The sequence below is a fragment of the Sphingomonas aracearum genome (genome assembly GCF_003345355.1).
GTDB classification, from domain to species: domain Bacteria; phylum Pseudomonadota; class Alphaproteobacteria; order Sphingomonadales; family Sphingomonadaceae; genus Sphingomonas; species Sphingomonas aracearum.
Window position 1 is genome coordinate 493,576 of sequence record NZ_QQNB01000003.1, and the last position, 57,671, is coordinate 551,246.

Sequence of the window (57,671 nt, forward strand, 5' to 3'; positions counted from 1 at the left end):
CCGCGTGGTGCTGGGCGCGGCGCAGAGCTACGGCGATCCCGGCGCGCGGCTGACGGGCGACCTGCGCCGCTTCGGCGTGCTGGCCGACAGCCGCGAGGCGGTGGTGACGTTCGACGCCGCGCTGGTGCGCGACGGCGGCGCTCCGGGCGCCCCTGCCGGCGCGGTGGAGAAGCGCCGTTTCGAAGCGCGCGTGCCGGTCACCGCCATCGACGCGACCAATGCGGGCACCGCGCTGAACCGGGCGGCCAATCAGGTGGCCACCGAAGTGGCGGACTGGGTCGGGCGCTAGGCGCGCCTCACCGCGGCCGCTCCGGCGCGGTGACCCGATACAGCGCCGAGCGACCGTTCGACCAGACCGGGGCAAGGTCCGGCGCATGGGCGCGGCCGGGCGGAAAGCCGATCGTCCAGACATAGCGGAACGTCGCGCGATCGAAGCGGGCGATGGCCTGGTCGAAGCTCAGGCGGCCGCCCGAGCCGTCGCTGCGGATCAGTTGCGAGGGATCGCGGTCGAGCGGTGCCGCGGCAGGATGGCGCGTGGTGATCGGCTGCTGCCCGGCGATCGCCCATTGTTCGTTGGTGAAGGCGCGGCGGCGGGCAACGGCGAGCCCGGCGATATGGGCCAGACGCGGGTTGTTCCAGTCGGACGAGATCGGCTCGTGGACCAGCGCCAGCACCGCCGTGCCCTGCGGCAGATAGGGCAGGGCGGCCAGTTCCGCTTGCTGTTCGCGCGCGAACAGGGCGAGCGCGACGATGGAGGTAGTGGTGCGCACCGCAAAGAAGGCGTTGCCCAGTAGCGCAAGACGGGCGGAAAAGGCGGAGTCTTCGTCTCGCACGCGGATCGCCACGATCGCCAACGCCACCGCATAGGGCAGCGCCCGCGCATCCACATAGGCGCCGCCCGCATAGAGCCTGGGGAGCAGCAGAAAGGCGAGCACGCAGAGCGCGGCCGGCACGCCGGCGCGGGGCGCAAATCCGAGCCGCCGTGAGCGGAACGCCGTCCAGAGCAGCAGCGCGAGCAGGATCACGGCGGCGACGTCATAGGGCTTCCACCGCTCGCGCAGCAGCGACGCGATCCATTGTGCCTTGGCCGACAGGTTGAGCCAGTCCCCGGTGTCGCCCGCCAGCGGCGTGCCCTGCCACATCGCCAGCGCCTGCGGCCAGACCATCGGCGCCGCGGCGAGGGCCGCGACCAGCGCCGCGCGCATCGCCGGTCGACGGCGCTCGCGCTGAACCACCCATTCTGCGCCGAAGACGAACAGCCCCAGCAACGCCCAGCCGAAGCTGTGGGCAAGCCATACCGGACCAGCCAGCGCAGCGCACAGCGGCGCCCGTGCCGGCAGCGGCCAGCCCCGCCGGGCGAGGCACAGCCAGAGAGCCAGGCCAAGGATCGCCAGGGCGCCCGCCAGCGCGAAGTTCACGAAGCCGAGCTGGAACGGCAGCGCATAGGCCAGCGGCAGCGCAAAGGCGGTCGCCGGCGCGATCCTTCCATGCACCTCGCGCGACAACCAGATCACACCGCCCGCGAACAGGCCCGGTATCAGGGCGACAACCAGATGTGCCGCCGGCTCCAGCCCGAGAAGCGGGGCGAGCGCCAGCACGAGCAGGTCCACGCCCATGTTGCCGAGTAGCACGGGTTGCACCGCATAATGGACGGACAGCGGCGGCATGCCGGCTTCGGCGAGGATGCGATAGCGGCCGAGATGGCCGGGCAGGTCGGTGAGCGGCGGGACGGCCGGCCAGGCGAGCGGGGCGATGCTGGCCAGCACCGCCGCCGCGATCCACCCGCGGGTCTGCCACCAGGCCGGGGGAGGAGAAGGAGCCATGCCCGGTTCTTGCCGGGCGCCGGCGCCTCCGTCAAAGCCGATCGGGCGGCGTTCAGCCGTCTAGCGCGGCGGAAAGGTCTCGCAGCAGGCGCCGGCCGTCCAGCGGCTTGCCATAGAAGCTGGTATGCTCGGGCAGCACCGTTCCCTGCCCCAGCGCGCGGGCGGAAATGACGAACAGTGCGGTCGGCGGCCAGCGGTTGCGGATGAACTGGACGAGCTTGATCCCGTCCATGGAGCCCGGCATCTCCACGTCGGTCAGCACCGCGCCGATGCCCGGGTGGTTTTCCATGATCGCGATCGCTTCATCCGCGTCGCTGGCGTCGAGCACGGCAAAGCCGTTCTCCTCCAGCAGGTCGACCAGTTCGTAGCGGATGATCGCCTCGTCATCGACGACAAGTACCGTGTGCTGCGGCGTGAGGATCGCTTCGCCGCTCATTGCGCCGTTCCTGCGCCCGGCGTGCCGCTCCAGGGCGCATCCAACGTGAAAACGAGGCCTTCCGGCCGAAAATCAAGCACGGTAATTCCCTTGAACGACGAGCGAAGCGTGCGTTCGATCAGCACGGAACCGAAACCCTGCCGCTGCGGCTGGCTTACCCGCGGGCCGCCCGTTTCCGTCCACTGGATCAACAAACGCGTGCCCGGTCGGTTCGGATCCACCTCGAGCCTCCATTGCAGCGACACCTTTCCGGTATCGTTGGACAGCGCGCCATATTTGGTCGCGTTGGTCGCCAGTTCATGCAGCGCCAGCGAGAGGCTGATGGCCTGGGCGGAGGCGAGCTGCACCAGCGGGCCGTCCAGCGAATAGCGATCGTCGCCCTGCGCCGCGAGCGCGGCCCCGGCCAGCATCGAAAGGTCGGCGGCATCCCAGGACGTGCCGGTCAGCACGTCTGTGGCCCGGCCGAGGGCGGCAAGCCGCTCGCTGACCGCTTCGCGCGCCTCCGTCAGATTGGCGGCGCGCCGGATGCTTTGCAGCGTCACCGCCTGGGTGACGGCCAGCGTGTTCTTGAGCCGGTGGCCGAGTTCCCGGTTGGCCACCTGCAACTCCCGATCGGCACGAATGGTGGCGGTGGTCTCCACCACCGTGTCGAGCATGCCGACCACGGTGCCTGCCTCGTCGCGGATCGGGCTGTAGCAGAAGGTGAAAAAGGCCTCCTCCTCCTCGCCGAACCGGGTGGTGCGGACCGGATAGTTCTCGATAAAGGTGGCCTCCCCGGCAAAGGCCAGCTCGGCGATCGGGGCAAGATCGTCCCACGCCTCGGCCCACACATCCGCGAACGAGCGGCCGAGCGCCGGCGGCTTGGAGCCCAGGATCGGCAGAAAGGCATCGTTGGGGATGCTCACCAGATCGGGCCCCCAGACGATGCATTGGGGGAAATGCGAGTTGAGGATCAGGCTGACGCTCGTTCTCAGCGAGGCGGACCAGTTCTCGATGCGGCCCAGTGACGTGCGCTGCCAGTCATGATCGCGGATGGCGCGCGCCATGGCCCCGTCTCCGCTCAGAAAGGCAAGGGTATCGGTCACGGGCGTTCGTTGATGCACGAGGAAGCAAAAGCGCGACGTGCGCGCCGGTTCCTCACCCTGGCCGACGGCGGGTGGCGAGCCCCACATCGCAAACGCTCGCGCCGCCCAGGCCGACCATCGGCGGCTTCGGCGTTTCGCGCGCGGCGATCGCGGCGGCGAAGCGGGGATTGTCGGCCGCGCGATAGTCGAAATGCGGCCGCTGGTTCGCGGGCAGCTCGCTTGCCAGGCGAACGCTGACGATGGGCAGCCGCTCGCCCGGCGTTGCATAGACGCCCATCGGCGCATCGCTGCGTGGCAGGCCCGACAGGAAACGCATGCCCTCGATCACCCGGCCGACCACCGTGTAGTTGCGGTCCAGCCGCCGCGCGGACTGGCCGATGGGCGTGAACAGCTCGGCGCCCGAGCCGGAGGTGGGATCGGCGTCACGCGCCACGCCTACCGCGCCGTAGCAATGGGGCAGCCAGGCCGCCTTGCCATCGGTAGCGACGGGCCAGCCATCCGCGGTGATGCCGGACGCGGTGGAATAGGGATCGGGCCGCGTCATGCGCTGCGCCGGCGCAAAGGCGGCGATGTCGAACTCGGGCGTGACGGCCGCCAGCACCCCGGCCGGCAAGGGCTTCGTTTCCGCGTCCGACGGATTGCCGCCCCATTGCGCCACCCAATTCTCCTGCACCCGGTACACCGAGGTCGCATCCCACCAGTGCGCGAGCGCCAGCCGGCGGATATTGGCGACATGCTCGGGCGCGTGGCGCGCCGCGAGGCGGATCACGACCTGCCGGTCGCCGGCCAGCGTCATCACCAGCACCTCGTCGTCCGGGATCGGGCGCCAGTCGGCAGGCAGCGGATCGCTGGGCAGCGGCACGGCGGCGGGCGCAACCGCCTGCACGGCGGCAAGAAGGGCAAGGAAGATCGACATGAACGGCAGACTGCCCCGCACAGCCGTATTGCGCAAGCGTGCGCGAGCCACTAGGGAAGCCGCCTTCCAGTGCATGCGGAGCGGTGGCCGAGTGGTCGAAGGCGCTCGCCTGGAAAGTGAGTATACGGCAAAACCGTATCGAGGGTTCGAATCCCTCCCGCTCCGCCAACCCTCAAGTTCAGATGAAGCCAATTGGGTCGAAAACCCTTGGATCTTCGCGGTACCCCCGGAACGATCGAGGTCACCAATAGGCACCCGAGGTCGTATTATGCCAGCGCGCGTGGGGTATGCCTGGGGGTATTACTTAGGCGATTGGGGGTAACATCGAGCTACCGCGCCCGAAGGTGTTCGAGGCACTCGACCCCTCGGAAGCGGCGCCCACGGCGCCTGTATTTTCGTCATAGATAGTCATGCGATGTCAGCAAGATAGCGGCCGATTGAACTCGGCGCATCGGAGAGTCAGCTGGTCTGAAGCCCGCAGAATAAGGGCTTGAAGGAAAGACCTGCAGAATGTTGACTGACGCGCAGTGCAAAGCGGCCAAAGCAAGGGACAAGGCATACAAATTGAGCGATGCTCACGGGCTTCGCCTCGACGTGTCGAAGACCGGCCATCGCTCATGGCGCCACAAATACCGGTACGGCGGCAAAGAGAAGCTCCGCACCCTAGGCACCTTCCCCGAGGTCACGCTGAAGCAGGCACGCGACATCTGCAAGGCCGACAAGCAGCTGCTCAAGGAGGGCAAGGACCCCATCACGGAGGCAAAGCGCGCAGTGCTTGCCCAGCAAGTCGCGGCTAAGGACACCTTCGAGGATCTGGCGCGCGAATGGTATGCCAAGCAGCAGCCGCGCTGGAAGCCCGTCCACGCCGCGGACGTCATCAAAAGCCTCGAACGGGACATTTTCGCCGACCTCGGCTCTCTGCCGGTTAGGAGCATCGATTCGGCTCTCGTACTCGCCACGTTGCAGAAGGTTGAAGCGCGTGGCGCCATTGAGACCGCGCATCGCCTACGACAGCGCATCTCGTCGATTTACGACTATGGCATCGCCATAGGACGAGCCGTCACCAACCCAGCCGCATCGCTGGTCAAAGTGCTGAAGGCCAAGCCGCCGTCACGGCGCTGGCCGGCGGTAACGAAGATCGGCAACCCGCGGCGCTCGGCATCGCGCTTGGCGCTGGAGTCGCTGCTACCGGTCATTCCGGCGATCTGCTTGATGCTGACGTAAACGGGCTGTCGGCTCTCGGTCATGTAGGTCCTCCTAAGGTCGAGGACGTCGACATGTTTCATTACAACAGGCTTGGGGACCGGCAGAAATGATTCCAGCGCGCGGTCATGCGGCTGAGCCTCCGCCCAATGCCGTCCGGATCACGTGAGCCGATGGAGGCTGGATAGCATGTAAATCGAGCAGCACGAGATCCTGCTTGGCCAAAGCCGCGAAGACATGGGTCACGAACCGCACGAACGGCCCACGTTTTTCTTCGTCGTTCGGCGCTTTTGGTGCCTTGCCCGTCACCTGCCGATAAACGTCACCGAGATCGCGGATGAAAGCCTGACGTTCGCGGCCCGATCGGTTGCCCGAGGGCATCCCGCGATTGCGAGTGTCGCCCGGCATGTCGCCGGCAACGCCTTTGCGGTACTCGGTAATGATGTCCGTTGCTTCATCATAGACGGCGACACAGTCGGTCAGCCCGTGCGTCGCGCGGTTTCCGGCGAGCGGATTACCGATAGGCATTGGCAGAAGCGCGGAGAGATATTCGCTTTCTTGCCTGGGGATGCAACAGCGCCCATGCAGCGCGAATGCCAGACGGCGCAGCGCGTCTTCGCGGACAAGCTCGGGCATTCCCGTCTCGCTTTTGTGCCTGACGAGTTGATTGGCGAGGGTGTCGGCCGCGCTCGCCATCTCACGAGCGGCGTCGCGGATGCGGCGTATACACGCCAGGAAGGCTGCGTGCTCGGGTTTATCGGGAGCGTTCTCGACGGCGAGCACATAGGCCATACAGCAGCGTGCGAGATCGTGATGGCCGCCGCGGCGAATGCGCTCGATCGTTTCGGGGGGCAATGGCGAGCTTGAGGGCATAGCCTGCTTGAACGACGAAAGCGCGAAGTGCCGATCAAACACGATCTCGGCGGCGTCACCATCGACCGTGGTTTTACGCTGATCGTAAGCGGTAGCGATTTTAATCGTCATTCGATGACCTCCCGGCTCATCGTCCCGTCACGCAGTTATTGTAAGCTCGGCTGGTAAATAACGGAATGATGTTTAACGCGAAAGCCAGGTTGCGTAGGCTTCTCGGTAGCTCTTGGCGGCAGTCAGCAACTGCAGGTCGGTAAGGTCCTCGGCCAGGATTGCCTGGTGTGCATCGTGCAATCTACCATTGCAGCGGATACGCTCGTCGGTCGCATTGTTCGACTGCCGGATAAAATACATCAATTTCGGCACGGAGAGCGACCAACGATTGATTCTGGCCAGGCTGGCCGGGTCGATGATGGACACGGCGGCGAGTTGCCTTGCGAACGCATGGACCCGTGTTGCGATCAGGGCCGTCGCCAGCCGATAGCCTGGCAGAGGATCTGCGATGAGGGCGCTAAGGCGAGCGCGACGCATGAGGCGCACTTCCTGGATACCAGAAGCCTGGTGGCGCAGATCGATTTGCGGTTCGGGTCGGCCATCGATGTCCGCGGCGAAAGCCCGCGACCCGTCCTGGTCGTTGCGGACGATGACGACCGTTCCGATCCTGCTGTAGGTGGACACCATCCGTTCGATGAACCGGGAGATCGGCGCGTTTGTCGAGACGATGCAATAGAAGATGATCCTCGCGCCGTCGTCATTCAGCATACGCCACACGGTTTGCAGGAAGGCCATGACTGGCGTGTCCGAGCTGCTGATGCCGGCGCCGAGATCGAATAGCAGGTGATCCGGGCTTTCCCGTGGTCGAGCGGCATCGCTTCGTCTGGGTGTGGCCGGGCGATCCCGCGCTGGCCGACCCTGCGCTGATCCCGACCTTGCCGTGGCTGGACGATCGCGCCTGGGCCGGAGATGGATCGATGACCGAGGTCAAGGCCGATTACCGCCTCGTGATCGACAATCTGATGGATTTGACCCACGAGACCTTTGTTCACAGCTCGTCCATCGGCAATGCCGCGCTCGCCGAGGCTCCCTTCGAGGCCTATCACGGCGACCGCACGGCAAGGGTCGAACGCTGGGTGCTCGACCAGCCGGCGCCCCCTTTCTGGGCCGGGCAGCTGGGCCATGACGGACCGGCGGACCGCTGGCAGATCATCAACTTCCTGGCCCCTGCCACCATTTATCTGGAGGTCGGCGTCGCCCCCGCCGGGACCGGCGCGGCGGACGGGGATCGCAGCAAGGGCGTGGACATGCGCGTCGTCCACCTGCCGACGCCGTCGACCGGCAAGACCTGCTATTATTTCTGGGCGCACCTGCGCAATTATCGACTGCACGATCAGGGACAGACGCGCCGCGTGCTCAACGCGGGCAGCGGCATCATGGTTGAGGACGAACGGGTGATCGAGGCGCAGCAGCGGGCAATCGACGAACATCCTGATCACGTTTTCTACAACCTGAACATTGATGCCGGCTCGATGTGGGCCCGGCGCGCCATCGACCGCATGATCGCGGCCGAGACGATGCCTGCCCTCACGCCGGCGATGGCGGCCGAATGAGCGGCGCTTCGCTGACCGCCGCGGCGCCGGCTTCGGACCAGCCCCGGGGATCGGCCGGCGTTACGGCGCTGCGCGATCTCAGCCCGACGATCCGGGAGATCACGCTGCGTGCCGATCGCGCGTTCGCCTGCCCGCCGGGCTCGCACATCCGCGTTGCGGTCAACGGCGCGGGGCGCGAGGACTATCGGTCCTATTCCGTTGTGGAGCAGGCGGGCGATCTCCTGCGCATAGCGGTCAAGCGGCAGCCCCTCAGCCGCGGCGGTTCGGCCTTCATGTGGCGGCTGCAACCGGGCGACACGGTTCGGATGACCCCGCCGCGCTGCGACTTTCCGCTGACCTTGGGAGCACCGCATTACCTGCTTCTCGCCGGAGGCGTCGGCATCACGCCGCCCAACAATGCGCCGAGTGCTGCACGCCGATAAACCAGATGCCGTCACTCGGAAGGGACAACTGCTGCCCGAGGAGCGCGGTGGGAAGCGTCAGTATGTTGTTCTCGGGCGCGTCGACGACGTCGTGACCGGCGAGGAGGACGCATTGGTCCGGGCTCAAGCCCCAGACCTCATCTATGTCCTCACCGCTGAGCAGCGCGTCAGCGTCGAGCGCGGTTGCCGCTGGGTTTTCGAGCCGCGCCAGCGCCGGCGGATCAATGCGCCGCCACCGCAAGCGGGTGAACTCGCCGTAGAGGATTGCGCCCATGTGCCGCCAGCCGACCAGCCATTCGCGCCAGGAGCACGCGGCGAAGCGGACCTCCGCGCCAGCGACCGCGATGGCGAAGTCGGCGATCTCGGCGCGATGACGTTGGAGCGCCTCAGGCGAGACAACGACGGATCCACGTCGCTCCGGCTCGGCGTAGAGGTAGAAAAGCACCGGCACCTTCCCGAGCCGGCGCCCCTCGGTCACCAGTCCGAACGCGTGCTTCACGAGTTGCGCCGCATCGAGATGGACGAACGTGGTGGCGCCTGCACGCAGCGTGTCGCGCATGGCGGTGACCGCCCACGGCTCGCCATCGGGCGTCGGCACCGGGGCGAGCTTCACTTGTGCGAATTGCACGGCGGTGTTGGTCCAGCCGCGATAGCTTGGCCTGAGGACGCCGTAGAGGATGCGTGTGCCCTCGCTGCCGGGTGGGTCACCGATGAGGGGCAGCCAGCTATGCGGGTTGCCCGGCGTCGGATCGCGATCGGCGTTGATGATGACCGGTGTGATGGTCTTCTTGCCCGCCATCACCACGCCTCCAGCGGCGAGAGGAGGCAAGCGCCTTCGCGCTCGGCGCGGTCGATCCCGGAGGCGCGCTGGCCGAACGTATCATAGGGCGGCAGCAGCTCGAGCCAGAAGCCGTCGGGGGTGATCGAGACGGCAGGACCGACCAGCGGCGGGACCAGCCACAGCGCCCCGTCCGCGCCGCGCCACAGCGCGAGGTCGTCCATCGACCATGGCGTTCCCGGTAGCAGTTCGAGCGCGACGTCTGCGGTGACGATCAGACGATCGTGATCGAGAGCAACGCGCAGCAGCACGACGTCGAGGTGCGCCTCGGCCGCGAGCGCCGCAAGCCCATCGCGGAACGCGGGCTCACGCGCCTGCGTCACGCAAAGCACCGCGCCGCGCTCGGCGATGTGGATGCTCGCGCTCGGCAGGCCGGGCAGCGTGAGGTGATCGTAGCAGTCGTTCGCGCCGAGCGCCTCGAGCACGAGGCCGCACGCGACCGAGCCGGCGGTGCAGCCGGCCAGAACCAGATTGGTCATGTAAAGAAGAGCCTTGTTCGTGTCGTCGCGGACCGGTTGGCCCGGACAAGCCCTGTCCGCTTTCATCCTGCTTCCAGGGCTCGCCCGCTCTCCGACCAGCCTTCAGGGTGGGTGCCGGTCCGCTCGCGCCAGCGCTCACCCCCTGCTATCGACCGGGCACCGGGCGCTGGATCCCGCCGGCACCCGGTGATCGAGGTCACGCCGCCTTCGGCAGGCGCGGCCGATAACGCAGCAGCAGCGCCGGGGCGGTCAGCATCCACAGCGGCCGATCGCGCTCGACGTTCGCAGGCACGTCGACGCCAGCGCGCGCGAGCACAGTCTCCGGGATGGGCTGGAGGGTCCGCATCGGCACGGATAGCCGCAGCTCGGTGCAGTGCTGTTCGGGCGTGATGGCGTGGGGATGTGGTTCGATCGCGGTCGCCGCCACGATCTCGTAGCCGGCGAGCGCCCGACCGAGCCGCGTGTCGATAGCGCAGACCTCGCCCATGCGCTTGCCGACCAGGGCCGCAGCGTCGCCGGTGGCGAGCAACGCCGTCGGCAGCGTCAGCGTCGCCCCTTCGGTGCGCTCGTGATAGTCAAGGTCGCCCTCGCGCCACCACAAGTGCAGGCCGGTGCCGTAGCGCGCGACATAGCAGTCGAGCGGCAGCGCGGCGCGCGGATCACCGCCACGTTGAGCAGCGCGACTTGCGCCGTTATCCGACGCGTCGGCCCGGACATCAGCGCCCGCGCACCGCCCGTGCGGCGCGCATCGGCGGGTTGGGCGGGCAGGCCATGGAGCGGAGCGCGGCCGCATCGTTGCAGCAACCTGTTGATCCGTTCCTTCTGCACGCGCGCCGACGATTACAGCGAAGGCGATGGCGACGATCTATTTCGTCGTCAGCTGGACGCCGAAACTGCTGTCGCAGATGGGCTTTGCGGACTCGATCGGCATCTATGCGTCGTTGGCGATGAACGTCGCGGGAGCGATCGGCTGCGCCACCTTCGGGTTGCTGACCACCCGTTTCGCCTTTCGTCCGTTGAGCACCATCGCCTTTCTGGGGATGGGATTGCTGGTCCTCCTGTTGGGTGTCGTTCCGGCGCGTGCGGGCATGCTGGTCGCGGCCGCCTGCCTCGCCGGCCTCTTCCTGAATGCGTCGATCTCGTGCCTGTACATCGTTCTGGCGCAATCCTTTCCCGCGAGCCTGCGGGCGACCGGAACGGGCATAGGGCTGGGGGCCGGGCGCATCGGCGCCGTTGTCGGCCCGTATGTCGCGGGCATGCTGTTCGAGCATGGCTTCGACCGCGCGGCGACCTGCACCGTGCTCGCGCTGCCGATGCTTGGGGCGGCGGTGCTGTTATGGGCAATGCCGCGCGACGGGACGGGCGCGGCGGCGGCGGGGTGACGACGGATCAGCCGAACAGCATTCCATCGAAGAGCTTGCGTGCCGTCAGAATGAAGCCGCCGGCGACCACGGCACCATTTGCGTCCCGTTCGATGGTGCAGGCGGTGCGGCCCGTTGGATGTTCGATCAGCAGGCTGTCCGTTCCTGCCCGCGGCGCAGCGGCCACCTGTGCCGCCGGCGACCCGTCGAGGAGGCAGGCGGTCGCCACCGTTACCGCGGCGAACACGCCGATGGTGGCATGGCAGCGATGCGGAATGAACGATCGGGTCGAGACCGTGCCCCCATGAAGGGGAGGCGCCAGCAGGATCATCTTCGGGACAGACTGCTGAGCAACATCGCCCAGGTTCATCAGCGGCCCGGCAGCCAGCCGGATCGCCTCCAATCGCTGCTTCAGCTCGACATCCGCGTCCAGGCTCGCCCGGTCTTCATATCCGCTGCGCCCCAGGGCATCGGCGCGCATCACCACGCACGGCATGCCGTTGTCGATCAGCATGACATCCACGCCCTCGATGCGATCGACGGTTCGGCCGGTGGGAAGCAGCGCACCTGTTTTCGATCCGGCGATATCGCCGAACGACAAGGCGATCGACGCCGCCGTGCCGGGAACGCCATCAATGGCCGTATCACCGGCATAGTCCATGCGCCCTGCCGGCGTGGCGATGGTGGCCGTGGCGACCTGTGCGGTGTTGTCCATCCAGATGACGACGCGGGTGGTGCCGGCGGAGGGCGCAACCAGCCCGCGCTCGATGGCGAACGGGGCGACCCCGGCGAGCATGTTGCCGCAATTCTGGCTGGCCGACACCAGAGCCTGATCGACGAAAACCTGAAGAAACAGGTACTCGACATCGATCCCCGGCCGAGACGAGCGGCGCACGATGGCGACCTTGGACGTCAATGGATCGCCGCCACCCATGCCGTCGATCTGCCGGGGGTCGGGGGAGCCAAATGCGCGCAGCAGAAAGGCATCGCGCTGTGCAGGGTCGGGCGGCAGGTCATCCGCCAGGAAGAAACCGCCCTTCGAGGTTCCGGCGCGCATCCACATGCACGACACGGCATCATTCATAGCGCAACCCGGCTTCGGCCAGCCGGCCACGCATGTCGTATATGTCGAGGCCGAGTTCGCCCGTCGCAAGCCGGCGGCGCTTTGCTTCCTCGGCCGCCTCGCGTGCGACCGCCTTGGCCAGCACCTCCGGCGCTGTTGCCCGGGGGACGACGCACACGCCATCGTCGTCGGCGACGATCACATCGCCCGGTTCGATCGCGGCGCCCGCACAGACGATGGGGACGTTGACCGATCCCGGCGTCGCTTTCACCGTCCCTTGCGCATGAACGGCGCGCGACCAGACGGGGAAGCCCATCTGCGCCAGGTCCCGTACATCGCGCACGCCGGCATCGATCACCAGGCCGCGGCAGCCGCGTGCCATGGCCGACGTGGCGAGCAGATCGCCGAAATACCCGTCCTCGCACGGCGATGTCGGCGCCAGCACGAGAATGTCGCCGGGCTGCACTTGCTCGATCGCGACATGCAGCATCCAATTGTCGCCCGGGGGCGAGGAGATCGTCACGGCGGAGCCGGCGATGCGGGCGCCCGGATAGATCGGGCGCACGCGGCTGGCGAGCAGTCCCGTGCGGGCCTGCGCCTCGTGCACGGTTGAAACGCCCGCAGAACCCAGGCCCTCTATCACCGCGCTGTCCGCGCGCTCGATGGTGCAAACGACTCTTGCGGTCATGCGATCAATCCTGATGGGTGCTGGCCGACCTCTGGAAGGCTGCCGGTATCTGCGAGGACTTGAACGGCGCGAAATCGGCCCGCGCCCGCTTCAGGCGAGCACGCATGTCGGCCAGCACTTCCGCGTGCCTGTTCGCCACGCTGTAGCTTTCCGACGCATCGTGCTGAACGTCGTACAATTGCGGGTATTTCTCGTCCGTCGGGAAAAGGCGGCCCCGGTAGTAATCGTTGCTGACGAACTTCCATCGCTGGGTGCGGATCGCGACGGGGTCTTCGTTGTCGAACAGCACGAGTTGATCATGCGGCGACGCCTCGTTTCGCGTGAGAACCCCGGTCAGGTCCCGTCCGTCGATCGGCGCGGAGGAAAGCGGCTTGCCGGCCATGGCGCAGAATGTCGGCAGGAAATCGATCCCCATCGCGATCGCGTCCGACCGGCGGCCCGCGGGAACGACACCGGGCTGCCAGGCCAGGCACGGCACGCGATACCCGCCATCATACCCGCCGCCGCCCTTGCGCTGCCGCAATGGGCCCGCCGACCCTTCGAACCATGGCCCGTTGTCCGAGGTGAAGAGAACAAGGGTATCTCTGGCAAGGCCAAGCCGGTTCAGCTTGGCCGTCAGCCGGCCCACCAGCGCATCGATCTCTTCGACCACGTCGCCATAGGCTGCGGCATCGGAGCGGTCCCGAAAGGCGGGGTTCGGGTGTTCGGGCAGGTGCGGTGCGCTTAGCGCCAGTTCGAGCAGGAAGGGGCGCTTCTGATTGTCTTCGATGAAGCGTTCGGCGCGCGCGTAGAACTGCTGCTGGAGCATCGGGAGATCGACCGGTGACTGGGTCAGCGCGCGGCCTGGCCCCTGGCTTTCGAACAGCGACAACGGGGTCATGTCATGGCTGTACGGAATGCCGTAGAACAGATCGATGCCGTGCTGGGTCGGCGGCCACGCCGGGGGCACATGCCCCAGGTGCCACTTGCCGATCAGCGCCGTCGCATAATCCGGCTTCAGCGCCTCGAACATCGTCGTTTCGGACAAGGGGAGCCCGCGCGCGTCGTTCTGCAGGATGACCTGGTATCCCAGCCCCGTCCGCACCGGATACCGTCCGGTCAGCAGGCCTGCCCGGGACGGCGTGCACACATTGGCCGGCGCGTAATAGTCGGTAAGCGTCATCCCCTGCGCGGCCATGCGGTCGAGATTGGGCGTGCGAATGGTGCGTCCGCCCATCGGCCCGATATCGCCGTAGCCCAGATCGTCGCACAGGATCACGATGAAGTTGGGGCGCCGCCCGCCCGCCGGCTGGCGGGCGGACGCCAACGCGGACGTGGCAAGCAGCCCGCAGGATCCCAGTACAAAGGAGCGCCTATCCATGTGTCACTCTCCAGCAGCGCTTCTGTGCACCTTCAGAACCGGAAGCCGAGTGTCGCACCGAAGTAGCGATCTGCATCCTTGTTGAACGTGCCCACGATATCGAACGGGTTCGCCGCCGTGGCGAGCAGGCTGTTATGCCCAAGGCTGGTGAAATAGTTGGTGTTGAACATGTTCTTGACGAACAGCGTCAACGTATAACGGTCCTCGGCATCGCGGATGCCGATGCTGGCATCAACAAGCGTGTAGGCATCCTGCCGCGTGAGCGGATCCTGTTCCAGCGTGAAGTTCTGGTCGCTCTGGAAGTTGACGGAGACCTGCGCGAAGCCTTCGAGGCCGGTCCCGGGAATGGCATGCTCATAGCGGGGCGATATGTTGACCCGGTACTTGGGCGATGCCGGCAAGGGTGCGTTTCGCAGGTCCTGGATCGGGCCCAGGGTCGTGAGCACGCCGTTCACGGATATCCGCGGACGGTAGCAGCTGTTGACCGGAAAGGCGCCGGTGAGGACAGGAGCAGCGGCCTGCTGCTGCAACGGGCAGTTCAGGCCGGCAATGGTGATGCGCGAATCCGACAGCGTGAAGGACGCGGCGATGGAGAAGCTGCGCGACGGTCGCAGAACCGACTCAATCTCGATGCCCTTTGTCCGCGAGGATCCCGCATTCACCGGGGTGAAGACAACGGTGCCGGTTACCGGATCGGAACGGTTCGCCTGAACCTGCAGGTTCGAGTAATCGCTGAGGAACGCCGCTGCGTTCAGGCTGAACTTGCGATCCGCGGTCACGAACTTGAAGCCGGCCTCATAGGCATTCACATGCTCGGGCTCCAGAACCGTCTGGTTGCGGAAATCGGTGGCCGCTTCCGTGTTATAGCCCTGGCCCTTATAGCCCCGCGTATAGGTGGCATATACTTGCGCGTCCCGGCTGAATTCATATTGCAGGCCGGCTTTCCCGGTCACGGCCGTATCCTCCGCCTGGGCCGAGCCGGTGGTTGCCGCGTTGACCAGGCCGGGGCTGCCGGGGAACAGCTGATCCCCCGCCACCAGGGCACCGAACTGGGTTCCCGTGTTGCGCCCGCTCTCATGCTGCACCCGGACGCCGCCGATCGCCTTCAGACCGCCCACCAGCCGATATTCGGCCTGCCCGAACAGCGCGTAGCTCTCGGTTACCAGTTCCGCGAAGCTGCGGCTGGACTGATAAACGAGGTTCGTTGCCGCGCAGGGCTGGTACAAGGTGCCGGCCAGGCACCGTGCGCGCCGGCGCTGGAAGGGGCGTTCCACATCCGTATGGTTGTAATAGGCGCCGATCACATAGGTGAGATCGCCGCCACCGTTCGACCCCAGGCGCAGTTCCTGGGAAAACTGACGGAGGTTGAGAATGCCGGCGTTCAGATCGGTCGCTGAATAGGCCGCACCCGTGCCAACGAACAGGATCGGACTGGAATTGGTCCGATCGATCGGCTGGTTCACGTCGAGGTGATATTTCTGGTATGCGGTGATCGAGGTAAGCGTGGCAAAGTCGAGGTCGAGATCCGCCTGGATCGATCCCGTCCACTGCCATGTGTTGGCGTAGGTCTCTTCATTCTCGACGATCTGCCGATTGCGGGGAGAGGCCACCACGGGCCGGGTGAGCTGGACCACCCCAGGCGTGACCAGGCTGACCGGAACGGACGCGCAGCACAGCGAATCCTGCTTGCGATATTCGCCGGTCACCAGGATGTTGAGGTTGCCGGTCGGATCCCAGTCGAGCTTGCCGCGCACGCCATAGCCCTCCGATCCCTGCACGTCGCGACCGGTGGTGAGATTGCGGACGAAACCGTCCACATTGTTGTAATAGCCGGTCAGGCGCGCCTTCAGCGTATCCGTGATCGGACCGGTGACGGTGCCCTTTGCCCGGTATTCCCCGTGTTCGGCGATCGTGAAGTCGGCGCGGCCGCCAAAGGTGCTCGACGGCCGTGCCGTCACGACGTTGATGACGCCGGCGCTCGCATTGCGACCGAACAGGGTTCCCTGCGGCCCGCGCAGCACTTCGATCCGCTCCACGTCTGCCAGATCGGTGAAGCCCTGCGCCTGGCGCGCCGCCACGACGCCGTCCACCACCACCGAAGCGGAGGATTCGATGCCCTGGCCGAACAGGGAGGTGCCGACCCCGCGGATGCGGAAGCTGGTGTTCGTTGGATTCGAACCCTGTTGGAAGGTCAGCGACGGAACCGCCTGGGTAAGCGTTGCGGAATCGTTGATCTGCCGGCTTGCCAGCGCATCACCGCCGATCGCCGTCACCGCCAGGGGGATCGACGTCAGCCGCTCTGAACGCTTCTGCGCGGTTACGACGATGTCACCGTCGCCCGGTGCGGAATCGGCCTGCGCCTGCGTGATGCCGGCGTCGCCGGGGCCGGGGGCCGCGGGTTCGGCTTCCGCCTCGGCGCGGGTGCCGGTTTGCGAGCCGGCCTGTCCGGGCGAAGCCTGCGCAAAGGCGGGGTTTGCCACCACCAACAGCGTCGTTCCGGCCAGCAGCGATGCGATACGTACCATGAATCCTCCCCTGATCGACCTTGCCGTCTTGCAGGTCCGTGCAAACGAACCGATGCGGCAGTGCCATTGTTCGCCCTTGCTCCGGGCGTTGCGGCAATGCCAATCAGAACTGGTTGCGTGCGATAAGTTCATGCTAAGTCTGGCTGGTGGAGCCGTTCGATTTCAACTTGCGTCACCTGCGGGCGCTTGCCCTGATGGCGCAATTGGGCAGCGTGAAGGCCGCTGCGGAAGCGGTCAGCCTCACCCAGCCGGCGCTGACGCTGGGTCTCGCGAAATTGGAACGGCAACTGGGGTGCCGTCTGTTCGATCGGCGTCCCGACGGGGTCGTCGCCACGCCCAAGGGCCTGATCATGGCCTCGCGTGCTGCGGCCGCATTCGACCAGCTGGGCCGAGGCGCGCGCGACGCGTTCAAGGGCCGATCGCGCCTGTTCGCCCGGCCGGAGAATCTGATGACTTCGGCGCAGCTGCGCGCCTTTCTGGCCCTGGCGGATCACGGCAGCTTTGCGCAGGCGGCCGGTGCGACCGGGCTGTCGCAGCCCACCGTGCATCGGGCGGTCAGGGACTTCGAGCAGGTCGGCGGCGTGACGCTTGCCAAGCGGCGGGGACGGACCGTGCAGCTCACGTCCGCCGGCCGGCATATGGCGCGCGGCGTGCGCCTGGCGGCCGCGGAGATCGCAGCGGGCATTGCCGATCTTGGCGAGGGCGCAGGCACGGGGCTATCACGGATCGTCGTGGGATCGATGCCCCTTGCCCGCGCCCGGGTGCTGCCCGGAGCGATCGCCGCCTTTCAGCGCGAACCGACACGGGCGACCCTTACCGTTGTCGAGGGTGCGTGGCGCGATCTGATCGACCCGCTGATCGACGGCATCCTGGACATGGTGGTCGGCGCCTTGCGCGACGAGGTGCCGCAAGGCCTGGAGCAGCGCCCGCTGTTCCAGGACGTGCTGGTCGTCGTGGCGCGTGCCGGGCATCCGCTGCTGGGCACCCGGCCCACGCTTGAGGAACTGGCGCGATACGAATGGGTGGTCGGACAGGTGGGAACCCCGTTGCGGATTCAGTGGGAGGCGATGTTCAACGGCCGTCCGCTGCCGATTGCGCCGATCGAATGCGGATCAACGCTGGTGATCCGGGCGGTGCTTGCCGACAGCGATCTGCTCACCCTGCTGTCGCCGGATCAGGTTGCGGTGGAGATGGGCGCAGGGATCCTGACCAGCATCGGCGATCCCGTGGGGCACACCGTTCGCACCGTCGGGCTGACCACGCGCAGCGGTTGGCGCCCCACGGCGGGCCAGGCCGCATTTGTCAGGCTGCTGCAGGCCGCGGGCGACCATAAACTTCAGCAAATCTGATAGCTGTTCCGCAGTTCTGATTGGGCGCGGCGCTTGCTGCCGTTCTACGCGTGGGAAATGGAGAGAAAACAGATGGGGCGGCACGGTCCGGAGCAAGCGGATCGGACCGCTGCAGGCGATCGAACGGGTGATCCGTCCCTGTGCAAAGGGCCGACCCGATGACGCTCGTTATCGATTGTCATGGCCACTACACGACCGCGCCGGCCGCTCACAGCGCGTGGCGCGAAGCCCAGGTTCGATCGTGGAAGCAGGGCGTGGCGCCGCCGCCCTATCCCGAAATCAGTGACGCCGATATCCGTGAAACGCTTGAAGCCAACCAGCTGAGGCTGCTGCGCGAACGCGGCGCGGACATGACGATCTTTTCACCGCGGGCGTCCGCCATGGCGCCGCATGTCGGGGATGAAGGCGTCGCAAAGGCGTGGGCACGCGCGAACAATGACCTGATCGCCCGGTGTGTCGCGCTGTATCCCGATCGCTTTGCCGGGGTCTGCATGCTGCCGCAAAGCCCGGAGGCGGATCTTTCCGGCTCGATCGCCGAGCTGACGCGTTGCGTGAACGAGCACGGCTTTGTCGGCTGCAACCTGAATCCGGATCCCGGCGGCGGTCACTTCACCGCACCGCCATTGACCGACCGGTTCTGGTATCCGTTGTACGAGACCATGGTCGCGCTGGACGTGCCCGCGATGATCCACGTGTCGGGCAGCTGCAATCCAGGAATGCATGCGACCGGCGGGTACTACATCGCCGCGGACACGATCGCCTTCATGCAGTTGCTGGAGGGCGACCTGTTTGCCGACTTTCCCGATCTGCGGTTCATCATTCCGCATGGTGGTGGCGCGGTTCCGTACCATTGGGGGCGGTACAGGGGCCTCGCGGACATGCTAGGCAAGCCGCAGCTGGACACGCACCTGATGAACAACATCTTCTTCGACACCTGCGTGTACCACCAACCGGGCATCGACCTGCTCGCCGACGTGATCGACACGCGCAACATCCTGTTCGGAAGCGAGATGGTGGGCGCCGTCCGCGGCATCGATCCGCAGACCGGCCAGTATTTCGACGATACCAAACGCTATGTGGATGCGCTGCCGATCGACGATGCGCAGCGACACGCGATCTTTGAGGCGAACGCACGCCGCGTCTTTCCGCGGCTCGACGCCAGCCTGAAGGCTTGCGGGCGGTGACACGCCCGGTGGAACGGCGAGGTGCCGGCACGGAGGACAGAAACATGAAACGCCGCCTTTCCCGCCTCCTCCTGACGGCCTGTGCGCTGCTGCCCTTGCCGGCCGCGGCGCGGGAGGCGGCGAAGCCTGCGGCACCCGTTGCGGCTGCCCGGCAGGCGACGCGTCCGGCCAATATCGTATTCGTGCTGGTCGATGACCTGCGGTACGACGCGATGGGGTTCCTGAAGCCGGGCCTGAAGACGCCGAACATCGACATGCTTGCGAAGAACGGCACCTACTTCCCCAATGCCGTTGTCACCTCGTCGCTGTGTTCGCCCAGCCGCGCGACGATCCTGACCGGCCAGACCGCGCGCAACCACGGCGTTATCGACAACAACCATTCGTCGGAGGACGGGCTGGTTTTCTTCCCGTCCTACCTGCAGAAGGCCGGCTATCAGACGGGCTTCTTCGGCAAGTGGCACATGGGCAACGACACCGACGCGCCGCGCGCCGGGTTCGACCGCTGGGTCAGCTTCAAGGGGCAGGGAACCTATTTCCCGACGGAACAGCTCTCTCCCGCGCAGATCGCCGCCGGCGAGCGGCAGACCCTGAACGTCGACGGCCAGGTGGTGAAGCGCACCGGCTATATCACCGACGAACTGACCGATTACGCGATGAACTGGCTGGAAAAGGGGCGCGATCCCTCCAAGCCGTTCTTCCTCTATCTGAGCCACAAGGCGGTTCATTCCGATGCCCTGCCGCCCGATCGCTACAGGAACCAGTATGCCGATCTGCCGATCGACCTGCCGGCGAGCATGGCGAACACGGCGGAGAACAATCGGGGCAAGCCGCGCTGGGTGCTGGACCAGCGCAACAGCTGGCATGGCGCGGACTTCCCCTACCATACCGATCGCAAGCTGACCGAGCAGATCCGCGACATCTATCGCACCCTGTCGCCGGTGGACGACAGCCTGGGACGGATCATGGCCTACCTCAAGAAGGCAGGTCTCGACCGGAACACGATGGTCGTGTTCTATTCGGATAACGGCTTTCTGTTCGGCGATCATGGCCTGATCGACAAGCGCAATGCCTATGAGCCGTCGGTTCGTGTGCCGATGGTCGTTTATGCACCGGGGTTGGGGATTGCCAAGGGCGCCACCAACCCGGCGGTAGTGCGCAATCTCGATCTCGCGCCGACGTTCCTCGACGTCGCGCACATCCCCGAGCCCGCGCAGATGGAAGGCAGGAGCTGGCTTCCGCTGGCGGAAGGCAAGATCAAGCCGGCGGACTGGAAGCCCGGCGACTTCGTCTATGAATATTACTGGGAGTGGACCTTTCCGCAGACGCCGACGACCTTTGCCATCGAGCGCGACCGGGTGAAGTATATTCAATATCACGGGGTCTGGGACACCGAGGAAGTCTATGACCTCAGCCGTGATCCGGGCGAGATGCACAATCTGGTCGACGATCCGGCTTATCTCGACCGCAAGATCGCGCTGCGGCGTGCCCTGTACGAGCAGCTGGCCACCAAGGCCGGCAAGCACGTGGTCCCCTATACCGAAAAGACCAGTCCCGGCGTCACCTTCCGCGACGTGAACGGCACCCATGCCGCCGATTTCCCAAGCAACTGGTATGTGAAACCCAACCTGCCCGGCAAGATGAACGACATCTTCCCCGACACGCCGGAAAAGGCAGCCGCGAATGCCGCCGGCCAGGCGTATCGGCCGCGTCGTCCGGGCTCCAGGTGATGCGACGGACCCAGGTTGCGATTGTCGGCGCAGGCCCGGCGGGACTGCTGCTGGGGCATCTGTTGCGCGCGGAGGGCATCGACTGCGTCATCGTCGAGCGTCAAACCCGCGACCATGTCCTGTCGCGGATCCGTGCCGGCGTGCTCGAGCCGGCAACGGTTGCGCTGATGCGCAGGCTTGGGATCGACACCGGGCTCAACGCAAACGGCATCGAAGTGTCGGGCTTCGGCATCGCCGACGGCGACCGCACGATCCGCATCGATCTGGACGCCAGCGTCGGCCAGCGGCTGACGGTGTACGGGCAGACGGACGTGACCCGCGACCTGATGGATGCCGCGCCTGCACGCGGCCTCGATATCGTGTTCGAGGCGGCCGGCGTGGCGCTGCACGATCTTGGCAGCGATCGCGCAGCGGTGACGTTTGTGCACAATGGTCGCGAACAGCGTATCGAGGCGGACGTGATTGCCGGTTGCGATGGCTTTCATGGCCCTTGCCGGCGCGCCGTTCCGGGCAGTGCGGCTGCCAGCATGGAGTTCAGCTATCCGTTCGGGTGGCTGGGCATCCTGGCGGATGTGCCGCCCTGCAGCTCGGAGCCCATCTACGCCAGCACCGATGCCGGCTTTGCGCTGGTATCGATGCGCTCGCCGCAGCGCAGCCGCTATTACATCCAGGTGCCGAGCGATGCCCGACTGGAGGACTGGCCGGCCGAGCGGTTGTGGGATGAGCTGGAGCGGCGGCTCGGCCCCGCGTCCCCCGGTCCGATCCGGCGCGCACCGGCGCTCGAAATGTCCATCGCGCCCTTGCGTTCGTTTGTCTGCGAACGAATGCGGCACAAGCGACTTTTCCTGGCCGGCGACGCCGCGCACATCGTGCCGCCGACCGGGGCGAAGGGGCTCAATCTGGCCGCGTCTGACGCCATCTACCTTGCAGAGGCGTTGACCCTGTTCTTCCGAACGGGCGAGCAGGGCGCACTGGACGATTACGAGCGGCGCGCACTCGCAAGGGTGTGGAAGTCGGAACGGTTCGCCTGGTATCTGACCAAGCTGTGCCATCGTTTCCCGGGCGACACGCCGTTCGAGCGACGAATGCAGCAGGCGGAACTCGATGCCATCGCGACCTCGTCCGTCACGCAGGCGATGGTGGCCGAGAATATCGTCGGCGCGCCGCTGTGACGAACCGGCCTGTCAGGGTGAGGCATCGATGATCGAGACCACGCATGTCGGCAGCCTGCCACGCCCCGCGGAGCTGACGCCCCTGCTGCTCGCGCGCGACGCGGGCAAGCCGTATGACGTCGACGCCTTTGATCAACGGGTGCAGGATGCCGTCACGGCGGCGGTGCGCGAGCAGGTGGCTGCAGGCGTCTCGATCGTCAGCGACGGCGAACTCGGCAAGGTCGGCTATTCGACCTACATCATCGAGCGCCTGACCGGCTTTGGCGGCCATTCGGAACGCAAGCCCGCGCTCGATCTCGCGCCCTTGCCGGAACTGCGGCGCAAGCTGGCCGCGATCATGGGGGAGCAGGAGTTCACCCGTGCCGCCTGTATCGGCCCGGTGACGCTCCGCACGCTGGAGCCGCTGCACGACGACATCCGCCGCTTTCGCACTGCGCTGGATGCCGAAGGGCAGGGCGCGCGCGCTTTCCTCAACAGCGCATCGCCAGGCCTCATCACGGCGTTCCAGCCCAACTCCTTCTATCCTTCGCACGAAGCCTATCTCGCCGATCTGGTGACCGCGATGCGACCGGAATACGAGGCGATCGCCGCTGCCGGGTTCGAGCTTCAACTGGATTGCCCGGACCTCGCGATGTCACGTCACACGGGCTATCAGGATCAGGACGAGACGACCTTCCTGCGCACCATCGCCGCCAATGTCGAAGCTTTGAACGCGGCGACCGCGAACATCCCGGCGGACCGGATGCGGATGCACATCTGCTGGGGCAATTACGAAGGGCCGCACGATCACGATGTTCCGCTGGAGGCGATCATCGACATCGTGTTGCGCGCGCGTCCGGCGACGATCCTGTTCGAAGGCGCCAATCCGCGGCACGAGCATGAATGGACGGTGTGGCGCGACGCAGGCCTGCCCGACGACAAGATACTGGCGCCGGGCCTGATCGACACCTGCTCGAATTATGTCGAGCATCCCGCACTGATCGCGCAGCGGCTGGAGCGCTTCGTCGCCATCGTCGGAGCGGATCGGGTGATCGCCAGCACCGACTGCGGCTTCGGCACCTTTGCCGGCTATGGCAAGATCGACCCCGCCGTCACCTGGAAGAAGCTGCGCGCCTTGCGGGAGGGCGCGGACCTGGCGAACGCGCGGGCAGGCGGCCACGGCGCATGATGCTTTTCCGGCATGCCCCTGATCCGCTGGCGCTCGCCCGGACCCTCCATATTTCAAGGCAATCATACCATGGCTGGTAAGACACACCGGTTTCTCCGCGGCTGCATGGCCTTGTCGATCGCCATCGGGCCCGCTGGTGCCTCGATGCATCCGGCCGTGGCAGGCGGCACGTCGGCGGAAACCGCCCGGTGGCGCGATCTCAACCACAATGGTCGTCTCGACCCCTACGAGGATCACCGCTTGCCGATCGACCGGCGAGTCGATGACCTGCTGGCCCGCATGACGCTGGAGGAGAAGGTCGGCACGATGATGCACGGCAATCTGCCGGCGACGGATACGCTGGGGCACTCCGTGACCGGCTACGACCTGGCGGCCACGGAAAAGCTGATCCTCGGCAGCGACGTCACCAGCTTTATCACCCGCATCTCCGTGTCGCCGGACGTCATGGCCCGGCAAAACAATGCCGTGCAGCAGATCGCCGCGCGCGGTCGCCTCGGCATACCGGTGACGATCAGCACCGATCCGCGGAACCACTTCCAGGCGGTGTTCGGCGCCAGCACGCAAGGCGGCGGCTTCTCGCTCTGGCCCGAGACACTGGGACTGGCCGCGATCGGGGACACGGCACTGGTCCGGCGGTTCGGCGACATCGCCCGGCGCGAATATCGCGCGGTGGGCATCCACATGGCGCTATCGCCGCAGGCGGACCTTGCCACCGAACCGCGCTGGCCCCGGGTGACGGCGACGTTCGGATCGGACCCGGCGCTCGTGTCGCGCATGGCGGGGTCCTATGTTGAAGGCTTCCAGGGTAGCCCGACGGGCCTGCGCCCGGATGGTGTCGCCACCGTGACCAAGCACTGGGCGGGCTATGGCGCGGAGCCCGAGGGATTCGACGCACACAATTACTATGGGCGGTTCGCGAAGCTCGATCAGGCCAGTTTCCGGCGCCACGTTGCCGCGTTCGAAGGTGCATTGCGGGCCAGAACCGCCGGTATCATGCCGACCTATGCGATCCTGCGCGGCGTCAGCGTCGGCGGCAAGCCGCTGGAGCCGGTGGCGGCAGGCTTCAGCCGACAGATGCTGACCACGTTGCTGCGCGGAGAAATGAAGTTTCGCGGGCTGATCGTATCCGATTGGGCGATCACCAACGATTGTCCGGCAGCATGCACCGCGCCAACCGCCGCGCAGCCGCAGGAACGTGCGGCGATCGGAACGCCCTGGGGTGTCGAGACGCTGTCCAAGCAGGATCGCTTCGTCAAGGGGATTGCCGCCGGCATCGACCAGTTTGGCGGTGTTGCGGACAGCAACATCGTGATCGCGGCCGTGAAGGCGGGCCGGATCACGCCAGCGCGCATCGAGCAGTCGGCACGACGCGTGCTGCGCCTGAAGTTCGAGCTCGGCCTGTTCGATGCGCCATTCGTCGATGAGGAAGCCGCCGCTCGCATCGTCGGCGATCCCGCAACCCAGTCGGAGGGGCAGCGTGCGCAACGTCGCGCGCAGGTCTTGCTGGAAAACCGCGACACCGCGCTGCCCGTGGCGGCGCGCGGGCGAAAGGTCTGGCTGTACAAGGTCGATCCCGCCGTCGCGCGGGCGCATGGCTTCGTAGTGGTGGCCCGCCCGCAGGACGCCGAAGTTGCGATCCTGAGGGTCGATGCGCCATCGGAGAAGCTGCATCCCTTTCACTTCTTCGGATCGCGTCAGAACGAAGGGCGGCTCGATTTCCGCGACGGAGACCCCGATTACGAGGCGATAAAGAAGGCGGCCCGAGCGGTGCCGACGATTGTCGCGATCAACCTCGACCGGCCCGCGATCCTGACCAACATCCGCGACAAGGCCGCGGCGCTGATCGCCACCTTTGGCGCCAGCGATGATGCCGTTCTTGACGTGGTGACCGGTCGCGCCCGGGCCGAGGGCCACCTGCCGTTTGCACTCCCGTCAAGCATGGCGTCGGTGGAGCGCCAGGATCCGGCGAGTTCCGATGACAGCGCCGCCCCCCTTTATCCGTTCGGCTACCGCTTCAAGGATCGATAGCCGCACCGGCGGCGGTCGCTGCTGGCCGATGGGGCGATACCCGCATCCGTGCCGTGATCCGCCTTGAACGAATGTTGTGCTCGCTCGGAGTCGTCACCGCCGCTGTGACACGCCGCAGCCTTCGCCACGCCGGGCAGTTCAGCGCGCACAGCCCCGCCGTTACGCTGCGTCCCGGATGACGCAGCGGAAGCCGATATGGGTGGTGGAGGAGTCAATGGGTTGCGGGTGCCGCGCCGCCGGACGGTAACGCTGGCAATAATTGGCCGCGCACAGATGCGAGCCGCCTTTCAACACCTTTCGGCCTATCCGCGTGTCCGGCATGGCGGGATCATAGCTCTCCCGTTCCCGCGCTCCCCGCGGGTTGCGCGGCAGTTCGCAGCAGCTTCCCCCGCCCTTGCTCTTGCGGGCCTTCGCTGTCGGCCGCACGGCATACCAGTCGGTTGTCCATTCCCAGACATTGCCGATCATGTCGAACAGGCCATGTCCGTTGGCCGGGTACGTCCGCACCGGGGACGTGCGCTCATAGCCGTCCAGCATCTGGTTGGCGAAGGGGAACAATCCCTGCCAATAGTTCGCCATCATTGCCCCGCCGGGCGCCAGTTCATCGCCCCAGGCATAGTCAGCGTCTTCCAGCCCGCCCCGCGCGGCATATTCCCATTCCGCTTCCGTGGGCAGTGCCTTGCCCGCCCAGGCGGCATAGGCCTCCGCATCGGCGTAGGCGACATGGACGACCGGATGATCCTCGATCCCCTCGATCGAACTCCCAGGCCCAAGCGGGTGTCGCCAGTCCGCGCCGAACCGGAAGTGCCACCATTGCGTGAAGTCGGAGACATCCACCGGGCCACGCGTCTTCTCGAACACCAGCGAGCCGGCTTGGGCGAGCGCGGGGTCCAGCCCGGGATAGTCGCGCGGGTCCGGTGCGATCTCCGCCAGGGTCACATGGCCGGTGTCGGCGACAAAGCGGGCGAATTGCGCGTTCGTGACCGGCGCTTCGTCGATCCAGAAGCCGTCCACCCGGACCGAACGGGCGGGTGCTTCCTCGGGGTAGAAACGCTCCGACCCCATGAGGAAATGCCCGCCGCTCAGATGGCGCATGCCGGAAGTCGCCAGTGGATGGGCCTGGATCATCGACATGGCGCTTAACAGGATTTCGTTTCCTGTCACACCGTCACTGCGAACGCTTCCGTTGATCGCCCGATGCACGGGCAGGCCCTACCCATGTTTGCCAGGTGCTCGCGCGCGAGATTGTCGAAGCGACCGACGCAAGCATCCTCAATCGTATATTTCATAGCCCTTCCGCTCCCGGCGCACTTTTGGGTAGCTCTCGCCTCCTTGATTGCAGCGATGCGGAGCCGATACGGCCCGTTTTCTTCCGATCTGCTGCCTGTAGACTTGTGTTGACTGCTCCCGTTGTTGGGATAGCCTGACACATCCGGCAAACACACGACCGGGCCGCGATGGCGTCATCGCAACGAGGGAGAGGAACATGACGAAAGGGAGACGGGGCTTGAGCCTCGCGCTGATCGTTGCCGTAACCGGATTATTGTCCGGGTGCGGCGATGATGATGATGGCGGTACCGGACAGACCGGCACGCCGCCGCTGACCGGCACCAGCATCAAGGTACTATCCGGCCGCGCCGACATGGTGACCGGCGGCGACGCACTGGTGGAGGTCCTGCCCCCCGCAGGCGCGGTTCCGGCGACCCTGCGCGTCAGCGTCGGCGGGCGCGATCAGTCCGCCAATTTCGCGGTACGCGCGAACGGCCGCGTGATCGGCCTGGTCACCGGGCTGACCGCGGGCACCAACACGATCGAGGCGACCTCCAGCAACGGCAGCTTTGCCGGCGCGCGGCTCACCGTCACGAACGCCGGCGTCAACGCGCCCGTGCTGCTTCGCTCGCACATCGAGCCGTATATCTGTGCGACGCCGCAAGCCGTTGCCGCCACTGCCGACAGTGCGGGAACCAACGCCAGCGGGCTTTCCGCCGCGCCGACCGACGCACAATGCACGACGCGCGCGGAAACCAAGCTTTACTACCGGACGCTCACCGCCGCCGGTACGGGCGGCTGCGCGTTCGTGATCCCCGACCCGTCGCCTACCGCGGCAAACCCGGCGCCGACCACCCCGGCCAACAGCTGCTTCCAACCCTATGTCGCCGGCACCACGCAGGCCTCGGCAATCGCCACCACCACGCCGCTGGGTTCCACAACGGCGGTGCCGTACATCGTGCGTGTCGAACGCGGGGTCATCAATCGCGGCATCTACGACATCGCCGTGCTGTTTGATCCCAGCCGACCCTGGACCTTCGACGCTCCGCAGCCGCAATGGACGGGAAAGGTCGTCCACAATTTCGGCGGCAGCACGGGCCAGCCCCGCCTGCAGGCCCGCCCCAACAGCTCCTGGGTCGACAACAACGCCTTGTCTCGCGGCTACATGGTGGCGGTGAACAGCCTGACCGACAGCGCCAACAACTCGAACCGCGTGCTGGTCGCCGAGACGGTGATGAAGATGAAGGAGCACATCATCGAGCAATATGGCGAACTGCGCGCCTATATCGGCAATGGCGGCTCGGGCGGCGCCATCAACCAGAACACGGTGGCCTCGATCTCGCCCGGCCTGCTCGACGGCCTCCAGATCCAGCTCGACTTCGCGGACTCGGTCACGACGGCGATCGAGGTGTCGGACTGCGTGCAGCTCGTCAACTTCTATGCCGGGCCCGCATGGACCGGGCTGATGCAGCAGCAGGGGCTGACGCAGGCGCAGATCAACGCCAAGAAGGCCGCCATCAACGGCCACCTCGACCAGCTCGGCTGCCACAGCTGGAACAACGCATTCGGCACCGCCAACAAGCCCGGCAACTACCAGGCCGTGCTTGTGGCCAACGCCGCCGGTCAGCTCTTCACCTCGCCTGCGGTGACCAACAACTGCCGCCTGCCTGCCGCTCAGGTCTATGACCGGGTGCGGAATCCCAACGGGATCCGCTGCAGCGATCCCGATGCTGCCGTCGCGGTCTGGGGCACGACGCCGGGTACCAACCGGGCCAATCAGACGAACGACAATGTCGGCGTGCAATATGGCCTGAAGGCCCTGCAATCAGGCGCGATCACGCCGGAAGAGTTCGTCACGCTGAACGAAGGGGTCGGCGGCAGCGACGCGGACTCGAACCTGACGCCGCAACGCTCGGTGGCCGATCTCGACGCGCTGCGCACTGCCTATCGCGCCGGGCTTGTGGTCAGCGGCACGCAAGTCTCGCGCGTGCCGATCATCGACCAGCGCACCCCCGACGAGCAGGGCATCCACTATAACTGGCGCAGCTTCTCGCAACGCGATCGCCTGGCCCGCGACAACGGCGGCAACTTCGGCAACCAGGTGATCTGGCGCCACAACGGTGGCGCTTCTCTGGCAGGTCTGTCGCTGACCACCATGGACAGCTGGCTGAATGCGCTGAACACATCGGCGCCGAAGCCGTCTGCCAATGCCGTGCGCACGCAGGCACAGGTGATTGCCGGGAAGCCGGCCACCGCCTTCGACTTCTGTTACCTCAGCACGGACGCGACCTACTCGAACCAGGTTCGCGATTTCACCACCTGCGATCAGGACCCGCCACTTGCCGTGCGCAGCTCGCCACGCCAGGTTGCGGGCGGGCCACGCACAGAGGACATCCTGAAGTGCCAGCTCAAGGCCCTGAACTTCGCCGATTATGGCACCATTGTCTTCACCGAGACGCAACAGGCCCGGCTGCGTGCGGTGTTCGCGACGGGCGTCTGCGACTGGAGCCGTCCCGGGGTGAACCAGGAGGCGACCGCTTCCCCGCTCACCTTCGCGGCAGGTCCCGGCGGTGTCCCGCTCGCGCCTGAACCGGTGTCAACGCCGATCTGACGAGGAAGCGGCGATCCGGCGCGAGTTGACGCTCCGGCTTCTACCTGGGCGGTTCCGAAGGGGACCGCCCTTTTATCGTCAGCAACGGCCTTCTCGCGAGCTTCAGGCAACGGCCACGTCAGGACGAGATGGAACCGCAACCTCCATGTGGAGCGCCGGAGCGAATCCGCCGGTGACTTTGACGGCTGTCAATGCTCCCGGCAGGCTGCCGGTGCAGCGTCCAGGTCGAGGGAGACGAGGGATGCAGCACAACCACTTCGAGGGCAGCGTGGTGCCTTTCGCCCGCCGCTGGCACGTGATTCAGGAAGTCGATCTGGTCCGGCTGCTCAGTGCGAATGGGCGCCGTGCCGCTTTGTGCAACCGGCTGGAAGATCTCGCCGACTCGCTGCCCGAGCTGCCCGGAGAGGAGCAGGTCGCGGCCCTGTGCCCGGAGCTGCAGGAAGCCATCGTCCGCGATGCTCGGGACGAGCTGTCGTACCTCGACGCGATGCTGCGTCGGCAAGGCGATCCGCTGGCCGATGTCCTCCTCGAGCATGTGCGCATGCGCCGGTCGGCCGATGTCGCGGGGGTGCAGGAGCTTGTCGCGGCGCTCCAGCCGAAAGAAGGAGAAACGCGGCTGGCACCGGACGCGCTCGGCTATCTGCTGCGGGGCTTCTTCTCCGATTGCCGGCGGGCGATCGATTACGAGCAGCTCGCGATCCTGGCTCTTGCCGGGCATCGCCTGACGCCGGAGGCGCGGGAAATGCTGATCGACGCCATTGCCGAGCGCGCCGTCGGCTGATCGTCAGGCGGCCTCGGCGCGGGCGGCAAGTGCCTCACGGTCGCTGATCGTCACCGCGCGGCCGCCGGGCAGGCCGATCAAGCCGCTCATCTTCATTCTGGTGAGCTGCCGGCTGACCGTCTCGATGGTCATGCCGAGCACGTCCGCGATCTGCCCGCGGGTGAGCGGCAGGTCGAACGTGACCGGCCCATCGGGGCTGGAGTGGCACCCGGCCTCGCCCGCCCGCGCCGCCATGTCGAGCAGGAAGCCCGCCACCTTCTCGCCGGCGGACTTCCGCGCGAGCACCAGCATCCGGCCCCGCGCTTCGTTCAGGGATTCGAACGTGCGCTGGAGCAGCAGCCGCTCCATGCGCCGGTAATCCGCCAGCATCCGTTCGAACGCGGCGCGCGGAAAGATGCAGAGCTCGGCATCGGTCAGCGCGACGATGGTGAAGTCGGTCTGGCCGGAAAAGGGCGTGCCAAAGAAGTCGGCGGGATAGAGCAGGCCGACGATCTGCTCGCGACCGTCCGCCGTTGCCGCAACCAGCTTCAGCACGCCCGACAGCAGGTTGCCGCAGATCACCGCCTCGTCGCCGGCCCAGGCCACCGCCTGGCCGCGGGCGACGTGGCGGCGCTGTCCGATCGTGTTGAGGGCCGCGAGTTCGCCATTGTCGAGACTGCCGCACAAGGCGCGGTCACGCACCGCGCAATCGGCGCAGATTTCGGTGAGGGCCATGGGAGCGCCATACGCAAGCCGGGCGCGATTGTCTCCCCCGTCCGCTGCAATCGCGCATGCGCGGATCAGCGATCCTCCCCCGATCGGCAGGCGCACCCGGCGCAGGCCGGTCAGCGCGATCGTTCCCCATCCCAGAAGGCGGTGATCCGCCGGGTGACGGTCTCCAGGATGAGGCCGAGCACCTTCAAGACCGGCGCACAGCGCAAAACCGCGGGTCGCGCGGGCGGCGCGGCGCCGGCGCTTCACACGGCGTTGCTGAAATGGGCGGCGTTCTCCTCCCGGTAGCTATCCAGCGTCGCCGCGATGCTGCGCGCATAGGGGCGCGCCTCGGCCGCCAACAGAAGGCGGGTGCCCTGCCAGCGCACGAGGCCCAGCGTCTCGAACGGGAGGAGGCGCGTGGCGAGCCGGCCTTGCTCCGGGATGTCGGCCAGATCCGCCGTCCCGGCGCACAGGAGCGCCTCGATTGCGCGAGCGCGCACCCGGTCCTGTGCCGTGCGCCGGATACCGCGCGCGGTGGCGAAGCGGCCCCCGGCCAGCGCGGCGTGCCAGCGCCCGGTGTTCTTCTCGTTCTGAAGCAATCGGTCCGGAAACTGGCTGATCGCGCTCGCGCCGATGCCGATCAGCACCTCTGCCTGGTCGTCCGTATATCCCTGGAAGTTGCGGCGCAGCGTGCCGGCGGCGGCAGCCTCCGCCAGCGGATCGTCCGGCACCGCGAAATGATCGAAGCCGACCGCGCGATACCCCGCTCGCGTGAGACGCGCATGCGCAAGGGCAGCCTGGTCGAAGCGCGTGCGGACGTCGGGCAGGGCGCGCGCGTCGATCTGCCTTTGCCGCGGGACGAGGTGCGGCACATGGGCATAGCCGAACACGGCCAGGCGCTCGGGCGCGAGCGCAAGCGCGGCATCGATCGTGGCCGACAGGGTCGCCGAGTCCTGCCCCGGCAGTCCGTACATCAGGTCGAAGTTGATCGAGCCGACGCCTGCCTGTCGCAGCAACGCGGTGGCGCGGACGATTTCTTCCGCCGGCTGGACGCGGCCGATCGCCGCCTGGAGGGTCGGGTCGAACGTCTGCACGCCGAGGCTGGCATGCGTGATCCCGACGCCCCACAGCGCGTCCGCCCAGGCCTCGTCGAAGCCGCGCGGATCGATTTCGACGGAGCGGACGGCGCGGCTCGTGTCGAACAACTCCTCGATCCGGCGAATCAGGTCCATGAAGGCGGCCGGGGCGATGGCATTGGGGCTGCCGCCGCCAAAGGCGATGCGGGTGAGGCGGCCCCGCCCGCGCAGCTGTTTCGCCACCAGCTCCAGTTCGGCATGCAGTCGGTCGAGATAGCCGTCCAGCCGGGCGGTGCGGTTCGCGGCGCCGGTGTTGCACCCGCAATACCAGCAGATCGAACGGCAGAAGGGGATGTGGAGGTAGAGCGACACGTCCTGCGCGGGCTCCACCGCATCGAGCGCCCGCGCCATGTCCTCGTGCGAGACGGCATCGGTGAAGTCGGCCGCCGTGGGATAGCTGGTGTAGCGCGGCACCGCGCGGGCGAGCAGGTGCGGGTGATAGGTCCACATGGCACGCGCTATGCGCACGGGCGCCGGCATCGCCTTTGACGGCGGTCAAAGGCCGGTTTGTTCGCGGTCAAGGAAGCCGGGTGCTTCCGCCTCTATCCGGGGCACAACATCGAACAAGGAGCGTTCCAATGAAACAAACCGCCCTCACCATGGTCGCCGCCATCGTCGTGGCAAGCGCCACCCCCACCCTGGCGCAGGCACAGGATGTATCGACGGAGCGCACCGGCGTCCGCGCCGGAGACGTCCTGCTGCGGGCCCGTGCCATTCTGGTCGCGCCCAACGAGCGGTCGGGCGACGTGCTGCCGGCATTCCCGGGCGAAAAGGTGAAGGTGAACAACAGCGTCATGCCCGAACTGGACGTCACCTACATGGCGACGGACCATCTCGGGATCGAGCTGATCGCGTCCACCACCAAGCATGACGCCGCCGGCCGATCGGGAACGACCGGGTCGATCGGCGATCTCGCATCGACCTGGGTTCTGCCGCCGACGCTGACCGCGCAATACCATTTCACGCCCGCTGCCAAGGTGCGGCCGTATGTGGGTGCCGGCGTGAACTACACGATCTTCTGGAACGAGAAGGCGTCGTCGGGACTGGAGCAGGCGGTTGGCGACACGCACGTCCATATGAAGGACAGTTTCGGCTGGGCGGTGCAGGCGGGCGTCGATGTGGACCTCACGCCGCGCGTGTTCCTGAACCTCGATGTGAAATATATCGACATCGACACCACCGCGCGCCTAGATACCGCTGCGGCGGGCACGCAGCGCGTGAAGGTCAGCCTGGATCCGCTGGTCTTCGGCGTCGGCGTCGGCCTCCGATTGTGAGGAGGGCGGGCACGCCGCCGTGCCACCCCTTGCTGTATTGCCGAGACGATCCACATGCGCAGGATCGGTGCAAAGCAGGAAGCATCGCCGCTATCGGAGGTCCATGACAGTCGGCCCGGCCCTCTCGGCATCCTTGACCGCGGTCGGCAGGATCATGGCCGGGGCCTGTGATCCCTGGTGGGTCATCGCAAGCGCAGCAGTGGCCTTGCACGGGGCCGATCCCGGCCATGTGGCGGACGTGGACGTATTGTTGAGCGTTGCGGACGCGCGTCGCATCCTGCCGGCGATCGGTGTCGAGCTGCAAGGGGGATCGGCGCACCCGGCGTTCCGGTCGAGCATCTTCGGCAGGTGGACCGGAACGGCATTGCCGGTGGAGTTCATGGCCGACTTTCACCACAGGTCGGACGGGGCCTGGTTGCCGGTGCGACCGGCAACCAGGCAATCCGTCGAGGTCGAAGGCGCGATGGTGTTCGTTCCCGAGAAAGGGGAGCTACAGGCCATGCTCACCGCTTTCGGCCGACCGAAAGACATGGCGCGCGCCCGGAGCCTTGCCGCCCTGGCATAGGCCTTTTGCCGCACCTGCTGCCCGGGAGAGATCCGGTTCAGCTCGGATGCGCTTCGCTTTCTTCCTGCGCCGGCTTCTCGGACGCGTTCTCGTAGGCGGCGCTTTCGTCCGCGATGTTGGCGTCTTCGCTCCGCTGAGCCGATTCCTTGAAGTCGGCAGGAGTGGGCTCGGACGGCTTGTGATCGGTCATGATCGTCTCCTCTGGTCGGGTCATTGAGGCAGTTTGGAAGCGAGCAGCGCGATGCCGTCAGCCGTCAGGCTGTCGTGCATCGTTCCGTCGATTGTCACCGGCCGCTCCGGCGTCAGCACGGCATGCTGGCGGTGTGTCGGGTCGAGCGCGATCCAGGCGCGCACCGCTTTCTCCAGGTTGGTGACTTCCGGCACCTCCACCTGCTGGCGAACGACGTTTTCGAGCGCCGCGCTCATCTTCCAGTCGATCGCCGGGTTCTGGGAGTCCCCGCCCCATGTCGCTTCCGCCATGCCCTGGTCTCCTTGGATACCCGAGTCATAGCGCCCGGCGCCTGCCGGATGTTCCCTGTTTCCGGCGCGTGTACACGCCCCTCTGCGGAGCTCCGCCGCAGTCGCCGAAGCGTTCAGAAATTGGCGCGCACCCCCAAGGCGAAACGAGGCCCGTACGTCTCGTAGGTGATCGTGCGTTCCTCGAACACGGAATAGGTGAAGGTCTTCTCGTTGAAGAGGTTCAGCGCCTGCGCGAACACGGTGAAGTTGTCGTTCAGCGCATAGTTCAGGCTCGCGTCCCAGATGCCATAGGCCGCCACGTTGACCGGCTGGCCGCGATTGCCGGCCTGGGTCTGCTCGTACGAGTTGCGGTAATTATAGGCCATGCGGAATTGCAGCGGGCCCTTCTCGTAGAAGCCGACGACGTTGTAGGTCGTCGCGTCCGGCTCGACCAGGCTGACATTGGCCTGCACGCCCAGCCCGTCGAGCGGCGCGGGCAGGCCAGTGAAGGTATATTGGCCGGAAAACTCGATCCCGCGATAGGTGCGGTCGCCGACATTCTCGGGCCGGGTGCGGCGGAAATCGAGGCCGAGGATCTGCACGGTGCTCGTCACCGTTTCGGAAAGGTCCGACAGGTCCTTCTGGAAAAGCGCGACGCTCAGGAAACTCGCCCGGTCGAGATACCAGGTCAGCGCCGCGTCATAGTTCCAGCCGATCATCGGCTTCAGGTCGGGATTGCCGTCGGTGATCGCGCGCTCGCGCGCTCGCGGGTTGATGTTGCGGATGAGCAGCAGGTCGCTCAGCGTCGCGCGGGTCAGCGTCTTGGCGACGGCCGCCTGGAAGACGAGGTCCTTGGCGACATCGATCTTGAAGTTGGCGCTCGGCAGTATCTCGGCATAGGAACCCTTGGCCGTAATCGGTTGCGCCGGTGACAGGTTCACGATCGGATCGAGCCCGGGCGGCGTGGTGATGCTCAGGATCTCCTGACCGAAGCCGCGCGACGTCACGTCGGTCTTGGTGAAGCGGACGCCGACATTGCCCGACCAGGAGCGCGATCCGAAGTCACCGCCGAACGACGCCTGGACGAAGGTGCCGATCGTGCGCTCCTGCGCCGAACCGCTGTTGCTGGGGATCAGCACCGCGCCGAAGCCGCCGCCGTTGGCGGCAAGCGCAGCGCGCGTCGCGGCCGGATCGGTGGTGGCGTTGATGGCCGCGTCCGACAGCAGATATTCCTGCAGGTCGCCGACCGAATAGGCCGGGAAGCCGTTTGGGAACATTCCGACGTCGAAGAAGTCGCGCGCGTCGGCGGGTTCGCCGAAGAGGCTCTGCGGGTAGCGAATGCCGCTGAACACGCTCTGCAGCACGTCCGGCGTCTTGAAGGATGAGCGTTTCTTCTTGCGGTCGGAATAGTTCGCGCCGACGGTTAGGCCACGGAAGATGCCCGCGTCCGCCTGGTACTTCACCTGCGAGTTGACCTGGTAGATCTCGTCGGCAACGCTGACGCCTTCCAGCGTCAGATAGCCGGCGCGTGCGTTCGAGGTGTCGAGAATGTCGCCCAGGCCGGAATAGACCGGCAGCCCGTCGCGGCTCAGGTTGAACTTCACGGCGGCGGGCGAATAGCTCGGCGTGGCGAGATTGGACTCGAACCATGCCTGGTTGCCGCCGGTATCGTCCGTCGCCTTGGACCAGGACAGATCCACAAACGCCGACACCTGCGATGTCGGATCCCATTGCGCGTTGAAGCCCGCCTGATAGGTCTTGGCGAGGCGCGGGCGGACCTGGTTGGTGATCGTCGGGCCGGAAGCGATCCCGGTATAGCTGGTGACGGTGTTGTTCTCGTCGACGGTGGCCGCGGTGACGTCGGACGGGCTGCCGAAGACGAAGAACACCTTGTTGTCGTCGTTGACGTCGAGCTTCGAATAGAGCCCGTCCAGCGTCAGTTGCAGCGTGTCGGTGGGCTTCCACTGCAACGTGGCCAGGCCGGACAGGCGTTTGCGGCTCGTGCTGTTGACGCCATATTCGACATAGGTCGGGATCGACACGCCGCGCAGCTCCGGCGTGCCGTCCTTGTTGAAGTCGAGGTTCTGGTTCGCTTCCCAGCCATCCGTGAACAGGCGCCGTCCCTCGATCTTGCGATCGATAAAGGAGCCGGCGACGAGGATGCCGAAGCGGTTGTCGTCGAACGTGGTGCTGAACAGGCCCGAGGCCTGCGGGGAGGCCTTGCCACGAAGCTTGTCGTAGTTGGCCTGTCCCGACACGACGAACTTGGTGCGCCCGAAATCGAACGGACGCGCCGTGTACATATCGACGGTGGAGGCGATGCCGCCCTCGACCTGGGAGGCGGTCGGCGTCTTGGACACGTCCACCCGATTGATCAGCTCGGCCGGCAGGATGTCGAAACTGAACTCGCGCCCCTGGTTCTCCGTCGCGAGGATGCGCCCGTTATACAGCGCGGTGCTGAAGGCGGGGCCGAGGCCGCGAACCGTGATGAACTGGCCCTCGCCATTGTCGCGCGAGATGGTGACGCCGGGAATGCGCTGGATCGCCTCGGCGATGTTCTGGTCCGGCAGCTTGCCGATGTCGTCGGCGACGATCGAGTCCACGATGTTCGGGGCCGCCCGCTTGATGTCGACGGCGCGCTTCAGGCTTTCGCGCAGGCCGGTGACGACCACGTCGTCGCCGGGCGCCTCCTCGCTCAGCGGCGTGCCGTCCTGCGTCTGCTCCTGCTCCACCTCGGCGGGCTGGGCGGTGCTGTCCCTGATTTGGGCGTCCTGCGGCTGGGCTCTGCGCTCCTGCGCAGGCGCCGCCATCACCGGCGCGGCTGCCATCAGAACCGTGGCCATTCCGGCCATGCCAAGCAAACGAACTCGCTGTGCGGGCGTCATGCCACCTCTCCCTGCTTCCGCCGGCGGCCACATCCGTTGCTCGGACATTGGCCCCGATCGGGTCAGGGAGTTTAACGTTCAACAAAACGGCGTGCAAGAGCCTGGAACGCGCCTCAGGCGGCGATCGCCTGCCCCTCCGTGTCGAACAGCAGGGTACGTCCGGGGTCCGCATACAGCGTCAGCGATCCCGGCAAGGTCACCGCATGGTGCCCGTCGAGCTTGGCGCGAAACTCGCCCGCATGGGCGAGCTGGCCGTACAGGAAGGTGGAATGGCCCAGCGCCTCGACCGCCTCCACCGCCACGTCGAGCGCAACCGCGTTCTCGCCGGAGCGGACGGAAAGGTGCTCGGGACGGATGCCGATGGTCACCGCGTCGCCCGGCCTGAGCACCGTGCCGCCCTGCTTGGCGAAGCGCACGCCGCCTGCACATTCGAACAGGGTCTCGCCGCCGCGCCGCTCGACCACCTGCGCGTCCAGCAGGTTGATGCGCGGGCTGCCGATAAAGGCCGCGGTGAAGACGTTTGCGGGACGGTCATAGATTTCGAGCGGGGTACCCACCTGCGCGATGCGGCCCTTGTCCAGCACCACCAGCCGGTCGGCAAGGGTCATCGCCTCGACCTGGTCGTGCGTCACGTAGATCATCGTGCTGCCAAGCTGCTTGTGGAGCCGCGCGAGCTCGTGACGCATGCGCACGCGCAGATCGGCGTCGAGGTTCGACAGCGGCTCGTCGAACAGGAAGATGGCAGGATCGCGGACGATCGCGCGGCCGATCGCGACGCGCTGGCGCTGACCGCCCGACAGCTGGCTGGGCAGACGGTCGAGCAGGCTGTCCAGCTCCAGGATCGCGGCGGCACTCTCGACCTGCGCCGCGATCCGCTCGCGCGGCACCTTCATGTTGCGCAGGCCGAAGCTGAGATTTTCGCGCACCGTCATGTGCGGGTACAGCGCATAGGACTGGAACACCATCGCCACGCCGCGCGCGGCGGCCGGGGCGTGGGTGACGTCACGATCGCCGATGCGGATGGTGCCGGTGGACACCTCCTCCAGCCCCGCAATCATGCGCAGCACGGTGGACTTGCCGCAACCGGACGAGCCGACGAGCACGACGAACTCGCCCGCCGCGACCTCCAGGTCGATGCCGCGGATCGTCTCCACGCCGCCAAAGGACTTGCCGAGGCCGCTCAGCACCAGCGCCGTCATCGCCCGCTCGCTCCCCATGCCGTTGCGCTGGTCCTGCCGTTCACAAAGGTGGCGGCGATGCTGATCTGCGCTGGGCGGGCGCGGTCCTCGCGCAACAGGAACTCGGCCGCCCGGCGCCCCTTTTCCAGCGCGTTCTGCCGCACGGTGGTGAGCTCCGGTGCGCCCGCCCGGCCACCCGGCGGGTCGATGCCGTCGAACCCGGTGACGGACATGCGGTTCGGCACCGGCAGGCCGCGCGCCTCGCATTGCGCAACCGCGCCGAAAGCAAGCCGGTCGGAAAAGCAGGCCAGGGCGGTGAGGTCGGGCCGGCGCTCCAGCAACCGATCCACGGCGGAACGACCGCCTTCCTCGCTGTTCATCGTCTCGCAGACCAGAATGCCGCCTTGCGCGATTCCGGCGGCGTCGAAAGCCTCGCGGCATCCCATCACGCGTTCGTGCACGACATAGTTCTCATCCGAAAAGTCCGCGTCGAGCGCGACGATCTCGCCCCACCCTTCGGCATGGGGAAAGGTGACGATCGCCACCTTCGTGTGGCCCAGCGCCAGCAGGTGCGCCACCACCGTGCGCATCATCTCCCGGTCGTTGGTCAGCACGCTGGCGTGATCGGGTGCGTCGAAATCGACCACCACCGTGGGCAGGCCACGCGCCAGTGCCTTTCGGATGGCGGGATGGCTGCGATAGGGCGCGTTGAAGATGTAGCCGTCCACCATCGCGGTGAGCGTGTCGAGCCGCTCGGGCTCCCTTGCATTCAGCGGGATCAGGACGAGGTTCGCGCCTTCTTCCTCGCACACGGTGGAGATGCCGCGGAGAAAGGCGAGGTCGTGCGGATCGGTGAAGGCGTAGCTCAGCGGGTCGTTGAAGACCACGCCGATGGCGCCGCACCGGCCCGTGCGCAGCGACCGGGCCGCCGGATGGGGGCCGTCATAATGCACGGCACGCGCATGCGCGAAGATGCGCTCGCGCAGTTCCTTCGACACCTTGGCCGGGTTGTTGTAGGCGTTGGAAACGGAGGTATGGGTGACACCCAGGTCGGACGCGATCGACTTCAGTGTGGCCCGCTTCGCCCGCACCATGCTTCCTCTCTCCGGATGGTTCATCCACCTTTCCCGCGAGCCTAGCGCGGCGGGTTGACAGGCACAACCGCTGGTGTTTAACGTTAAACCTGCCACTTGTTAATCATGGGCATGGGAGGATGGTCGCAGCGGATGCCCGGCGCGCGTGACGCCTTTTCGCGGTACACCGCTCCCCTGCTGCGCGGCATGGCGCTGCTCCCGTTGCTGGTTTCGGTGTCCTGCGCGGCGCCCCGGCCTGCACCCGCGCTCCTGGCGGCGGTATCGGCAGCGTCTTCGCCCGTCGAGAGCGACCTTCGCGTCAGCCTGCGCCATTTCGACCACCTCTTTGCCGAGGCCACCATCGGCGGCGAGCGCGTGGGCGTGCTCAACATCTACAGCGAAGCGCCCGACTACCGCTTCGCCATCGAGCCGCGCGAAGGCTATGCCTGCGTCGATGACGTGGCGCGCGGCATGGTGCTGCTCGCGGCAATGCCGACGCTGGACGCCGCGCGGCGGCGGCAGCTCGACCTGATGACGCGGTTCGTGCTGCGCCTGCAGGCGGACAATGGCTATTTCCACAATTTCATCTGGGCCGGCGGGCGGATCAATCGCGACTATCGGACGTCGCGCGCCCAGCTGAACTGGTGGTCGCTGCGCGCCTTGTGGGGCCTGGAGGCGGCGATGACGCGTCTTCCGGCCGACGCCCCTCTGGCAATGCGCGCGCGTGTCGCGGCCGACCGGCTCGTCGCCAATCTCAAGCGCGACCTCCCGGCGCAGGGAGGCGGAAAGGGAGAGGGCGCGAGCTGGCTTCCGTTCGGATCCGGTGCGGATGCCGGCGCCACCGCCATGCTGGGGTTGATGGCGCATTACCGGCGCACCGGCGACCCCGGCACGCGCGCGCTGCTGGCGCGGCTCGGCGAGGGGCTGGTGCAAAGGCAGGCCGGGGACGCCCGCCGCTTCCCCTTCGGTGCCTATCGCAGCTGGCGCGACCAGTGGCATGCGTGGGGCAATGCGCAGGCCTATGCGCTGCTGCGTGCCGGCGCGCTGCTCGACCGGCCTGACTTCACCGCCAGCGCCTTGATCGAGGTGGATCATTTCTATCCCTACCTGATGGAGCACGGCATGCTCGCCAGCTTCACGCTGCGCCCCGGCGCGGTGGAGTCGGCCGAGATCGCCCGCTTCCCGCAGATCGCCTATGGGATCAGCCCGATGGTGCTCGCCGCGACCGAGGCGTATCGGGTCACGGGCAAGGCGGGCTACCGCACCACCGCCCAGCGGCTGGCGCAGTGGTTTGCCGGACGGAACGACGCAACGCGGCCGATGTACGATCCCGCCACCGGGCGGGTGCTGGACGGCATCACCGGCTCGGGCGCGGTCAACGCGAATGCGGGGGCGGAGTCCACGGTGGAGGGTCTTCTTGCGCTCACCGCGCTGGGCGGAACGCCGCTGCCATGATCGCGCGCCGCACGCTCCTGACGCTCGGCGCCGGGGGGCTGGCGCTGCTTGCCGGCTGTGGCCCCCGCCGCACCGAGAAGCGGACCGACCGCATTCGTTTCTGGGTTGCGCCGAACGAGGCGGAGGAAGGCTTCTGGAAGATCGCGGTGGCGCGCTGGAATGCCCTGGGGCGCGGTCTTCCCGTCGATTTCACGACCATTCCGACCGCCGGCAGCTCCGAGGACACCGTGCTCTCGGCGCTGGTGGCCGGCACCGAGCCCGATCTGTGCTCCAACATCTTTTCCGGCTTCGCGGTGCAGCTCGCAGCCCTGGGCCAGGTCGAGAATCTCGCCGCCATGCCCGGCTATGACGCGCTGGTCGCCCGGCGGAACATGGGCGCGATCCTCGCCGGCTGGACGCAGAACGGGCAGGTCAGTGCGCTGCCGATCTATTCGAGCCCGACCCTGTTGTGGTGGCGCGCGGACCTGCTGGAAAAGCATGGCTTCTCGGCGCCGCCGCGCACCTATGACGAGGTTTATGCCTTTTGCGACCGCTATGGCGTCGCCCGGCAGCGTTATGGCATGCAGGTCGTCTCCGGCCGCTGGTGGGCGGATCGCTGGTTCGACTTCATCTCCTTCTATTATGCCGCATCGGGCGGCCGGCCCTATCTGGAGGGCGCGCGGGCGCTGTACGACAACGCTGCCGGGCAGCAGGCCGCCGGCTTCATGGACCGCATGTTCCGCCGCGGCTGGACCGCGATGGACTTCGACGCGGAGGAGCCGCTCGTCTCCGGCCTTGCCGCAGGCGCGGTGCGCGGGCCCTGGGACGTGGAACGGTTCGCCAGGATCTATCCGGATACGCTGGCGCGGATCGAAGTCGGCCCGATCGTCGCGCGCGCGGCAGGGGAGGGCGTCGGCGCGACCTTTTCGGACAGCAAGGGACTGGTGATCTTCAAGAGCAGCCGCGTGGCGCGGCCGGCGTTCGACTTCCTCGCCTGGGTGCTGGGCGAGGAGGATCTGAACCTCCTGTGGCTGCAGCGAACGGGGCTGTCCCCGGCCCGGGGCGACCTGCTCCAGAACCCGCGTTTCGCGCGCTACTACCGGTCCAACCCCATCGGGCGCGCTTATGCCGATCATGTCGTCAACGCCAAGCCGCCGGCGCTCAGCGAGCACACGATCGATATCCAGAAGATCATGACCACCAAGCTTGTCGAGCCGCTGATGGGCGGCCAGCTTTCACCCGCCGATGCACTCGCCGAGGCGGTGGCGCAGACCAATCGCATGCTCGCGGTGCAGGCGTGAGGCGCGGGGCAGACGCATCGCGGCACCGGGCCCTGTCGCGCGAGGCGGTGATCGGCTTGTCGCTGGCGCTCGCCTATCTGGTCTTCGCCGCGATCTTCTGGGCCTATCCGTTCTTCTGGCTCGCGCGACTGTCGGTCACGCAATGGCGCTTCTTCGACGAGCCCGTGTTCACCGGCGGCCGCAACCTGTTGCTGACGGTGCAGGATCCGCAATTCCAGCAGGCGATGTGGAACGTGCTCCGCTTCCTCGCCTTCTACCTGCCGATCGCGTTCGGCGGCGCGCTGCTCGTCGCGTTCGGCCTGCAGCATGTCGGGCGGGGCAAGACCTTCGTTGCGCTCTGCTTCCTGCTGTCCAACGTGTCGTCGGGCGTTGCCGTGTCGCTGGTGTTCACCAAGATCTTCAGTTCGACCGGCCCGCTGAACGCATGGCTGTTCGGCTGGATCGGCGTTCGCGTCCCCTGGACGACCCATCCGACGCTGGCCATGCTCGCCATCGCGCTGGTGGTCGCGTGGAAGTTCGTCGGCTATTACGGCCTGATCCTCTATTCCGGCCTGCTGACGATCCCGCGGGAGATCTACGACGCCGCGACGCTCGACCATGCGCGCCCGCTCACCCGGCTGTTCCGCGTCACGCTGCCGATGATCAACCCGCAGCTGATGATGGTGCTGGTCTTCGCCATCCTCGTCTCGTTCGGCCTGTTCACCGAGCCCTTTCTCATCACCGGCGGCGGCCCGGCGGACAGCACCGCGACGCCGCAGATGATGATCTACGAAACGGCGTTCCGGCGGCTCCAGCCCAGCCATGCCGCGACCATGAGCATCCTCGTGTCGCTTGCCAGCTATCTGCTGGTCCTGGCGGCACGGCGCCTGTTCGAACGCAAGGTGGTGATCGCATGACACGGGAGAGCATCGCCCGCCTGGTCCGGTCGCGCAGCCCCGGTGGTTGGGCGGCGACCATCGGCATCTACACGCTGGCCCTGACCTGGCTTTACCCGTTCGCCTGGATGGTGGCCGCGTCGCTGAAGCCGACCGCGCAGATCTATACCACCGGCCTGTTCGAAGGCGACTTCTCCTTCGACAATTTCAGGTTCCTGTTCGCCACCGCGGACAAGCTGGATCGGCCGTTCCTCCAGGCGATGGGCATCTCCGCCATCGTCACGCTCAGCGTTACGGCCTCGGTGATCGTGACCTCCGCGTTCATCGCCTACGCGCTGGCCCGGCTGCGTTTTCCCGGCGCCAAGCTCTTCGGCGACTTTCTGCTGCTCCAGATGGTCATTCCGACGACCATGTTCATCCTGCCCTTGTTCGTGCTAATCAAGCAGCTCGGCCTGCTCAACTCGCTGGGCGCGCTGATCTTCCCGTCGATGATGTCGGGCTGGGGCATCTACATGATGTCGCAGTCGTTCCGGGCCATGCCGGAGGACCTGCTGGATGCCGCGCGGCTCGATCGCGCCAGCCTGTGGCAGACGGTGATGAAGGTGGTGGTGCCGCTCAACAAGTCGATCATCGCGATCGTCGCCTTGTTCACCTTCACCGGCACCTGGGACAATTTCCTGTGGCCGCTGATCGCCATTTCCGACACGGACCGGATGCCGCTTGCCGTGCTGCTGGCGACGTTCAGCAAGCAATATGGCGGCTATGCCGGCCCGGTCATGGCGGGCGCGGTGCTGCAGACGCTGCCGCTGGTGCTGCTGTTCCTCCTGTTCCGTCGACACTTCCTGCAGGGCATGGCCCTGACCCTGAAATGACGACGGTGCAGCACGGCCCCGACATGCTGATACGCTCCCCGCACAATCCGGAGGCAGAGCGCCGTGGACCGTAGCACCATCACCCGCGTCGCGACGCTGTACGAGGCCTTTGCCGCCGGGAACGTCGGCGTGCCGTCCCCGACGGGCAAGCTCGTCTTTGCGGGCATGGACGGTGCCGACGTCTACAATATCACGGCCCCGTTCGCATCGGCGGGGCGCCGCGTGGTGGCGGGGCGGGTGGAAGCGCGGGACAGCGAGGAATCGATCGCCCTCTTCTTCGAGGAGCGGGACGGCATGTGGCATCCGATCCACGGCGCCCCGCGCTTCCGATTGCAGGACCCTTTCGTGACGCGGATCGGGGAGGAACTGGTTTTCGGCGGCGTCGAAACGGCGGAGGCGGGCGGCACGCTGACCTGGTGGACGAATTTCTATCGCGGCAGCGACATCTTCGATCTCCAGCCGTTCTTTTCCGGGCCGCTGGGCATGAAGGATATTCGCCTGTGCGAGCTGGCGGACGGGCGCGTTGGCGTGTTCACCCGACCGCGCGGGCGAAAGGGTGGCCGCGGTACGATCGGCTATACGGAGGTGGCGTCGCTGGAAGCCCTGACGATAAAGGCGATCGACCAGGCGCCGATGCTCGAAGGCATGTTCCATCCGCTCGATTGGGGCGGCGCCAACGAGGTGCATCTGCTGTCCAGCGGCGAGCTCGGCGTGATCGCGCATGCCGCCTGTTACGTCGGCGACATCCTCTACGGCGTGCGGCGTTACTATGCGGTCGCCTTTGTGTTCGACCCGGCCGGCCGCCGTTGGCGCGACTATTGCATCATCGCCGCGCGCGATCAGTTCGCCCCCGGACCGGCCAAGCGGCCCGACTTGGTCGATGTCGTGTTTTCGTCCGGCATCGTATGCACCGGTCCTGGCACGCGCCTTTACGCCGGGACCTCCGATGCGGAAGCGCAATGGCTGGACATCGCCTATCCCTTCGACGTGCCGCTGGCCGCGGCCGGGGCGGGCTCGCCCCCGACATCGCGAAGCGGGAGGGCAGGGCCGTGGCAATCGCGCGAGCCGGTGCTTCCAGGCTGACCGGGGCAGTCGGCGCCGACCGACGCGCGATCCGCTGGCGCGCGGCCCGCCCAGCGGATCGCATTGGCAAGGATGCGCCGATAGTTCGGATCGTCATAAGCCTCCGGCGAGTGGCCCAGTGCGGAGTAGAAGACGCGGCCCTTGGCGGCGGGATTGATCCAGATGACCGGGTGCGTTCCCATCGCCAGCTTGGCGCCCAGGCGGTAACTCGCCTCGTCGATCCGGGCGAGCACGGTCATGCCGCGTACGGCGGGGCTTGCGTCAAAGGAGTACCATTCGTCGGTCGGTGCCCAGGGGAGCTGCACGCCGGCCATGGCGGGATGGTTCGGGCGATCGACGAAGATCCGGGCCGACTGGAACTGATCCGGGCCGCCCGGATGGCCGAGGAACCGGGTGCCGATGATCGTGGCGGTATACCAGGGATCGGTATGACTGTTGTCGCCGGCCGCATGCAGCGCCACCACGCCGCCACCCCGCGCCACGAAGCGGGCAAAGGCGGCACGTTGGCGTGCGGTGAGGAAATCGCCGCTGGTGCTGTTGAGGACGACAACGGAGAAGCGGCGCAACTGCGCGTCGTTGAAGATGGCCGCATTCTCGGTAACGAGGCTTTTCCGGCCGAGGCTTCGTGCGATGTCGGCAAGCACGGCGTTCGAATGCGGAAGGTGCTCGATATGGCGCCAGCCGTTCGTCTTCGACACGATCAGCACCGCATTGTGCAGCCCCTCCGGCAGGACCGGTGCGACCACGTCGTACGTGGGCGTCGGCAAATGAGGGTCAGGTGCTGCCTGAGCCATTGTCAGCAAGGCAACCAGCGCCAGCAGCTTGCGCATCGTCAACTCTCCGCCCGGTGCGGCCGCTCATCGGCACCGCGGCGCGAGCATAGGACGACCGGGCCGAAACGACAGGGGTGATCGCGTTGCAGATGCCCGGTCTCGGACCCGCCGCTGACCGGGCGGCCTACAGCATCGATCCCTGGCGCACGCGCGGCAGATCGGGGTGCGAGCTCAGGTGCGAGGCATGGCTACCGGCTCAATCTGCAAGGTGAGGCGGTCGAGCCGCTGGCGCGCACCCTTGCCGGTACGTCCTTGCCGATGCGCATCGTCGTCGGCGACCTGCCGCCGCTCCCTGCGGGCAAGTACAGCGATACGATCCCGGTGACGATCACCGCGTTGTAGCGCCATCCCGCCCAGAACACGGTCGGCCGCCCCCCCCGGAGCAGCAGCATCTGCGCGGCGGTGGACGCCCCATCAAGCGCGCGGAAGCAGAGGTGGCCTGTTCGTCCGCGCGCGGTACCGGTCGGAAACCGTTGCACAGATCCGGGCATTGACGCCGCTCAACAAGGCCGCGCCCGATGTCGCGGTGACGCCGATCGAGGACTTCACCGCGGCGCTGAACCGCTGACGCAAACGCGCCGCGGCCGCGCCGGTCATGGGCTCAGCGCAGGCCGCCGGGGCGGAAGGAGAGCGGCGCGGCCGGTCCTCCCGGACCGGAGCCGCTGTCGAACAGTCGCTCCAGCATGGCGGCCATGGCCCCGTGCCCCTTGAGCGTCAGCGTGACATGCACGCGGCGATGATCGGCCCGGTCCGGCGTGCGGACGAGCAGGCCCGCTTCCTCCAGCCGCACGATGCGGCGCATCGCGCTGGCCGCGCTTTCCCCGGACAGGACGATCAGATCCTTCACGCAGAGCGGGCGGAACTCGCCTTCGGCGATCATCAGCTCGATCATCATGTCCCAGGCGGGATCGACGAACAGCTCGGCAGGCAGGCTCACCGTGGTCATCGTGCCGCGCAGTTCCTGCGCCTTGCGGGCGCGGGCGACGAGTTCGGGCGGGGTCTGGCGGTCGCCCTGCACCACGGACAGGCCCGGCCGCCGGGGCGCGCTATCGCTCACGAAGCGCCTCCTGCGCCCGGTTGAGCGGCTTCAGGAGATATTGCAGCACGGTCTTGCTGCCGGTGTGGATGTCCACGGTGGCGACCATGCCCGGCGTGATCGGGAAGCGCTTTCCCGCCTTGTTGACCAGCGAGTCGGACTTGGTGCGCACGAACACGCGGTAGTAAAGGACTTCCGGCTTCACCTCGTCGCGGATGGTGTCGGGCGAGATGCTGGAAACCTCGCCCTCCAGCCCGCCATAGATCGAATAATCATAGGCGGTGACCTTCACGCTCGCGCGCTGGCCGGGGCGGATGAAGGCGATGTCGCGCGGCTGGACCCGGGCCTCGATCAGCAGGCGCTCGTCCAGCGGCACGATCTCCATCAGCTTGCCGTTGGGCGGCACCACCCCACCGATGGTGGAGACCTCGATGTTCTTCACCACGCCGCGCACCGGCGAGCGGAAGGTGAGGCGCTGGAGCGTGTCGGAACGGCCGCGCACGACCGGTTGCAGCGAATCCACCTGCTCGGTGACCTTGGCGAGCTCCTGCCGCGCATCGACCATATATTGCGAGCGCAGGTCCGCCTTTTTCAGCTCGAGCTCGGCGCGCTGGCGTTGCAGGCGGAGCACCTCCACGCTGCTGGCGGCGCCGACGCCGATCAGCGACTGGCCGATCCCCACCTCGCGGTTGATGAGCGCCAGCGACTGATCGATCAGCCCCATCGATTCCTGCAGGCTGCGGCGCCGGGTCTGGTACAGGCGCCGCTCGGAGGCGATCAGGTCGGGATAGCCGCTGAGTTCCGCCGGGAAAGCGAGCGGCACGCCATTGGCCTCGGCGCGCAGCCGCGCGGCGGCGGCGAGCGCGGAGCGGTATTTCGCGGCGCTTTCCTCCATGGTGGAGCCGGCCTGGGTGGGATCGAGCTGCGCCAGCATCTGGCCGGGGCCCACGATCTGATCCTGCCGCACCATCAGCTTGGACAGGATGCCGCCTTCCAGCGACTGGATCACCTGCTCGCGGTTGGTCGGCACCACGCGGGCCTCGCCGGTGGCCACCTCGTCCAGGCTGGCGAACCAGGCCCAGCCGAGCCCCACCGCGAAAAGCGCGGCGAGCAGCCAGATGAGGCGGGTGGAGGAGGCGAGCCGTGCCTCGTTCTCGCCACCGAACAGGTGGTCGTCGTCGATCGCGATGGCGGTCATGCCGCTTCCTTTCCGGTGGTGCCGTGCGCCGCGCCGGTCGCGTCGCCGCGCCCTTCCCCGCGCATGGTTCGCAGCACGTCGTCCTTGGGGCCGTCCAGCAGCACGCGGCCGTTGTCGACCACCATCAGGCGGTCCACCACGTCGAGCACGCGCATGCGGTGGGTGGCGATCACCAGCGTGCGGTCGCGGCTGCCGGCGCGCAGGCTGTTCAGGAAATGGCGCTCGGTCGCCTCGTCCATGGCGGCGGTGGGCTCGTCCAGCAGCATCACGGTGGGCTGCCGCAGCAGGAGGCGCGCGAGCAGCAACGCCTGCACCTGGCCGCCCGACAGGCCGCGTCCGCCTTCCTGCACGACATGGCCGAGGCCATCGCGCAGACGTCGGACCAATCCGTCGGCGCCGACCGCCGCCAGCGCCGCCATGATCTCCCCGTCGCTGGCGGCGGGCGCGCCGAGCGTCAGGTTCTCGCGCACGGTGCCATGGAACAGCCGGCTCGTCTGGGTGAGCAGGCCGACATCGCGGCGCACGTCCGCCGGGTCGATCTGGTGCAGCGCGAGCCCGTCGAGCAGCACCTCGCCCGACACCGGCTGCATCATGCCCGACAGACCCTGCAACAGCGTGGACTTGCCGGCGCCGTTGCGGCCGAGCACGGCAATCTTCTCGCCCGCCGCGATCTCGAGATGCGGGACGCTCAATGCCGGCGGGGCGTTCGGATCGGCATAGCTGAACACCGCCGAGCGCAGGGTGAAGCCGCCCTGCACCGCCGGCAGCGGGATGCGGCTGTCCGCCTCCGCTGCGTCGACGGGCAGTGCCATGATCTGGTTCAGGCTGCCCATCGCCACCTTGGCATGCTGCCACCGGGCGAGCAGCGAGGTGACCTGCGACAGGGGCGCCATCATCCGCGAGCCGAGGATGGAGGTGGCGACCAGCGCGCCGGTGGTGATGTCGTGCGCGATCACCAGCGGCGCGCCGACGAAGATGATCGCGGCATAGACGCCGTTCTGCACGCTTTGCGTCCAGACGGAGAGCGTGTTGGTAAGGCCGCGCAGGCGCAGCTGCGCCTCGCCGGAGACGGCATTGTAGTGGTTCCACTGGCGCTGGAAGCGGTCTTCGGCCTGGAGCGCCTTGATATCCTCGATGCCCTGCACCGCTTCGACCAGCATGGCGTTGCGAAGCGAGGACTCGCGCATCGATTCGGTTGCCAGCATGCGCAGGCGGCGCTGGGCGAGCAGGCCGGGCACCAGCAGCAGCACCAGAGCGGCCATCGGCACCAGCGCCAGCACGCCGCCGATATACCAGAGCACGCCGACGAACAGCAGGAAGAAAGGCAGGTCCGCCACCGTCGCCACCGTGGTGGAGGTGAGCAGGTCGCGCACCTGGTCGAGATCGCGAAGCTGCGCGATGAACGTGCCGGTGGAGGCGGGGCGCGCGCGATTGGTGACGCGCAGGGCGTGGCCGAACACGCGGTCGGAGATCCGCAGGTCCGCCCGCTTGCCGAGGATGTCGACGATATTGGTACGCAATCTCCGCAGCAGGAAGTCGAAGCCGATGGCGATCAGCACGCCCAGGAACAGGATGGTGAGCGTCGGGATCGACGCCGCCGGCACCACCCGGTCATAGACCTGCATGGAGAACAGCACGCCGGCCAGGCCGAGGCAGTTGGTCACCACCGACGCGATCATCACATGGCCGTATCCGCGTGCGTCCTTCAACAGCACGTGGCGCAGCCAGTGATCCTCGAACGGCCGGATATAGGTGTCCACGCGGGCGTCCGGAGTGGAGCGGGCGGGGCGCGGGATGACGAACCCGGTCGCTTCCCGCAGCAGCGCCTCCAGCGGCATGTGGTTGGCCGTGCCGCGATCGCCGGCCAGCGTGACGGTGGCGCCGCCCTGGCCATCGAGCGCCTCCACCAGCGCCAGCTCGCCGTCCGACAGCCGCGCGATTAGCGGCAGCCGCCAGTTGGAAAGGCGCAGGGCGGAGGCGGCAGCGAAGCGAACGGACAGGCCGTGCGCGCGGGCGAGCGCCCGGATGCCGGCATCCGCATCGCCCGCCAGCTCCCATTGCGCCGCGAGGCGTGCGCGCTGTTCGGAGACGGGCAGGCGATAGTGCCGCGCGACACGGGTGAGCAATTCGAGCCAGGCGTCGATGCCGGCGCCCGTCTGCGCAACGGGAAAGGGAAGGGGGGCGTTCACAAGGTCACTCCGCCGATGCTGGTGCCGGTCAGCCCGAAGGCGTCGCGAGTGCGGCCGGAAAGGAACAGGCAGTCGGTCTGCAGGCGGCGCAGGTCGTGCGCGTTGTTCACCGCCTCGAAGCGCACCTGCTGGAGCTCCTGTTCGGCATTGAGCAGGTCCACGAGGGTGCGGGTGCCCATTTGCAGATATTGCAGCTGATAGAGGCGCCCGGTTTCCTTCATGCTCGCCGTGCGCGAGGCGAGCGTGTCGTTCAGCCGCGCGAGGCTCTCGATCTGCTGCTGCGCCTCCGCCATGCGCTGGCTGGTGTCGAGCCGCGCACGGGTGGCGGCCGCCTCCGCCGCGCCGCGCGCGAACTCGGCGCCGCGCACGCGCGCGCCGGTGACCCCGCCGCCGAAGATGTTGCTGCTCACGCGAAGGCCGAAATTGTAGATGCTGCGATCGCCGAACGGCGAGGCGAAGTCGGTGGAGGCATCCCCGCCCAGCGACAGGGTGGGATAGCGCTCCGCCCGGTTGCGACGCACCTCGGCCCCCGCCTGATCGGCCCGCGCCTCCGCCACCATCACCGACGGGATCTCGCTCCACGCCGGCATGGGCGCGGTGCAGCTGCGCATCAGCCAGTCCGGGACGTCCGCCGAGACGCTGGACACCGTCTGGCGGTTCATCAGATAGGCAAGGTTGCTGGACCAGCGCCGCACCTCCGCCTCGATCTGGCTGAGCGTCGCCTGCGCCGCTTCCACGCGCGCCTGTGCCTGGAGCGCGTCGGATCGGGTCGCCGCGCCCTTGTCGGATCGCTCGCCCACCAGCTTGCTGATGTCGGCGATCCGCTCCGCCTGCTCGCGGGCCACATCGCGCAGGGCGATCGAGCGTTGCAGCTCGATCAGGGCGTAGCTGGTGTCGCGCACCAGGGTGTCCACCGCCAGCAGCAGCTCGGCGCGACCAATGCGGGTGCCGGCTCGCGCGGACTCGACCGCGCTGGACACCTTGCCGAAATCGAACAGCATCTGCTGCGCGCCGATCTGCGGACGGGGACGCCAGGTGCCGCTGACCCGGCTGTCATAGCCGCTGCCGAGGCCGGCGCTGATAATCGGGGAATAGCCCGCGCGCGCGGCGCTGACCTCGGCATCCGCCTGCCCGACCACGCCGGAGGCCTCGATCACCGCCGGATGCCAGGAAACAACCTGCCGCGCGGCAGTCTCGATCGTCAATGGCGGATCGCCCGGAGAGGCAGTCGCCGCTGTATTCGCCACACTCGCCAGGACCAGGCCATACATCGCCAGTCCGGAGCGGAAGCAACGCAGGCCATGAGCCATGTCGTTTTATCCTCTCTGATAGGAGAGGACAGTGCCGTTTTCCGGACTAAAGAAGAGTTTACACGGCCGTATACTTAACTGCATACGGCCGTGTATTAGCGTCATCTTTGCGCGATTATACAGTCATTCTGGAGTGATCTTCCTCACGGGTTTGATCGACCGGCAGGGCAAGGTAGCCGAGCGGGTCGACCGGGTCGCTGGCGGTGTGCTCGATCGGCACCGCCTCCGGCGCCGGCGCGACGGTCGGGAAGTCCGGCGCGGGCTGGGCCTGGGCATGTTCGTCCAGGTACCGGGCGAGCACGTCGGGCACGTCGCCCTGGCCTTCGAACAGGTCAAAGGGGGCGATGCCGGTCGGCTGCACGTCAGGGTGCCCGCCGCCGACCACGACCGATGCATCGTGCTGCTCGACGCCGGTCGCGGGGTGCGCTTCCGGCCCGGCGACCATGGCCAGCGACACCACGTCGTTCTCGACCGCGAACGTCGTCGCCACCGGCGCCGCATTGTCGCCGGGAACGTCGATGCGCACGTTCAGCGTGGCGGTGGAGACCACGCCGTTGGGCTGCACCAGCTGGTAGGTGAAGCTGTCGAGCAGATCCACCGCCGAGTAGGGCAGGGTGCCGCTCGGGCGATAGGTATAGTCGCCGGTTTCCGTGACCGTCAGCGTGCCGTAGCGGCCCGCGATCGACAGTGGCGTGTCCCCCACTTCCGTGAAGGTGGCGCCGGTGCCGATACGCACCGCGTAGAAGTCGGCATTGGGGGTGTCGTTGGCGAGCAGGTCCCCGGTCGCCGCCGTCGTGCCGGTCACCGTGTAGCGATCCAGGAACGTGACGTTCTCGCCGATATACACGGTGGTGCCATAGCCGGTGCCGATCGTGTTCGTGCTGGACACGGTGTAGGTGTAGGTGCCGGCCGGCAGGTCATCCAGCGTCAGCGACACGCCGGCACCCAGCGGCAGGCCGGCCACCGCCGTCTGCGTCGTGGTGCCGACCACCGCGCCCGCCGCGTTGCGCACGGTGATCGTGTAGCTGGGGAACAGCGCGATGGTGCCGCCACGCACGGCGGTGAGCGTCACGTCGGACACGGTGTTGGCGGCCACCGTGAAGCTGTCCGCCCCCGAGCCGGTGCGCGGCGCGCCGAGCGACAGCGGGGTGTTGAACGTGAACTCCTGGGCGGGCGCAATGGTCGTCGAGACGTTCTGGTACGTCACAGCCGCCGTCGCCGTGTCGTTCACCGCCAGCGGGGCGCCGGTGATGTCCGGGCTGCCGATCGCGATCGACAGGTTGGCGCTTTCCAGCTCCCCGTCGCTCGGATCGATCAGCGTGTAGGTGAACGTATCGGTGTGACCGATCGCGGCGGCATTGGCGGCCGGCGTGTAGGTGTAGCTGCCGTTGAGGTTGATGAGCAGCGTGCCCCAGCTGCCGGTCACGGCCGTGCCGTCGCCGACCACCGCGGTGGTGACGCCGTTCACCGTGACGCTGGCCACCCGCGTGCCGGGCGCCACGATGTCGATCTCGCCCGCGGGGCTCGCATCGGTGATGACGTTGCCCTGCGTCGCCGCTGGCACCGCGGCGCCGACATCGGTATAATCGAGATCGGTGCCCGTCACCGTCAGCGCGCCGAGAAGCCCCACGCCCGCCGTGCCCTGGAAGGTCAGAAACGCGCGGTACTGGCCCGCTCCCAGCGTTTCCGTGGCGGTGACGTTGCCGTTCAGCAGCCCCACCTGCACCAAGGTGGCCGCGCCCTGCGTGTCCACCGCAACCCAGTTCGTGCCGTCAAAGCGCTGAACCGCGACCGCATAGCCGCTCAACGCGCCGATATTGGCGAGCGCGTCATAGGTGAACACGGCATTGAGGGTGTGGCCCTCCTGCACCGTGAAGTTGACGGACGGAACGCCCAGCACCTGCGCATTGAGGTTCACGGCGCCAAGCGACACCAGCGCCAGGTAGTTGGCCGTGCCGAGGTTCACCCCCGTTGTCACCGGTTGCAGGTCGATCGCCGCGGTGTTCGCGTTGTCGAACGCGTCGATGTCGAACGGCGCCGCCACCGTGCCGGTCCCGGAGCGGTTGCCGGCCGCGTCGGCGAGGGTCACGCCGAGGGTGCCGCCGGCCTGCTGCGCCGGGGAGAGGCCGACGCTGAACGCGCCGTCGGTGCCGACCGTGCCAGTGCCGAGCAACTGGCCGCCGGCATTGCGTACCTCCACGCGGGCGCCGGCCTCGCCGGTACCGGTGACGGTGGCGCCGTTCGGCGAGATCGCCAGCGCGGCGGGCGCCGCGGGGGCGGTCAGGTCCGGAGCGATGGCGGTGGCGGCCGGTGACGTGTTGCCGGCGGCATCCGCCTGGGTGGCCACCACCGTTTCGCCGTTCCGCTGCGCACTCGTCAGCGGCACCAGATAGAGGCCGTCCGCACCGACCAGCGCCGTGCCGAGAACGGCGCCGGCGAGCGTGGTCACCGTGACGCGGGACCCTGCCTCGCCCGTTCCCGTCACGCTGCCGCCATCACCCGAGACGGACGCGGTCGGGGCGGCCGGGGCGGTGAGGTCGGGCGCGACTGCGGGCACAGGGGGCGAGACGTTGCCGGCGGTGTCCGCCTGGGTCACGCTGACCACCTCGCCATTGCGCTGTGGCGGATTGAGCGCCACCGAATAGCTGCCGTCCGGCTGCACCAGCGCGGTGCCGAGCACCCCGCCGGTCGCGCCGGTGACGGTGACGGTTGCGCCGGCAAGCCCGGTGCCGACCACCGCGCCGCCGTCCGCGGTGACGCTGGCCACCGGGATCAGCGGCGGCACGTCGTCCGGGGCGACGATGGTGGTCGCCGGCGAGAGGTTGCCCGCCTGATCGGCCTGCCGCACCGTCAGCGTCTCGCCGTCATCCTGGCGATCGTTCAGCGGCACGGCGTAGCGACCGTCGCCCGCGACGGTGGCGGTGCCCAGCACGGTGCCGGCCGCGTTCGTCACGGTGACGGTTGCGCCGGGCTCACCCGTGCCGGTGACGAACCCGCCATCGGCGGAGACGACCGCGACGGGTGCCGCGGGCGGGGTGGCGTCCGGCGCCACGGCGGAAGCCGGCGTGGAGATGTTGCCCGCCACGTCCGCCTGGGTTGCGGTGACCAGGCCACCATCGATCTGCGCGGGGGCGAGCGGCGCGGTGTAGGTGCCGTCCGCCGCCACGGTGGCCGTGCCGACCACGGCGCCGTCCACCACGATCGAGACCACGGCGCCGGGCTCGCCGGTGCCGGTCGCGGTCGCGCCATCGGCCGCGATGGCGAGGGTTGGGGCGGCCGGCGGCGTGATGTCCGGCGCGATCAGCGGTACCACCGGCGAGGCGTTGCCCGCCGCATCGGTCTGCACCACCGTGAGCGCCTGGCCGTTCGCCTGGGGCGACGCCAGCGGAACGGCGAAGGTGCCGTCTCCGGCCACGACCGCGCTGCCCAGCACGCCGGCTGCTCCGCTGACGGTCACGGTGGCGCCGGGCTCACCCGTGCCGGTGACCGCGCTGCCGTCCGCCGCCACCGCTGCGGCGGGAACCGCCGGCGGGGTGAGGTCGGGCGCGACGGCGGCGGCGGCGGGCGACACGTTGCCCGCGGCGTCCCGCTGGGTGAGGCTCAGCGTCTCGCCATTGCGCTGCGGCGTTGTGAGAGTGGCGGTGAAGGCGCCGCCTGCATCCACCACGGCGGTGCCGATGGCGGTGCCGGCCGCGTTCGCGATCGTGACGGTGGCGCCCGGCTCGCCGGTGCCGGTCACGCTGCCGCCGTCGCCGGCGACCGCCGCCACCGGAGCGGCGGGCGGCGTGAGATCCGGCGCGATCGTGCTTGCCGTGGGCGAGCCGTTGCCGGCCGCGTCGGTCTGCGTCGCGGTGAGCGGCTCGGCGTTGACGAGCGGCGGATCGAGCTGAACCGCGTAGCTGCCGTCTGCCGCCACGGTCGTCGCGCCGACCACGCCGCCGCCGCTGGTGACGACCACCCGCGCGCCCGGCTCGCCGGTGCCCGTGACGGTGGCGCCATCGGCCGAGATGGCGATGGTGGGGGCCAGCGGAGCCGTGCCGTCGGGTGCAACCGCGGTGGCCGGTGCGGACGGATTGCCGGCAACGTCCGCCTGCGTGGCGGTGAGCAGCTGGCCGTTCACCTGCGCCGGGGCGAGCGCCGCGGTGTAGGTGCCGGCGCCATCGACCACGCCGCTGCCGATCGCCGTTCCCGCAGGATCGGTGATGGTCACGGTCGCGCCCGGCTCGCCGGTGCCGGTGGCGATGGTGCCGTCGGCACTGATCGCCAGCGTCGGCAGGGCCGGCGGCGTGATGTCCGGCGCGGCCACGGTGGTGGTCGGCGACAGGTTGCCGGTGGGGTCCGCCTGCACCACGGTGAGGATGCCGCCATCGGCCTGAGCCGGTGTCAGCGTCACGCTGAAGCTGCCGTCCGCCGCCACCGGGCCGGTGCCGACGACGGTGCCCGCCGCATTGGTGACGGAAACGGTGGCGCCGGCTTCCCCGGTGCCGGTGACAACGGCGCCGTCCGCACCGATCGCGGCGGTGGGCACGGCGGGCGGCGTCAGGTCCGGCGCGGCCGTGGTGACCGGCAGCGACACGTTGCCCTCCGCATCGGCCTGTGTCGCGGTCAGCGTTTCGCCGTTGCGCTGCGGCGTGGTGAGCGCCGCCGTGTAGGTGCCGTCGGCGGCAACGGTGGCGGTGCCGATCACCGCGCCGGCCGGATCGCGGACGGTGACGGTGGCGCCGACCTCGCCGGCTCCGGTGACGATCGTGCCGTCCGCATTGACCGCCGCCGTCAGGCCCAGCGGCGCATCGAGATCTGGCGCCAGCACGGTGACCGCGCCGGAAGGATTGTCGGCGACGTCCGTCTGGCGAACGGTAAGCGTTTCGCCTTCGACCTGCGCCGGCGCGAGCGGCACGCGGAACGTTCCGTCCGCCCCGACGATGGCGCTGCCGAGCGGGGTGCCGTCCGCCCCGGTGACCGAGACGGCTGCGCCCGGCTCGCCGGTGCCGGTCGCCGCGGTGCCGTCGGCGGCGATGGCGACCACGGGCGTTGCCGGGGCGGTGAAGTCCGGCGCCACGGCGGAGGCAGGATCGGACGCATTGCCGCCCGGATCCACCTGCGTCGCGAACACCTGCTCGCCGTTCACCTGCGGGGGCGTGAGCGCCGTGCCGTACTGACCGTCCGAGCCGACGATCGCCGTGCCCAGCACGTCGCCGTTCGCGTTGACGATGGTGACGGACGCGCCCGGCTCGCCGGCGCCCGTCACGGCGGCGCCATCGCCGCTGATGGCGATCGTCGGCACCGCAGGGGGGATCAGGTCGGGCGCGATCACCGCGGCGGCGGGCGACGCATTGCCGGCCACATCGGTCTGCACGACCGAGAGCTGCCCGCCATTGTCGCGCGGCGGGACCAGCGCGATCGTGAAGATGCCGTCCGCACCGGCCGTGCCGGTGGCCAGCACGGTGCCGGCCGGATCGCTGACCGTGATGGCCGCGCCGGCCTCGCCGGTGCCGGACACGGCCGAGCCGTCCGCGGCGATCGCCGCAACCGGCGCGGCAGGCGCGGTGAGATCGGGCGCCACGTCGGTGGCCGCGCCCGAGAGGTTGCCGGCGGCGTCGGTCTGGGTGGCGGTGACCAGCTGGGCCGCGATCTGCGCCGGGACGAGAGCGGCGGTGTAGGTGCCGTCGGCGGCGACCAGCGCGGTGGCCAGCACGGTGCCGGCCGGATCGGTGATCGTCACGGTGGCTCCGGGCTCGCCGGTGCCGGCGACGGAGGCGCCGTCCGTGCCCACGTCGATGGTCGGCGCGGCCGGGGCGGTGACATCGGGCGCGATGTCGGTGGCCGCGCCCGAGACGTTGCCGGCAGCGTCTCTCTGCGTGGCGGTGACGACCTCGCCGTTGAGCTGGGCGGGGTTGAGCGTGGCGGCGTAGGTGCCGTCCGCGGCGACCAGCGCGGTGGCGAGCACGGCGCCGGTCGGGCCGGTCAGCGTCACCGTGGCGCCGGGCTCGCCGGTGCCGGTGGTGGTGGCGCCGTCCGCGCCGACGTCGATCGTCGGCGCCGCAGGTGCGGTGATGTCGGGGGCGATAGCCGGAGTGGCCGGCGAGACGTTGCCGGCGGCGTCGGCCTGCGTCACCGCCACCTGCTCGCCATTGGCCTGGGCGGGGGCGATCGCCACCGTGTAGCTGCCGTTCGCGCCGGCAACGCCGCTACCCAGCACGAGGCCGCCCGCGCCGGTGACGGTCACCGTCGCGCCGGGCTCCGCCAGACCGCTGACGGAGGTGCCGTTCGCGCTCACCGTGGCGCTGGGCGGGACCGGAGCGGTGACGTCGG

48 protein-coding genes and 1 tRNA gene (2 of these 49 only partly in view) are annotated in these 57,671 nt (G+C 67.8%); 21 read left to right on the top strand and 28 right to left on the bottom strand.

Annotation, left to right across the window (positions count from 1 at the left end; translation table 11 throughout):
• A protein-coding gene (locus DVW87_RS15410) for an ABC-type transport auxiliary lipoprotein family protein (RefSeq protein ID WP_114688687.1) crosses the window boundary here: on the top strand, positions 1–289 show its 3' end. The gene continues 323 nt to the left of window position 1, outside the view; only the last 289 of its 612 coding nucleotides appear in the window; its start codon lies beyond the left edge, outside the window; its stop codon occupies positions 287–289.
• 7 nt (positions 290–296) lie between these two features.
• Here DVW87_RS15410 and DVW87_RS15415 read toward each other — a convergent pair whose 3' ends face one another.
• From DVW87_RS15415 to DVW87_RS15430, 4 genes are read right to left on the bottom strand one after another with little or no spacing between them, the layout of a single operon-like run.
• Positions 297–1,823: a hypothetical protein gene (locus tag DVW87_RS15415; protein WP_147276281.1), complete on the bottom strand. Its 1,527-nt coding sequence runs from the start codon at positions 1,821–1,823 to the stop codon at positions 297–299.
• 52 nt (positions 1,824–1,875) lie between these two features.
• Positions 1,876–2,259, bottom strand: a complete 384-nt coding sequence (locus tag DVW87_RS15420; protein ID WP_114688689.1) for a response regulator — start codon at positions 2,257–2,259, stop codon at positions 1,876–1,878.
• Positions 2,256–3,344, bottom strand: a complete 1,089-nt coding sequence (locus DVW87_RS15425; RefSeq protein ID WP_181814855.1) for a sensor histidine kinase — start codon at positions 3,342–3,344, stop codon at positions 2,256–2,258. Before DVW87_RS15425 ends, DVW87_RS15420 begins: the two co-directional genes overlap by 4 nt.
• 52 nt (positions 3,345–3,396) lie before the next feature.
• The gene (locus tag DVW87_RS15430) at positions 3,397–4,260 is read right to left on the bottom strand and encodes a peptidylprolyl isomerase (protein WP_114688691.1); all 864 of its coding nucleotides are present in this window, start codon (positions 4,258–4,260) and stop codon (positions 3,397–3,399) included.
• Positions 4,261–4,337: 77 nt separating this feature from the next.
• On the opposite strand from DVW87_RS15430, the gene DVW87_RS15435 reads away from it, so the two are divergent.
• Positions 4,338–4,428: transfer RNA gene (locus DVW87_RS15435), tRNA-Ser, on the top strand.
• Positions 4,429–4,770: 342 nt separating this feature from the next.
• On the top strand, positions 4,771–5,484 hold the full coding sequence (locus DVW87_RS15440; RefSeq protein WP_114688692.1) for a tyrosine-type recombinase/integrase: 714 nt from the start codon (positions 4,771–4,773) through the stop codon (positions 5,482–5,484).
• A 105-nt stretch (positions 5,485–5,589) separates the two neighbouring features.
• Here the strand turns inward: DVW87_RS15440 and DVW87_RS15445 are convergent, their stop codons facing one another.
• Together DVW87_RS15445 and DVW87_RS15450 are read right to left on the bottom strand one after the other, a co-directional pair.
• Complete coding sequence (locus tag DVW87_RS15445; RefSeq protein ID WP_114688693.1) at positions 5,590–6,447, bottom strand: hypothetical protein; 858 nt, start codon at positions 6,445–6,447, stop codon at positions 5,590–5,592.
• A 72-nt stretch (positions 6,448–6,519) separates the two neighbouring features.
• Positions 6,520–7,122, bottom strand: coding sequence for a hypothetical protein (locus DVW87_RS15450; RefSeq protein WP_114688694.1), 603 nt, complete (start codon positions 7,120–7,122; stop codon positions 6,520–6,522).
• A gap of 65 nt (positions 7,123–7,187) precedes the next feature.
• Between DVW87_RS15450 and DVW87_RS15455 the strand changes: the two genes are divergently transcribed.
• Entirely contained in the window at positions 7,188–7,940 is a 753-nt protein-coding gene (locus DVW87_RS15455; RefSeq protein WP_181814856.1) for an RHO alpha subunit C-terminal catalytic domain-containing protein, read from the top strand.
• Positions 7,937–8,362, top strand: a complete 426-nt coding sequence (locus DVW87_RS15460) for a ferredoxin reductase domain-containing protein (protein WP_114688695.1) — start codon at positions 7,937–7,939, stop codon at positions 8,360–8,362. Before DVW87_RS15455 ends, DVW87_RS15460 begins: the two co-directional genes overlap by 4 nt.
• On the opposite strand, the gene DVW87_RS15465 is transcribed toward DVW87_RS15460, so the two are convergent.
• The 3 genes from DVW87_RS15465 to DVW87_RS15475 all read right to left on the bottom strand — a co-directional run bounded on the left by DVW87_RS15465 (position 8,322) and on the right by DVW87_RS15475 (position 10,472).
• Positions 8,322–9,161 (bottom strand): hypothetical protein, encoded by an 840-nt coding sequence (locus DVW87_RS15465; protein WP_114688696.1) that lies wholly within the window; start codon positions 9,159–9,161, stop codon positions 8,322–8,324. The genes DVW87_RS15460 and DVW87_RS15465 overlap by 41 nt on opposite strands.
• On the bottom strand, positions 9,161–9,679 hold the full coding sequence (locus tag DVW87_RS15470; RefSeq protein ID WP_114688697.1) for a hypothetical protein: 519 nt from the start codon (positions 9,677–9,679) through the stop codon (positions 9,161–9,163). The genes DVW87_RS15465 and DVW87_RS15470 overlap by 1 nt, the downstream gene beginning before the upstream one ends.
• Before the next feature lie 196 nt (positions 9,680–9,875).
• Positions 9,876–10,472, bottom strand: a complete 597-nt coding sequence (locus tag DVW87_RS15475) for a hypothetical protein (protein WP_147276282.1) — start codon at positions 10,470–10,472, stop codon at positions 9,876–9,878.
• A 61-nt stretch (positions 10,473–10,533) separates the two neighbouring features.
• Between DVW87_RS15475 and DVW87_RS15480 the strand changes: the two genes are divergently transcribed.
• Positions 10,534–11,061, top strand: a complete 528-nt coding sequence (locus tag DVW87_RS15480; RefSeq protein ID WP_114688699.1) for an MFS transporter — start codon at positions 10,534–10,536, stop codon at positions 11,059–11,061.
• Positions 11,062–11,068: 7 nt separating this feature from the next.
• Here DVW87_RS15480 and DVW87_RS15485 read toward each other — a convergent pair whose 3' ends face one another.
• From DVW87_RS15485 to DVW87_RS15500, 4 genes are all read right to left on the bottom strand, one after another.
• Entirely contained in the window at positions 11,069–12,124 is a 1,056-nt protein-coding gene (locus DVW87_RS15485; protein WP_114688700.1) for a 4-oxalomesaconate tautomerase, read from the bottom strand.
• The gene (locus DVW87_RS15490) at positions 12,117–12,791 is read right to left on the bottom strand and encodes a 4-carboxy-4-hydroxy-2-oxoadipate aldolase/oxaloacetate decarboxylase (protein ID WP_114688701.1); all 675 of its coding nucleotides are present in this window, start codon (positions 12,789–12,791) and stop codon (positions 12,117–12,119) included. The genes DVW87_RS15485 and DVW87_RS15490 overlap by 8 nt, the downstream gene beginning before the upstream one ends.
• Before the next feature lie 4 nt (positions 12,792–12,795).
• Entirely contained in the window at positions 12,796–14,097 is a 1,302-nt protein-coding gene (locus tag DVW87_RS15495; protein ID WP_239017942.1) for a sulfatase family protein, read from the bottom strand.
• Between the two features lie 86 nt (positions 14,098–14,183).
• Positions 14,184–16,676 carry a TonB-dependent receptor gene (locus tag DVW87_RS15500; protein ID WP_114688703.1) on the bottom strand — a complete coding sequence of 831 codons (2,493 nt, stop codon included), beginning with the start codon at positions 16,674–16,676 and terminating at the stop codon, positions 14,184–14,186.
• A gap of 146 nt (positions 16,677–16,822) precedes the next feature.
• On the opposite strand from DVW87_RS15500, the gene DVW87_RS15505 reads away from it, so the two are divergent.
• From DVW87_RS15505 to DVW87_RS15530, 6 genes are all read left to right on the top strand, one after another.
• Positions 16,823–18,025 (top strand): LysR family transcriptional regulator, encoded by a 1,203-nt coding sequence (locus DVW87_RS15505; protein ID WP_239017943.1) that lies wholly within the window; start codon positions 16,823–16,825, stop codon positions 18,023–18,025.
• Between the two features lie 158 nt (positions 18,026–18,183).
• Positions 18,184–19,209: an amidohydrolase family protein gene (locus DVW87_RS15510; protein ID WP_114688704.1), complete on the top strand. Its 1,026-nt coding sequence runs from the start codon at positions 18,184–18,186 to the stop codon at positions 19,207–19,209.
• Positions 19,210–19,253: 44 nt separating this feature from the next.
• Entirely contained in the window at positions 19,254–20,936 is a 1,683-nt protein-coding gene (locus DVW87_RS15515) for a sulfatase family protein (protein WP_114688784.1), read from the top strand.
• Positions 20,936–22,108, top strand: a complete 1,173-nt coding sequence (locus DVW87_RS15520; protein ID WP_114688705.1) for a 4-hydroxybenzoate 3-monooxygenase — start codon at positions 20,936–20,938, stop codon at positions 22,106–22,108. Before DVW87_RS15515 ends, DVW87_RS15520 begins: the two co-directional genes overlap by 1 nt.
• Positions 22,109–22,136: 28 nt before the next feature.
• Positions 22,137–23,276: a cobalamin-independent methionine synthase II family protein gene (locus tag DVW87_RS15525; protein WP_114688706.1), complete on the top strand. Its 1,140-nt coding sequence runs from the start codon at positions 22,137–22,139 to the stop codon at positions 23,274–23,276.
• Between the two features lie 69 nt (positions 23,277–23,345).
• Positions 23,346–25,304 carry a glycoside hydrolase family 3 protein gene (locus DVW87_RS15530; RefSeq protein WP_239017944.1) on the top strand — a complete coding sequence of 653 codons (1,959 nt, stop codon included), beginning with the start codon at positions 23,346–23,348 and terminating at the stop codon, positions 25,302–25,304.
• A gap of 159 nt (positions 25,305–25,463) precedes the next feature.
• Here DVW87_RS15530 and DVW87_RS15535 read toward each other — a convergent pair whose 3' ends face one another.
• Positions 25,464–26,399 (bottom strand): formylglycine-generating enzyme family protein, encoded by a 936-nt coding sequence (locus DVW87_RS15535; protein WP_114688786.1) that lies wholly within the window; start codon positions 26,397–26,399, stop codon positions 25,464–25,466.
• A 412-nt stretch (positions 26,400–26,811) separates the two neighbouring features.
• Here DVW87_RS15535 and DVW87_RS15540 point away from each other — a divergent pair, with 412 nt between their 5' ends.
• Complete coding sequence (locus DVW87_RS15540) at positions 26,812–29,184, top strand: DUF6351 family protein (RefSeq protein WP_147276283.1); 2,373 nt, start codon at positions 26,812–26,814, stop codon at positions 29,182–29,184.
• 241 nt (positions 29,185–29,425) lie between these two features.
• Positions 29,426–29,965, top strand: a complete 540-nt coding sequence (locus tag DVW87_RS15545; RefSeq protein ID WP_114688708.1) for a hypothetical protein — start codon at positions 29,426–29,428, stop codon at positions 29,963–29,965.
• Between the two features lie 3 nt (positions 29,966–29,968).
• On the opposite strand, the gene DVW87_RS15550 is transcribed toward DVW87_RS15545, so the two are convergent.
• On the bottom strand, positions 29,969–30,679 hold the full coding sequence (locus DVW87_RS15550) for a Crp/Fnr family transcriptional regulator (RefSeq protein WP_114688709.1): 711 nt from the start codon (positions 30,677–30,679) through the stop codon (positions 29,969–29,971).
• 242 nt (positions 30,680–30,921) lie between these two features.
• A complete protein-coding gene (hemN, locus tag DVW87_RS15555; RefSeq protein ID WP_114688710.1) occupies positions 30,922–32,244 on the bottom strand; it encodes an oxygen-independent coproporphyrinogen III oxidase in 1,323 nt (440 codons plus the stop codon).
• 128 nt (positions 32,245–32,372) lie between these two features.
• Here hemN and DVW87_RS15560 point away from each other — a divergent pair, with 128 nt between their 5' ends.
• A complete protein-coding gene (locus tag DVW87_RS15560) occupies positions 32,373–33,068 on the top strand; it encodes an OmpW/AlkL family protein (RefSeq protein ID WP_239017945.1) in 696 nt (231 codons plus the stop codon).
• 133 nt (positions 33,069–33,201) lie between these two features.
• A complete protein-coding gene (locus tag DVW87_RS15565) occupies positions 33,202–33,633 on the top strand; it encodes a hypothetical protein (protein WP_147276284.1) in 432 nt (143 codons plus the stop codon).
• A 37-nt stretch (positions 33,634–33,670) separates the two neighbouring features.
• Here DVW87_RS15565 and DVW87_RS18150 read toward each other — a convergent pair whose 3' ends face one another.
• From DVW87_RS18150 to DVW87_RS15585, 5 genes are all read right to left on the bottom strand, one after another.
• Positions 33,671–33,823 (bottom strand): hypothetical protein, encoded by a 153-nt coding sequence (locus DVW87_RS18150; protein WP_181814857.1) that lies wholly within the window; start codon positions 33,821–33,823, stop codon positions 33,671–33,673.
• 20 nt (positions 33,824–33,843) lie between these two features.
• Positions 33,844–34,113, bottom strand: a complete 270-nt coding sequence (locus DVW87_RS15570) for a hypothetical protein (protein ID WP_114688712.1) — start codon at positions 34,111–34,113, stop codon at positions 33,844–33,846.
• Between the two features lie 113 nt (positions 34,114–34,226).
• A complete protein-coding gene (locus tag DVW87_RS15575; protein ID WP_181814858.1) occupies positions 34,227–36,935 on the bottom strand; it encodes a TonB-dependent receptor in 2,709 nt (902 codons plus the stop codon).
• Between the two features lie 155 nt (positions 36,936–37,090).
• The gene (locus DVW87_RS15580) at positions 37,091–38,176 is read right to left on the bottom strand and encodes an ABC transporter ATP-binding protein (protein ID WP_114688788.1); all 1,086 of its coding nucleotides are present in this window, start codon (positions 38,174–38,176) and stop codon (positions 37,091–37,093) included.
• Positions 38,173–39,249: a LacI family DNA-binding transcriptional regulator gene (locus tag DVW87_RS15585; protein WP_181814859.1), complete on the bottom strand. Its 1,077-nt coding sequence runs from the start codon at positions 39,247–39,249 to the stop codon at positions 38,173–38,175. Before DVW87_RS15585 ends, DVW87_RS15580 begins: the two co-directional genes overlap by 4 nt.
• Positions 39,250–39,360: 111 nt before the next feature.
• Between DVW87_RS15585 and DVW87_RS15590 the strand changes: the two genes are divergently transcribed.
• The 5 genes from DVW87_RS15590 (at position 39,361) to DVW87_RS15610 (ending at position 44,793) form a co-directional block, all read left to right on the top strand.
• Positions 39,361–40,683 carry a hypothetical protein gene (locus tag DVW87_RS15590; RefSeq protein ID WP_181814860.1) on the top strand — a complete coding sequence of 441 codons (1,323 nt, stop codon included), beginning with the start codon at positions 39,361–39,363 and terminating at the stop codon, positions 40,681–40,683.
• Positions 40,680–41,963 carry an extracellular solute-binding protein gene (locus tag DVW87_RS15595; RefSeq protein ID WP_114688716.1) on the top strand — a complete coding sequence of 428 codons (1,284 nt, stop codon included), beginning with the start codon at positions 40,680–40,682 and terminating at the stop codon, positions 41,961–41,963. The genes DVW87_RS15590 and DVW87_RS15595 overlap by 4 nt, the downstream gene beginning before the upstream one ends.
• Positions 41,960–42,859 (top strand): carbohydrate ABC transporter permease, encoded by a 900-nt coding sequence (locus tag DVW87_RS15600; RefSeq protein WP_220149830.1) that lies wholly within the window; start codon positions 41,960–41,962, stop codon positions 42,857–42,859. The genes DVW87_RS15595 and DVW87_RS15600 overlap by 4 nt, the downstream gene beginning before the upstream one ends.
• Entirely contained in the window at positions 42,856–43,710 is an 855-nt protein-coding gene (locus DVW87_RS15605; protein WP_114688717.1) for a carbohydrate ABC transporter permease, read from the top strand. The genes DVW87_RS15600 and DVW87_RS15605 overlap by 4 nt, the downstream gene beginning before the upstream one ends.
• A gap of 63 nt (positions 43,711–43,773) precedes the next feature.
• The gene (locus DVW87_RS15610) at positions 43,774–44,793 is read left to right on the top strand and encodes a DUF1861 family protein (protein WP_220149831.1); all 1,020 of its coding nucleotides are present in this window, start codon (positions 43,774–43,776) and stop codon (positions 44,791–44,793) included.
• Here the strand turns inward: DVW87_RS15610 and DVW87_RS15615 are convergent.
• The 7 genes from DVW87_RS15615 to DVW87_RS15640 form a co-directional block, all read right to left on the bottom strand.
• Entirely contained in the window at positions 44,685–45,560 is an 876-nt protein-coding gene (locus DVW87_RS15615; RefSeq protein WP_239017946.1) for a ThuA domain-containing protein, read from the bottom strand. The genes DVW87_RS15610 and DVW87_RS15615 overlap by 109 nt on opposite strands.
• Before the next feature lie 480 nt (positions 45,561–46,040).
• Positions 46,041–46,223 carry a hypothetical protein gene (locus tag DVW87_RS17855; RefSeq protein WP_147276285.1) on the bottom strand — a complete coding sequence of 61 codons (183 nt, stop codon included), beginning with the start codon at positions 46,221–46,223 and terminating at the stop codon, positions 46,041–46,043.
• A 4-nt stretch (positions 46,224–46,227) separates the two neighbouring features.
• Positions 46,228–46,683, bottom strand: a complete 456-nt coding sequence (locus DVW87_RS15620; RefSeq protein WP_147276286.1) for a helix-turn-helix domain-containing protein — start codon at positions 46,681–46,683, stop codon at positions 46,228–46,230.
• Positions 46,673–47,860 carry an HlyD family type I secretion periplasmic adaptor subunit gene (locus DVW87_RS15625; RefSeq protein WP_114688720.1) on the bottom strand — a complete coding sequence of 396 codons (1,188 nt, stop codon included), beginning with the start codon at positions 47,858–47,860 and terminating at the stop codon, positions 46,673–46,675. Before DVW87_RS15625 ends, DVW87_RS15620 begins: the two co-directional genes overlap by 11 nt.
• Positions 47,857–50,049, bottom strand: coding sequence for a type I secretion system permease/ATPase (locus DVW87_RS15630; protein ID WP_114688721.1), 2,193 nt, complete (start codon positions 50,047–50,049; stop codon positions 47,857–47,859). Before DVW87_RS15630 ends, DVW87_RS15625 begins: the two co-directional genes overlap by 4 nt.
• Positions 50,046–51,359, bottom strand: a complete 1,314-nt coding sequence (locus DVW87_RS15635; protein WP_239017947.1) for a TolC family protein — start codon at positions 51,357–51,359, stop codon at positions 50,046–50,048. Before DVW87_RS15635 ends, DVW87_RS15630 begins: the two co-directional genes overlap by 4 nt.
• Positions 51,360–51,474: 115 nt before the next feature.
• Positions 51,475–57,671 carry the 3' portion of a BapA/Bap/LapF family large adhesin gene (locus tag DVW87_RS15640; protein ID WP_114688723.1) on the bottom strand. 4,282 nt of this gene lie beyond the right edge of the window, so the window shows 6,197 of its 10,479 coding nt (coding positions 4,283–10,479); its start codon lies off the right edge, out of view; the stop codon is at positions 51,475–51,477.

What these genes read in the sequence shown, in the direction of transcription:
- DVW87_RS15550 (WP_114688709.1), bottom strand. Translation starts at nt 30,679, where the DNA reads ATGGCCCTCACCGAAATCTGCGCCGATTGCGCGGTGCGTGACCGCGCC.
- DVW87_RS15530 (WP_239017944.1), top strand. Translation starts at nt 23,346, where the DNA reads ATGGCTGGTAAGACACACCGGTTTCTCCGCGGCTGCATGGCCTTGTCG.
- DVW87_RS15570 (WP_114688712.1), bottom strand. Translation starts at nt 34,113, where the DNA reads ATGGCGGAAGCGACATGGGGCGGGGACTCCCAGAACCCGGCGATCGAC.
- DVW87_RS15440 (WP_114688692.1), top strand. Translation starts at nt 4,771, where the DNA reads ATGTTGACTGACGCGCAGTGCAAAGCGGCCAAAGCAAGGGACAAGGCA.
- DVW87_RS15445 (WP_114688693.1), bottom strand. Translation starts at nt 6,447, where the DNA reads ATGACGATTAAAATCGCTACCGCTTACGATCAGCGTAAAACCACGGTC.
- DVW87_RS15475 (WP_147276282.1), bottom strand. Translation starts at nt 10,472, where the DNA reads ATGCGGCCGCGCTCCGCTCCATGGCCTGCCCGCCCAACCCGCCGATGC.
- DVW87_RS15500 (WP_114688703.1), bottom strand. Translation starts at nt 16,676, where the DNA reads ATGGTACGTATCGCATCGCTGCTGGCCGGAACGACGCTGTTGGTGGTG.
- DVW87_RS15595 (WP_114688716.1), top strand. Translation starts at nt 40,680, where the DNA reads ATGATCGCGCGCCGCACGCTCCTGACGCTCGGCGCCGGGGGGCTGGCG.
- DVW87_RS15420 (WP_114688689.1), bottom strand. Translation starts at nt 2,259, where the DNA reads ATGAGCGGCGAAGCGATCCTCACGCCGCAGCACACGGTACTTGTCGTC.
- DVW87_RS15430 (WP_114688691.1), bottom strand. Translation starts at nt 4,260, where the DNA reads ATGTCGATCTTCCTTGCCCTTCTTGCCGCCGTGCAGGCGGTTGCGCCC.
- DVW87_RS15470 (WP_114688697.1), bottom strand. Translation starts at nt 9,679, where the DNA reads ATGACCAATCTGGTTCTGGCCGGCTGCACCGCCGGCTCGGTCGCGTGC.
- DVW87_RS15545 (WP_114688708.1), top strand. Translation starts at nt 29,426, where the DNA reads ATGCAGCACAACCACTTCGAGGGCAGCGTGGTGCCTTTCGCCCGCCGC.
- DVW87_RS15515 (WP_114688784.1), top strand. Translation starts at nt 19,254, where the DNA reads ATGAAACGCCGCCTTTCCCGCCTCCTCCTGACGGCCTGTGCGCTGCTG.
- DVW87_RS15585 (WP_181814859.1), bottom strand. Translation starts at nt 39,249, where the DNA reads ATGGTGCGGGCGAAGCGGGCCACACTGAAGTCGATCGCGTCCGACCTG.
- DVW87_RS15520 (WP_114688705.1), top strand. Translation starts at nt 20,936, where the DNA reads ATGCGACGGACCCAGGTTGCGATTGTCGGCGCAGGCCCGGCGGGACTG.
- DVW87_RS15560 (WP_239017945.1), top strand. Translation starts at nt 32,373, where the DNA reads ATGAAACAAACCGCCCTCACCATGGTCGCCGCCATCGTCGTGGCAAGC.
- DVW87_RS15535 (WP_114688786.1), bottom strand. Translation starts at nt 26,399, where the DNA reads ATGCGCCATCTGAGCGGCGGGCATTTCCTCATGGGGTCGGAGCGTTTC.
- DVW87_RS15580 (WP_114688788.1), bottom strand. Translation starts at nt 38,176, where the DNA reads ATGACGGCGCTGGTGCTGAGCGGCCTCGGCAAGTCCTTTGGCGGCGTG.
- DVW87_RS15450 (WP_114688694.1), bottom strand. Translation starts at nt 7,122, where the DNA reads ATGGCCTTCCTGCAAACCGTGTGGCGTATGCTGAATGACGACGGCGCG.
- DVW87_RS15510 (WP_114688704.1), top strand. Translation starts at nt 18,184, where the DNA reads ATGACGCTCGTTATCGATTGTCATGGCCACTACACGACCGCGCCGGCC.
- DVW87_RS15415 (WP_147276281.1), bottom strand. Translation starts at nt 1,823, where the DNA reads ATGGCTCCTTCTCCTCCCCCGGCCTGGTGGCAGACCCGCGGGTGGATC.
- DVW87_RS15625 (WP_114688720.1), bottom strand. Translation starts at nt 47,860, where the DNA reads ATGACCGCCATCGCGATCGACGACGACCACCTGTTCGGTGGCGAGAAC.
- DVW87_RS15460 (WP_114688695.1), top strand. Translation starts at nt 7,937, where the DNA reads ATGAGCGGCGCTTCGCTGACCGCCGCGGCGCCGGCTTCGGACCAGCCC.
- DVW87_RS15590 (WP_181814860.1), top strand. Translation starts at nt 39,361, where the DNA reads ATGGGAGGATGGTCGCAGCGGATGCCCGGCGCGCGTGACGCCTTTTCG.
- DVW87_RS15490 (WP_114688701.1), bottom strand. Translation starts at nt 12,791, where the DNA reads ATGACCGCAAGAGTCGTTTGCACCATCGAGCGCGCGGACAGCGCGGTG.
- DVW87_RS15525 (WP_114688706.1), top strand. Translation starts at nt 22,137, where the DNA reads ATGATCGAGACCACGCATGTCGGCAGCCTGCCACGCCCCGCGGAGCTG.
- DVW87_RS15635 (WP_239017947.1), bottom strand. Translation starts at nt 51,359, where the DNA reads ATGGCTCATGGCCTGCGTTGCTTCCGCTCCGGACTGGCGATGTATGGC.
- DVW87_RS15485 (WP_114688700.1), bottom strand. Translation starts at nt 12,124, where the DNA reads ATGAATGATGCCGTGTCGTGCATGTGGATGCGCGCCGGAACCTCGAAG.
- DVW87_RS15605 (WP_114688717.1), top strand. Translation starts at nt 42,856, where the DNA reads ATGACACGGGAGAGCATCGCCCGCCTGGTCCGGTCGCGCAGCCCCGGT.
- DVW87_RS18150 (WP_181814857.1), bottom strand. Translation starts at nt 33,823, where the DNA reads ATGACCGATCACAAGCCGTCCGAGCCCACTCCTGCCGACTTCAAGGAA.
- DVW87_RS15575 (WP_181814858.1), bottom strand. Translation starts at nt 36,935, where the DNA reads ATGGCCACGGTTCTGATGGCAGCCGCGCCGGTGATGGCGGCGCCTGCG.
- DVW87_RS17855 (WP_147276285.1), bottom strand. Translation starts at nt 46,223, where the DNA reads ATGACCGGCGCGGCCGCGGCGCGTTTGCGTCAGCGGTTCAGCGCCGCG.
- hemN (WP_114688710.1), bottom strand. Translation starts at nt 32,244, where the DNA reads ATGTGGACCTATCACCCGCACCTGCTCGCCCGCGCGGTGCCGCGCTAC.
- DVW87_RS15465 (WP_114688696.1), bottom strand. Translation starts at nt 9,161, where the DNA reads ATGGCGGGCAAGAAGACCATCACACCGGTCATCATCAACGCCGATCGC.
- DVW87_RS15480 (WP_114688699.1), top strand. Translation starts at nt 10,534, where the DNA reads ATGGCGACGATCTATTTCGTCGTCAGCTGGACGCCGAAACTGCTGTCG.